Source organism: Serratia sp. HNCC26DJ244 (assembly GCF_057180565.1).
In genome coordinates this window covers 115,344-156,291 of record NZ_JBXUGO010000008.1, presented here as the reverse complement: position 1 = coordinate 156,291, position 40,948 = coordinate 115,344, and the positions used below count along the sequence as shown (strand labels likewise).

Genomic DNA, 40,948 nt, shown 5'->3' with positions numbered 1-40,948 from the left:
ATATATTAGCTATAGACTCATTTCTAATAGAGTTTAAAAAAACATCACTCATCGATTGTTTAATATCATAAGCCATAAATATAGGGTATCTACCATTTGTGTGTCTAGATCTACACAAATCATTAAATACCATTCTCTCTGGCTTTGTGAAGTAATGTAACTCATCTACAAAAATAGCATCATAGCCTTCTTCTTCGCATATTCTATTCCAAATGTGCGAGTGTAAATAATTACTTAAGTCTGCAATCATTTGATCCATACTTAATGCATTCAGTTCCTTCAGTTTGTCTCTATATACATTGTGTAAGTTCAATAGTAATAGTCTATCTTCTTTGGTAACTAGTTCCATTTGCCATGTTTCACGATTCCCTTTTAAATAATCCTTAGAATTCTCAGATCCTAAGAAAATATTTTCAGCATCTAGTATGCAAGCAAACTCGTTTAAAATTTCTATACAAATAAAATGTCTATGTTCTGTATTGAATATTTTTTCTTGTAGTTTAGAAGAACATTTGTTTATTATTGAAGTGCGAAACCTTAAGTCTTTGGTAGTTTCTTCGATGAGATCGTTAACTATTTCATATTGATTTTCTCGACCTTCTTTACCATCGGTTGAAATTGGGAATATATTTTTGTGATTGTAATTTAATATTTCTTGAGCTAAATCATATAATGAGCATACTTTAATATTAATGTTTTTAAATTTCCTGATATTCCCCTCTTTATCTAGAGATAAAATCATATTGTTTACTAAGTCACTAGTTGAATGACTATGTGTAAGAAATAAAAACCTTTTCCTCACGTCTAGTTTTTCAAATGAATAACTATCTCTAATTATTTTTATTACCATCGAAATGGTTTTTCCAGTTCCTGCAGCTCCTCTTAGGCGAACAGGGTCATTATAATTCTTATCAACAAAATCTCTTTGCTCAGTCGTTAACTTGTTATCATACCATTGTTGAAAAGAATAATTATAGTAAAGATTGTCATTTATCTGTTCAGTAAGCTCAATGCCGAAGTTTATTTCATTATCTTTATTTTCTTCGTCAGGATATGTAGATTTTGCGATAGCTATATTGACACCACTGATTGCATCTACAAATACCTCATCTTCAGTTAATTCATCAGGATTACGTGGGAATTTTTCCGTGGCGTTATACAGATAAATATTTTTAGTATCCATGGGATACATATTAAAATACAACCTAAGTGAATCCTCTGCATTTCTCTGTGTGGCGAAAAAAGATATGATATTCCCTTCTGTATACTTTCCCCAATGACGTCCGCTGGTGCTATTTTTATTGAAGTGACGTACTGAAAATGATAGGCACCTTTCAAAGGCATAGATTAAATCTTTTCCTGTTAATCCCCAGAAAGGAAATTCCTCTCCAGTTTTAATGACAAGATATCTGCTATCTACGCTTGCTTTTTTTGATAATATATAGTCAAAGCCATTGAGCTTGAGAGAACATAAGTTGTTTCTATATGAAGGTGGGATTTTAAGGTCATTAAACCACTCTTCATTTATTATTGCGCGTTCAAGAAGATTGATCGCTCCCTCATCCAAGACAATAATGTTATTTCTCATATTTACCTTCAATTTTTTCAATTAACAAATTTATTGACTCTTCTCTGTCACTTTCATAGTTTTCTGGCATTCCTATCCGAGAGAAAAGGGAAGCAAAACTTTGAGAGATACTATACCGTAAATAATCACTCAATCTACCAATGCGAACGAGGCTAGTAAAATCTGAATGGTTTGATAACCTCGCATCGATCTCCTGAGTGTAAACGTTTTTTCTGTGAACCGGCCTTATCATTCTGAGTTTTAAAATCCCACACTCATCAAATAAAGAGTCAATCATTGGCAATACAAAAAACTCCTCTTTGGGTTTATTAACTGCCTCTCTTAACTCACTAATTATATTTTTAAACTTAGAGCCCTTAATCTCTTTTATTTTAATGAAGTTATCTATCGTTTCTTCACATCTTGAAGCTTCGTCTAATTTGATGGCATTTTCAATATGTTGAGTGCGCTCGATTATAGATAAATCAGCTAAAATATCATTGTAATTATTTTTTCTTAGCCATTCTCTGATGTCTGATTCTTTTAATTCGTTGCACCCATTTTTTTTATGCACTTCCAGCTCATTTATTAGCTTATGTAGTGACTTCGCTACTTCTGTTCGAATCTTCTCAAAATATGTAGGAATCCATACTTTCTCCAAATAACATGTGCTTGAGACAATAGGAAGAAAAGTGAGGTAGTTTACATTTCTAGATGGATTGGCTAAGTCACAATCTGCTGTAATCAACATGGCAAATCGTTCGTCAAACTTAAATGGTGAGTCAGTACGATTGTTTACCCTAAAGACATCTCCTTGTAAAATCCCATTGTAATTTTTAAAATCTTTATAAAAATATTCCATATTTCATAACCTTAAATGTAAAGATAGTTGTAGCGGCTATGTAAACTCTACCCTTTTTGCGCATGTGTGACTAGCGGCAACTCCTTTTTGCCAGAATCCCCTGTAGCATAGTCCTACAAGGGCTATGAGCCACGCTAGTCATCTTCAGATAGAGGTTCTCTTATGTCAGTTGAGGCTGTCTGATGGTGATCCGTTCTCCACGAATAAATAAACTTCCAAAAATTGGCAACTTCCGCTTTTGGCACAAAGCCGTCTATCAGGTTAGGCTCAATCATCAAACCATTTCTATCAGTCAACTGCTAAGGATGATCTTTGGGGGTTAGTGAACCTTAATGGATAAGTATGGATGAGTAATTATTTGGTAAAACTGATGTTTCTATTGTGGCTAGAGAGATCATGTATAGGAATGTGTATAAAAAATCGCTAGAGATAATATAAAAATACTAATTATCATGTAATTATATTAATTTCAGTACTCCTGTGATCCCCCCTAAATTTCACCAGCATCTTGGCTGTTCCTAAGCAACAGCATCACCTGGTAATTACGGGTCGTTAACGGGAATGGATTCGCAAAATAGAGTGTTTTCCTGGCTTCGACTCTTCTCACCTGCTGGCGATAGCTCACAGTTCAGCTTCACCCGGTCGTTTCTTGAATAGCCAGAGAAAACCCCGCCAAGGCGCTGACTGCTGTAAATGCTAATTTCTTGTCCCTGATGGTCGGTTGTTGTCAGCGTCCAGTGAGTCAGGCGATCTTGTGGTCCTACGGGAATAAACACATGCCAATTACCCTGCGGTGCCATTGAAAAATGCCCGTTGCTGTCGGTTTGCTCCGTGGCGATTTGGCGGTCGAATTCAGTTAACGAAACTGCTACCCCGGCCAGCGGCTTTCCAGCGTTAGTCAACGTGCCCTCAATCTGCGGGGTGGGGTAATCATGGTAAACGCAGCCGCTAAGCAACCATGGCAGAGCAAAGATGGCCAGGCTTGTGATGCGGAATGTGGTAACTGACATGGCGCGAATCCTTTTGCGTTCTGATATTTTTCTGTTGCGTGGTAGCAGTATACGCGGGCGACACAATGCACGAAACAGACTCATGCGGCGATGGAAAAGTGCGCGTTGAGTGCCGTTTTGAACAAGAAACACTATGGCTGCCCCAAGGGACTATGGCGAACCGTTATCAAGTCACTCCCCAGGCTATTACGCAACACATCAAAGCGAATCAGCGATGAAAGTTTGGATGCGCAGGCAGCCAGGCACTATATTGATATATTCAATGCCGAATAACAGGCGTGGTGGAAACAGGGCGGGTATATCCGTCATACTTGCTAGTTGCATGTGTGTCGGCTTTCCTCGCTCAGAAAGTATTATCTGCCAAATGACGCAGGATGATACGCAAGATAGTACATCTTTCACGCCAACCAGAAATATCCTGACACTGAAGGCCAGAGATGTTGATGCTTTGAGGATGTAGGTTCAGAGATGAAACAATAAGGTCGTCCTGCTGTGAGCATACCGGGTATTCTGTCCAAAGGTACTGGTCAACGGAAACATTTATAGTGCGATGGACGCGCGCTTCTCAAGATTTTTCAATCGTTCTGGCCAAATAGCTGGACAATACGCAACAAGAGGAAAAGTATGCTAATCCCCCCTTCACGTGGTCGTGTCTTTGCTCTGGCGCTGAGTTTACTTGCCGCGAGTGTTGGTATGGCGCAAGCAGCCGATACGGTGCGCGTTGGCTCTAAAATTGATACCGAAGGCTCATTGCTCGGTAACATCATCGTACAGGTGCTGGAATCTAACGGCATCAAAACCACCAATAAGTTACAGCTTGGCGCCACCAAAGTGTTGCGCGGCGCGATCACTGCCGGTGAAATTGATATCTATCCGGAATACACCGGCAACGGTGCGTTTTTCTTTGCTGATGAAAAAGACCCGGCATGGAGAAATGCTCAGGCCGGTTTTGAGAAAGTGAAAAAGCTGGATTATGACAAGAACAAAATTGTCTGGTTGGATGCCGCGCCGGCCAATAACACCTGGACCATTGCTATCCGTCAGGACCTGGCGGATGCCAATCATCTGAAAACAATGGCCGATCTGGGCAAGTGGATCAACGCTGGCGGCAAGTTCAAGCTGGCGGCATCAGCTGAATTCATCGAGCGTTCGGATGCCCTACCCGCGTTCCAGAATGCCTACGGCTTTAAGCTGAACCAGGATCAGTTGCTGTCGTTGGCCGGTGGTGATACTGCGGTGACCATCAAGGCGGCGGCGGAGCAAACCTCCGGTGTGAACGCGGCGATGGCCTACGGGACCGACGGCCCGGTAGCAGCGCTGGGGCTGCAAACGCTGGAAGATCCAAAGGGAGTGCAGCCGATTTACGCGCCAGCACCGATTATTCGTGAAGCAACGCTGAAACAGCATGCCAACATCGCTGAATTACTAAAACCGGTATTCGCCTCATTGGACGGCCCGACGCTGCAAAAACTCAATGCGCAGATCGCGGTGGAAGGTCAGGACGCCAAACAGGTTGCGGCGGCTTACCTTAAAGAGAAAGGTTTGGTGAAGGGATAACATCTCTGGCCCCCAATGGGGGCCGACATGGAGCCGGAGAGTTTCTTTGATTATTGCCGTAAAAAATCGCGTATTACTGACACTGCTTATTCTGTTGCTGCTGGCTGCATTTGGGCTGCCGTTTCTCAGTTATGCCCCCAATCGCCTGTTATCGGGCAAGAGTATTTCCCTGATTTCCCTATTGCACGGTCCGCCGCTGTGGCTGTTGGCGCCCTTGTTGCTACTGGCGGCTCTCAGCCTATTGGCACCGCTCAGGCGCAATGCGTTATTAACCGTGCTGGCGGCTTCGACGCTGCTGACACTCACCCTGTGGATAAGCGGCCATGCCGCCCTGCAGTTGGCACAACAAGGTTCCAAACTGGCGCGCACCTCCTGGGGGAGCGGTTGTTGGCTGATGCTAGCGCTGAGCCTGCTGATGGCTGCCGACGCCATCACTCGCATTACCTCCTCCCATTTATGGCGTATGCTCAGCAACCTGTTGGTGATATTGCCTGCACTGGTGCTGTTGTTCAGCCATCAGTTGGATCAACTCTCATTGTTGAAAGAGTATTACAACCGGCAAGATGTGTTTGATGCCGCGCTGTTACAGCACTTGACGATCCTATTGGCGACGCTGGTGCCGACATTATTGATTGGTGTGCCGCTCGGGGTGTTGTGTTTTCGCTCTGCACGCTGGCAGAGGCCTATATTCTCCACACTGAATATTATCCAGACAGTTCCGTCGATTGCCTTGTTTGGCCTGTTGATCGCGCCTTTGGCGGGTTTGGCGAAAGCATTTCCTTGGCTGGCAGAACATGGCGTCAGTGGCATTGGTATGGCACCGGCAATTTTTGCGTTGGTGCTGTACGCCCTGCTGCCGCTGGTACGCAGTGTTGTCGCTGGGTTGCAAACTGTGCCAGCCAGCGTGATCGAATCCGCCTGTGGCATGGGGATGACGCGTGGGCAGGTTTTCTTCTGCGTACAGTTACCGCTGGCGTTGCCGTTGTTCCTGACCGGCGTGCGTATTCTTGCGGTGCAGACCGTCGGCATGGCGGTGGTCGCGGCGCTGATTGGTGCCGGAGGTTTTGGCGCTATTGTGTTCCAGGGCCTGCTCAGTAGCGCACTGGATTTGGTGCTGCTGGGGGTTATTCCGGTGATCGTGATGGCGGTAATCGTCGATTCACTGTTCAAGTTTATGGTTTCAATTTTGGAAGTGTCACGCCGATGATTCAGTTTAATCAGGTCAGCAAGATTTTTCAGGGTAAGCCCGCAGTGGACGATCTTACATTGCAGATTGCCAAGGGTGAATTTGCCGTACTGATCGGCACCTCTGGTTCAGGCAAGTCCACAACGTTAAAAATGATCAACCGACTGATCGAACACGATCAGGGGAAAATTTACTTTGCCGGTGAAGAGATCCAGAAATTTAAACCGCAGGATCTGCGCCGCCGAATGGGTTATGCGATCCAGTCGGTTGGTCTGTTTCCGCATTGGACAGTGGAGGAAAATATTGCCACGGTGCCACAACTGCTGAAATGGCCACGCGCGCGAATTCGCGATCGGGTGACTGAATTACTGGAGCTGTTACATCTGGAAGCGGATTTGTTCCGTCATCGTTATCCGTACCAGCTTTCCGGTGGGCAGCAGCAGCGGGTTGGGGTTGCACGCGCATTGGCTGCTGACCCAGAGGTGTTGTTGATGGACGAGCCCTTTGGTGCACTTGATCCGGTGACACGTGCGGCGTTGCAAACCGAGATTTCACGTATTCATCATCTCTCCGGGCGCACCATTGTGTTGGTGACGCACGACATTGACGAAGCATTGGCCCTAGCGGACCGTATCGTGTTGCTCGACCAGGGCCGCATCGTGCAGCAGGGCACACCGCTGGAGCTATTAACCGTACCGGCCAACGATTTTGTGCGTGATTTCTTTGGCCGCAGCGATCGCGGTATCAAACTCTTGTCGTTAAGCACCGTGGCTAAGCGGGTACGCCCTGGCCATGCGGAAGGGGAACCCATCACCGCCGCCATGAGTCTGCGCGAAGCACTGTCGGTGTTTGTGGCCCGGGGCTGTGAATGCTTACCGGTGATTGGCGAACAAGGCGAGGCGCTTGGCGTGTTGTATTTCAGTGATTTGATTAGCCAAAAGGTATTGTCATGAGCCTGTCACCGGTCTTGCGCTGGCTACGCGATCCACTGCCCTGGACCTTTGCCCTGCTGCTGGCATTGGTGTTTGGCATGAATCATCTACAGGGTCTGTTTGCCGCCTGGTTCCCGGATCTGGATCGGCCTGTATATCAGCAAGACAGCTTTATCTCACTAGTATGGGCACACCTGTTGTTAGTGGCGGTCTCCAGCATGATTGCTGTGGTGATTGGTGTGGCCGCTGGGGTTGGCGTGACGCGCCGTGCAGGTAAAGAGTTCCGTTCGCTGGTGGAAACGGTTGTGGCGGTTGGCCAGACCTTTCCGCCGATTGCGGTGTTAGCAGTCGCGGTACCGGTTATGGGGTTTAGCGAAAAACCGGCAATTATTGCGCTGGTACTGTACGGTTTGTTGCCAATCCTGCAGGGTACGCTGGCGGGCATTGAATCGGTACCCAGTGCCATCCGCGAAATTGCGCAAGGGGTCGGAATGAGTGCTAGGCAGATCCTGTGGCGTGTTGAACTCCCCCTGGCGGCTCCGGTGATTGTTGCCGGTATCCGCACTTCGGTGATCATTAATATCGGCACGGCGGCGATCGCCTCCACCGTTGGCACTAAAACGCTTGGTTCGCCGATTATTATTGGCCTTAGCGGCTTTAATACTGCCTATGTGATCCAGGGTGCCGTGGTGGTAGCCCTATTGGCGATCATCACCGATATGCTGTTTGAGCGCTGGGTGCGGCATCTCACCGCCTGGTGTCAACAGACTCTAACGGTTTCTGCTGCCGAGTAAGGAAAACCTGATGCAGGTATCTTTGCCAATGTACGCAGGGTTCCACCAGGTGCTGGGGCAGTCAGTAAGGTCAACAGACAGGCTCCCCCTCATTCAAGGAGGAGAAGCCATAGATTATCAATAATCTCGTTAGTAAAGGCCCAAAATCTTCCACCATGCCAGACCGACAGTTAACAACACCACCTGATTGACCACGCTACAAACAAACCCGGTACTCCACCAGGTGGCGGTGGGAACATAGCCAGGGGCAAATAAAATTGGCCCGCGTGCATGGGTGTATTGTGTCAAAGAGCATGAGAAGCTACTGGAAAATGCCAACATCAGAGCCATTGGCATACTTGGGATCCCCAGTTGGATACCTAATGTGAGGAAAACTGAGTATAGCGCGACAATTTGCGCATTCCCGCTAGCAAAGAAATAGTGCGCATACAGATACACTGCATTCAATACCACCAATAGCACTATCCAGTTACTGTTACCTGCCAGGCCGCTCACTTCCTGGCCGACCGTGTTGCCAAACCATGACATAAAGCCCAAGTCTTTCAATTGATCTGCCATCATTAATAGCGCAGCAAACCAGATCAACGTATCCCAAGCCCCTTTTTCAGAAATCACATCTTTCCAGCTTAATACACCACTCAGTAACAGCAGGGATAAACCAATAAATGCCCCAGTGGTTGGGTCGATGTTTAACACTTTGTAAAAAATCCACAGAACCAGCAGCACAACAACCGTGCCTGCCATCATCCACTCTGGTTTTGACATTCCCCCCATTTCTGCCAGCTGTTGTTTAGCCAACTTTGGAGCATCAGGCGTGTGTTTGATTTCGGGTCTGGCAGTAAAAAAGTAGATAACCAGCGGGATAAGGATAAAAGAAACCAGGCAAGGAACCACCGCAGCCACTAACCAACCGGTCCAGGTCAAAGTAATATTTTCATTCGCGGCTAGTTTTACAATCAATAAGTTACCGGTAAAGGCTGTCATAAACATGGCGGAAGTAACATCGTTGATATTCCCCATGCAAGTCACCAGAAAAGTGCCTATTTTTTTACGTGAAGCGTCATCAGGCCGGGATTCAAAGCTACGTGCCAATGAGTCTGCGACGGGATAAAGAACCCCACCACAACGAGCCGTATTACTCGGCATAGCAGGAGCCAGAATCAAGTCAGCCAATGCCAAACCATAAGCTAAGCCTAAGGTTCTTTTCCCTAACAGGGTAATCAGTATCAGGGAAATTCTACGCCCCAGGCCGGTTTTAATGAATCCTCGCGCGATAAGAAACGCCACAACAATCAGCCAGATTGTTGAGTTATTCATATTTCTTAAGCCGGTTTTAATCGCATCAGCGGCGGTGGCATCTCCACCGGCATTGAGGACAACATAAACGGTGATCGCAATGATGCCAACAGCACCAATCGGTAGCACATTAATAACAATGCTGATGATCGTAGCAACAAATAATACCAGAGAATGCCAGGCGGCCAACTTCAGACCTTCAGGTGGCGCGATATTCCAGAATATTAATGCCAGAACGACGATGATAGTTAAAGGCAACCATTTAACATTACTTACCATAATAACACTCCTATTTGTTACAATAGCGCAGCATTTGTTTTTCGACTCAGTTAATAACCTAGCAAGTCTGACTTGAGGCAGGAAATAATATAAAAATATATATGCCTCTATTTTTTTGTTTTATTATTTTATACCCGTCATATATCAAGTCGCTTAACAAGGAGTATAAACCGGAGGGCGATCTTATGCTTTCTTCTCATCTCTGCTGTCAGATAGCAACTTGTCCAGAATATCACTTTCCGATCACCAGCTGGGCCAGTTCACCATTCTGGTTGTGCATTGCAGTGATGGCATCGGTCAGTTGAGGGGATCCAGGGCTCGGTAAAGCAAAAGGTAAATGCTTTTCTTGGTCTGGTGCGAAAAAGCTTTGTGCATGCAGGTGACGTGGTCAGGCCGTGGTCAAATCCGTTCCTGACCAGCTTGCGCTTCCCCCGCCACCTGACTCCATCCGTCAGAGCCCCGCTCCTTGGGGTAAACCGCAGGCAGTGTTCAAAACGCGATGCGTTTTGTCCTGCAACTTCACTGAGCTTGGGTATATAATCGCACAAATTATTCAACGAATTTGGAAACCAAGATGACAAAGCTCACCTTACAAGAGCAGTTGCTAAAAGCGGGATTAGTGACCAGCAAAAAAGTGGCCAAAGTCCAAAGAACGGCTAAAAAGTCACGAGTTCAAGCTCGTGAGGCAAGAGAAGCGGTAGAAGAAAACAAAAAAGCACAACTTGAGCGTGATAAACAGCTTAGCGAACAACAAAAACAAGCTGCGTTGTCGAAAGAATATAAAGCTCAGGTGAAGCAACTGATTGAAATGAACAGAATCGTTATTTCAAAAGGCGATATTGATTTCAACTTCACAGATAATAATTTGATTAAAAAAGTAGCAGTGGATAAGCCAACCCAAGCTCAGTTGATCAATGGCCGCCTCGCCATTGCTCGTTTGGTTGTTGATAGCAGTGGTGGCAGTGAATACGCCATCATCCCCGCCAGCGTCGCTGATAAAATTGCGCAGCGAGATGCCAACAGCATTGTATTAAATAGTGCGCTAAGTCAGGAAGAGCAAGATGAAGACGATCCGTATGCCGATTTTAAAGTACCCGATGATTTAATGTGGTAATTAATTTTGTGGATGCGGATGGTGAAAAGCCCCAAGGGGCTTTTCATTAAGGTTTATCTTCACTCAGGGCATATGGAAAAACGCACGTTTATTCTGGATAGGTAAATTATCTGTTTGTTTTTTTATGAACTGACAAGATACAACTTATTGAGCAATTTGACTCCCCCCGAAATAAACAGAGGAATACAGCATGCAGAGTTTGTTTTCTTTGACAGCAGGTGCCTATGTACGTTGGCATAATTTACCGGGACAGGGTATTCCAATAGTATTTGTCCACGGCCTTGGATGCGCTTCTTCTTATGAGTACCCACGAATTGTGGCGGACCCGGCATTTGGTGGGCAACGCGCCATATTGATTGACCTTCTTGGATATGGTTTCAGTGATAAACCTCGTGATTATGATTACAGCATTGCACATCAGGCAGAAGTTGTTATTGAAGTAATCAATGAATTGAAGCTCCCACATTGCCATATCTATGGTCACAGCATGGGGGGCAGTATTGCGATTGAAGTAGCCGAACGATTGGGTGAACGGATAGGTAAACTGGTGGTTTCTGAACCTAACTTTCATGCAGGTGGTGGTGTATATAGCCGCCTACTAGTGGAGAAACCGGAAGCTGAATTTATCTCGCAAGTGTACGATAACATATTGGCAAACCACACATCCCCTTGGAAAGGTTCGGCCCAAAATGCAGCCCCTTGGGCAATGTGGCGAGGCGCTAAAAGTCTGATTGATGGAGCCTCACCGTCATGGATGGAAACTTTCCTCAATCTGTCCTGTGCACGTGCACTGATTTTTGGTGAACAATCATTACCGGACAGTGACTTTGAGTATGTCAGTCATAAAGGTATATCTGTAGCAACAGTGCCACAAGCAGGACATTCTATGTCGTGGGAAAATCCGTCTGCACTGGCTATTGTGTTGCACAAGGAATTTAGCCAGGCATGAGGTTTACTTTTAGTTCTTAACTGGCTGGCAGATTTAACAGCACCTTACTGCAGAACACTTCATGCGCTCCCCAGTCGGAGAGTTGGTCGAAAATTCAGTTGTTCGGTAAAGCCGAACAACTGCCAGCAATTGAAAAAATATCAACTGCAATATGCAGTATATTTGTAATGAAAGAGGAAAAAAAATGAGTACCATACAAATCCGTATAGATGAGGAATTAAAAAGAAATGCATACTATGCGTTTGAAAAACTTAATATTTCCCCATCCGGTGCATTACGGTTATTTCTACGTTATGTCGCTGAGCATGAAAAGCTGCCGTTTGCTGAGGTGTCTGTGATAGTGGGCGAGCAAGATGAAGATGCCGATATTCTGGCGGTGGTTCGTGAACGCTTGAAAACTCCAGCCAAACGGATAAAAGTAGATCTTGATGATAGCTAATATTGAGTTTTACGCATGTGCATTAAAGGAGGCAAATTATACACACCATTCGTCTGAAAAAGGTTGCCGATTCAGTCATGCTGACGGTGCCACCAGCGCTGCTCAATGCCCTTTCGTTGGGCTCAGGTAGCGAAGTAGGTCTGAGGCATGCTGATTGTTGAACCGCGCCGATACCTGCAGGATGCGCTCACTGAACGGCTAGCGCAGTGTGACCCACCAGTTGAACTCAGTGCAGAAGAGCGTGAATGGATTGATGCACCTGCCGCTGGCGGTGAGGTAACCTGACGAGGAAAGAGGTGAAATCCGACCTTACAGGTTCAATACCGAGGGAGACGCCATGTAAGCGGCAATATGCTTATCTCCCTCTAACGCCAAAATCATCACTCCCTGATGTTAATAAAAACCTTGCTTAAGGCCGCTCACCTTTTTGCAAGCGACTATTGATATCGGCAATCACTGGTAAAATATCTGCCAAGGTGTCGATAACATAGTGTGCGCCTGCTTGTTGCAGCTTCGCCTTGGCTGGTTCTCGCCGGGCGGTGATCGCTTGTTCACTCATGGTCTGATATTCCTCCCAGGTGGCGCCAAACTCATTGCCGGAAACCGCCAGCCCTAAGGTCCACATACCGGCGTTGAGCCCTTCGGTAATCCCCGGTACCGAATCATCCACCTTGATGCAACGATGCACGCCATCAATACCCAGCTCAATCACGTTGGCAAGTGCCATCCAGGGGCCAGGGCGACCGCCTGCTTTCAGGTCGTCGCTTGCCACCCAATAATCTGGCTTATATCCCTGTTCTGCGGCAGCAGGGACCAGTGCCTCCATCACTTGGCGCGGGTAGCCAGAGCAAGAACCGATGCGCATCCCCTGTTGTTGCAACATCGCCAGCACCGGTAATACCCCGGCAATAGGCGTGGCAAAATTGGTCACTGCCTCAATTTGCAGCGGCATAAAGGTGCGATAGAGGTGCTCCACCTCTTGGTCACTCATCGGGTGGCCAAAACGTTCCTGCCAGCGGCTATCTACCGATGGCAAACGCCCTAAAGCGGTAATATGAGCGCGTTTTGCTAATCCCATCGGCTGACGGGCTTCATCCAGGCTCACCGGGAAATCATAGGCACGGGAAAAGGCTTCAACGAAGATGGAGGTAGGGGCAAAGGAACCGAAATCGACCACGGTGCCCGCCCAATCCAGGATCAGTGCTTGTACATCAGACATGGGAATACTCCTGTTCAACGGTGGTTTCAACCTGGCTCAATGCCAGATCAAGAATAGCAATGGCACGCGCAAGTTCGGCGCGGCTAATGGTGAGCGGTGGTGACAGTTGGATCACATTGCCCTGCGAGACTTTGAAACTGAGCCCAAGTGACAAGCAACGATAGAGCAGTTGTTCTGCCTCTTTGGTTGCTCGTTCACGGCTTTGCTGGTTACGCACCAGGTCAAGCGCCCATAGCAGGCCGATCCCCCTCACTTGACCGATCAGCGGGTGACGGTGAGCCAACTTGGCTAATTCATCTGCCATAAAGTCCCCATCGGCAACCACTTTGGCGAGAAGCTGTTCCTCGCGGATCACCTCAATGGTGGCCAAGGCCGCAGCACAACCGATGGGGCTTTTCTCATGGGTATAGTGACCCAGGGAAATCGCCGCCGCCTGATTGAAACGATCCCGGGTGATCAGGGCAGCAAAGGGCACGATGCCCCCGCCTAATCCCTTCCCCAGGCAGATGATATCAGGCTCAATACCAAAGTGTTCGAAGCTGAACCAGTGCCCGGTGCGCCCCAGGGCGTTGGGGATCTCATCAACAATCAACAACACACCATGGCGATCGCAAATATCGCGGATGCGTTGCCAATACGCCTTGGAGGGCACCTGTACATCGGTATTGCGGATAGGTTCGGCGATAAAGGCCCCGATTCCACCCTCTTTTTCAATCACATATTCGAGGTAATCGGCATAGTGCAGGTCTTCCCCTTCGCCACGATACCAAACCCCGCGATAGCGAGTCGGCGGTGGAATACGCTCCACCCCCGCCATCAGCGGCCCCATGCCAGCACGGAAGCAGGCCTCTCCGCCGACGGCAATAGCATCAAGGGAGGCACCGTGGAACGCATCCCACAAAGAAACCACTTTGCTGTTGCCGGTAATAAAGCGGGCCAGTTTGAGGGCTATCCCCACCACTTCGCTGCCACCAGGGGCAAACAGCACCCGGTTAAGGTCACCGGGTGCCAATTCAGCGAGGGTGCGGGCGCACTCAATAGCGATAGGGTGAGTATAACGCCGTGGCACAAATGGCAGTGATGCCAGTTGCTGTTGTACCCGTTTCACCACCTTGGGGTGGCCGTGCCCAAGTTGGTGCACGTTGTTACCATGAAAATCAAGATATTGCTTACCTGACTGGCTGGTGAGGAGCGCGCCTTCAGCAGCCGTCAGCACATCAAGGCAGGGCGTTGATAGCGCCTGGTGGAGAAAGTAGCGGCTATCTTCAGCCAGGGATTCACCAGTGGCTGCGATTTGTTCGGCCCACCACTGTTCCCGCGCCGCACTTTGGTTGATATCCCCTTCCGTGTCCGCCCCACCAGCGGGTAGTATCAACGGGTGTTTCACGCGTTGGCTTCCAGCCAGTAGCTGGCTTGCTGTATCGCCGCCAGTAACTGGTGAATTTGCTGTGGGGTGACATTGCCGATATTGCCGATGCGAAAACAATCCGCTTTCGAGACTTTGCCTGGATAGATCACAAACCCCTGTGCTTTGAGGCGCTGGTAAAAATCGACAAAACGGTAATCGGGATGAGCCGGGGAATAGAAGGCGGTGATAATGGGGGATTGCCACTCCTTGGGCAATAACGGTTCAAAACCGAGCGCCTGCATTCCGGCTACCAGCGTGTGTTGGTTTTCCTGATAACGTTGATAGCGTGCGCTGATGCCGCCTTCTTCATCCAACTCGCGCAACGCCTGGGCAAAGGCTAATACTGTATGGGTCGGGGAGGTAAAACGCCATTTTCCCCCTTGTTGTTCCATGGTTTGCCACTGGGCATGAAGGTCAAGAGAGACTGAACGGGCTTTACCGGCACAAGCGGCCAAGGCGGCGCGACGGGCAATAACAAAACCAAAACCCGGTACGCCCTGAATGCACTTGTTGGCTGAGCTGATAAGAAACTCGACACCAAGATGGCCGATATCAAAAGGAATGCCGCCAAAGCTGCTCATTGCATCGAGGATCAGGCGGATCCCATGGCGTTGACAGAGGCTGGCAACCTGTTCCAAGGGGTTCAACATACCGGTGGTGGTTTCGCAGTGAACCATGGCCAGATGGCTGATTTCAGGGTGCCTTATCAACAGTTCTTCCAGATCCTGCACCTCTGGGCGGGCGGTTTCACCACAATCCAGCACCCGATGGTTCAGCCCCAGACATTGAGCCATCTCCACCATCCGGGCACCGTAGGCACCGTTGTTGACAATCAGCACGCAGTCATCAGCACCCAATGCGGACCCCAGTACGCTCTCTACCACATAGCTGCCACTGCCTTGCAGTAATACCGCGCTGTAATCGTTGGCAAATTCCGGGCTGGTTGCCAGGCGCACCAGTTCACGGCGGATGGGCTCCACCACGCCAAGATTATAGTCAGCATCCCAGGTACAGCTGTCTTGTAACATCGCCGCTCGCACGGAAGCCGTGGTGGACAGAGGGCCCGGGGTCAACAATAGATAATCGACAGCCTCTTGTGTAGGGGGAATATGGGTCATCATTACGCTCTCTTTTGGTATAGACCAGAATAAAGCCATTGTGAGCAACTTATTCGACCAGGTCAAAGGGGGTGCCTATCGTGCAACAAAAAATTCATGTTTCACGCCCTTGATGAGATAAGCTCTCTGTTCCGGCTTTATTGGTTATTACTGGTCTTGACCAACACCAAGGTTCATCATGACGAAACCGCAATACCTGCAAATCAAAGATGCTCTTATCACCCAGATCCAGGCCGGGGGATTGGTAGCCAATGACCGCCTCCCCTCGGAGCGGTTGTTGTGCGAACTCTATGGCACCACCCGGGTGACCATCCGCGAAGCATTAGTCCAGTTGGAGGCCAATGGCCTTATTTATCGGGAAGATCGCCGGGGCTGGTTCGTCACGCCGCCGCGCTTTCAACTCAAACCACGGCATACCTCCAATTTTCACCAGATAGTGCGTGAACAGGGCGGTGAACCGCGCACCGAATTGCTGGAAAAGGGCCGTAAAGCCGTCCCACCGTTTCTGCTTAATCGGCTGTTACTCAAGCCATTTGACAGTATCTTCCTGCTCAAGCGGTTGCGTTTTGCCAATGAGCGGGCAATCTGTTATTGCGAGAACTACTGCCTGCCTGAACGCGTACCGGGCCTGTTAGATCTCAACCTTAATGGCAGCTTGACTGAGCTTTACCAGAGCCATTACGGGTTACATTACGCCCGTATGCAGGTGACCTTTTACCCCACGGCGCTACCGGATGAGGTTGCCAGCCATTTAGGGGCCACAGCGGGGCTACCGGCACTTCGCTTGGAGAGACTTAACTTCGATCAGCATGGGCTGGTACTGGATTTTGACCTGGAGTATTGGCGTCACGACAGCCTGGAAATTGAAGTGGATACCCAAGATTAAACGCATCAAGTTGTCATATTGACGTCACGGGGGTGTCATAAAGATCCCCTAATCTTTCTCCCATATCATCTGGTTTATACCAATTGTGTTGGAGAAAACATGAAACCGATAACTTCTTTGCTCATCACCTCACTGATTGCCGGTATCGCTGCACCGGCAGTGGCTAATACCGATCTGACCGTCTATACCGCCTTCGAGCCCGAGCAACTGGCTGAATTAAAAAGCGCTTTCGAGCAGCAACACCCGGATATTAATATTAAGTGGGTGCGCGATTCTACTGGGGTGGTTACGGCGCGACTGTTGGCAGAAAAAGCGCAACCTAAAGCCGACGCAGTATGGGGGCTGGCCGCCACCAGCCTGATGCAACTCGATCAACAGCAAATGCTGGCAGGGTACGCCCCTAAAGGGTTGGAGAAACTGGATAGCCGTTTCCGTGACGACAAGGCACAACCTCACTGGATTGGGCTAGATGCCTTTTTCAGCGCCATTTGCTTTAACGAGGTAGAGGCTAAAAAACAAGGGATCCCTGCCCCAGAAAGTTGGGCTGATCTCACCAAGCCTATCTACAAGGGTAAAGTGATCATGCCTAATCCCAGCTCTTCGGGTACTGGCTTCCTAAGCGTCGCAGGTTGGTTACAGACCATGGGGGAACAGCAAGGCTGGCAGTTTATGAATGACCTGCACCAGAATATCAGCCGTTATACCCATTCAGGTTCAGCGCCTTGTAAACTGGCGGCCAGCGGTGAAACGGTGGTCGGTATCTCGTTTGATTTCCCTGCTGCAAGCCTTAAGGCTAAAGGTGCCCCCATTGAAGTGATCTTCCCCAAAGAAGGCTCTGGTTGGGATATGGAAGCCGCCGCTATCATCAAAGGCACCCGCAAGTTGCAAGCCGCGCAGCAGTTGCTGGATTTCGCGGCAACAGAACAGGCTAACAGGCTGTATAACAAGTCGTTCGCTGTGGTTGCCATCCCACAGGTGGCACAAGCTCGGCCAGGTTACCCGGCTGATATCAACAGCCAGATGATCAAGAATGATTTTGCCTGGGCGGCCCGCGAGCGTGACAATACACTGACCCGCTGGAACTCTAACTTCTCTGGCAAGACTGAAGCTAAAAAATAAGTGGGTTGTTACCGCACAGGCTGACCATCGTCAGTCTGTGCTGGTTATCTCACCCTTGGTTAGTCGCGCCTTAATCAGCTTGTCACTGTTTATTCATGGCATCGTCATATTTCAACGCTAAATTGGTATAGACCAAAAATAGCCGCGAGCCTTGCCATGACCCAGCCCTATCTGGATATCAAACACCTTAACAAACACTTCAAGGCCTTTCAGGCACTCAAAGATATCTCCCTGACTGTAAAGAAAGGGGAATTTGTCTGTTTTCTCGGCCCCTCCGGGTGTGGAAAAACCACCTTATTACGGGCGATCGCCGGGCTTGACCTGCCAGACAGCGGTGAAATCTGGCAAGGGGGGCGCGATATTTCACAGCTCCCTCCGCAGAGACGGGATTTTGGCATTGTATTCCAGTCTTATGCCCTGTTCCCTAATCTAACGGTGGCGGAGAACATTGCGTTTGGGTTGCGAAATCAAGGGCTCGATAGTCAGGTAATAAAAGAGCGAGTGGACCACTGGATCGCCTTGATTGGCCTTGGTGCGCAGTCGAATAAATATCCGAGCCAAATCTCAGGTGGCCAGCAACAGCGAGTGGCCTTAGCCAGGGCTTTGGCTTTATCACCGGGGTTATTGCTGCTTGATGAGCCCCTGAGTGCCCTCGATGCGCTGGTACGTACCCATCTGCGTAGTGAAATTCGTGCCCTGCAACAACGGTTGGGGATCACCACGATTATGGTGACTCACGATCAGGAAGAAGCGCTCACTATGGCGGACCGCATTGTGGTGATGGAACATGGCACCATTGTGCAAGTCGGGACGCCGCAGGAGATCTACCACCATCCCGCAAGCCGTTTTGTTGCCAGCTTTGTTGGCAGTATGAACTTTCTCGATACGCAGGTACTCAATGCTCAGCAAGTGCGTCTTAACGAGCAGCCGCTGCCGCTGACCAATCATGCCGCTGCCGGCAGTACGTTGCAGGTGGCTATCCGCCCTGAAGCTATCAGCCTGGCACCACCAGCGCAACAAGGGCTACAAGCCAGGATTGAGCAAGTGGAGTTTCTCGGTTCTGCCCAGCGGTTGATCTGCCTGGCCGATACGCTAATGGGCCCCCAGCGGCTGCTGGTACAACTCTCTAACCATGAAGGTCAAGACTGGCGCAGTGGCATGGCGTGCTCTCTGCACTGGCCCACCAGCGCTATGCAACCTTTTTATGGGAAAGCCGCATGACACAGCATCTTGTTACCACCGCTCCTCGTTATTCAATCTGGCAACGGTTATGGGGTAGTTGGAGCCGCGATAAGGGCCTACAGTTGATTCTGTTGCTACTGGGGATTGCCTTGTTTGCAGGTGGGCTGCTGTTCCCGGTGCTCGCCATGCTGCAAAAAAGCCTGCAAGACAGTGACGGTAGCTGGGTCGGCTTTGCCAACTTCCGTCATTATCTTGCCACCCCATCGCTGGGACGTACCATCAGTAATACCCTTTCGCTTGGCTTGAGCATCACGCTATTGGTGGTCACTGTCGCCTTTGGTTATGCCTATGCGCTGACCCGCACTTGCATGCCTGGGAAATCCCTGTTCCGCTTGATTGCTCTTATTCCTCTCCTGATGCCCTCATTGTTACCGGCTATCAGTCTGGTTTACTGGTTTGGTAACCAGGGGATTGCCAAAGGGTTATTGGGTGATGCGAGCATCTATGGCCCCATTGGTATCGTGATGGGTCTCAGTTTTTGGTGCTTTCCTCATGCCTTGATGATTCTTATTACTGCTCTCAGTCATAGTGATGCACGCCTTTACGAGGCGGCCAAGGTGCTCGGTAGCCCTGCCTGGCGAACCTTTTTCACCGTGACGTTGCCTGCTGCTCGCTATGGTTTGCTCAGTGCGGCGATTGCCGTTTTCACGCTCACTATCTGTGACTTCGGGGTGGCAAAAGTTATCGGCGGGCAGTTTAGTGTGTTGGCGACGGATATCTATATCCAGGTTGTTGGGCTGCAAAACTTTTCACTGGGTGCGGTGACCAGCGTCATCCTTTTGCTGCCAGCACTATTGAGCTTTGCCCTGGAGCACCGGGTGCGCAGTAAGATGCAGGAACAGAGTAATAGCCGGTCAGTTCCCTATCAACCAGCACCACATCGCTTGCGGGACTTACTGGCTCTGCTTTGGTGCAGCCTGTGGGCGCTGCTGTTTTTCGCCCTGGTGGGGATGGCCATCTATGGATCGCTGGTACAGTTCTGGCCTTATAAACTCAATTTGACGTTAGATCACTACGCCTTTAACAGTAATAGTGTTTATGGCTGGCAACCCTTTATCAATACGCTAAAACTGGGGGCGCTCACGGCCATCAGTGGAACGGTTATCATCATGGTCATCGCCTGGGTGCAAGAGAAAGGGCAGTATTTCGCCCCGTTGCGCCACCTCATCCACCTGCTTGCCATGCTTTCGCTGGCAGTACCCGGGCTGGTGCTGGGGTTGGGCTATATCTTCTTTTTTAACCGTGCTGACAGTTTGCTAAGTGCTCTATACGGTATTTTGCCGTTGATGGTGCTCTCTTGTGTGATCCACTACTACACGGTGGGCCATATGACCGCGCTGACCAGCCTGAAGCAGTTACCGAAAGAGCTGGAGCTGGTTGCCATCTCTTTGCGTATTTCGCAGTGGAAAACATTCTGGCGGATCACCCTGCCAGCCTCACTGCCTGCTTTATTGGAAATTTTCATCTACTTGTTCGTCAACGCCATGACCACCACCTCGGCGGTGATCTTCCTCTACTCCAGCGACACGGTGTTGGCTTCGATTGCGGTGCTAAATATGGAGGATTCCGGGGATACCGCCACCGCTGCCGCCATGGCAACGTTAATCTTGCTGGCCGCCGCTACGGTTAAGCTTATTCAGCTTGGCCTCAGCCGCGCACTGTTGGAAAGAACTCAGCGCTGGCGCCAGAGATAAGAGATAAGAGATAAAAGATCCGCGAGAGTGAGGTCCCCCTCTCGCGGCATCGGCGGGAAAGGCATCAACGGTGAGACTAAACTAACCTCCTTTATCGGGTAATACGCGCAATAAAGCACACATTATGCTTAACCAATAAAAAACTGGAGCGGTAGGCTTGGCGCGTGTTTTTAGCAAAACCCGAATAACCCGACTTCATGCGGTAGAAACGTTTGAGCATAGCCAAAATTTTCGCAGCTTGATTGGCGACGGGTGTAGATAAGGAATATTTAAGATGAAAGAAGTATACAAAGGAATGACTCGCGAGCAATTAGACGCTGCATACAATAATACTAAAGCCGTTAAAAACTTTGCCGAGCTATTAGGTGAGTTTCAGGCCAGAAGCAAAAAATTATATTCAGAAAAGAGCTCACAAAGAAACATACCTTATCACTCATCCCCAAGAACCACCTGCGACTACTTCCCTGCCGACAAAAAAGGGTGCCCTACCTTTATTTTTATCCACGGCGGCTATTGGCAGAACTGTAACAAAGAGGATTTTGCCTTTATTGCCAACGGCATTTTAAATGCAGGGATTAATGTTATTCTCGCCGAATACACTTTAGCGCCCGATGCATCAATGACACAAATAGTTAGCGAGATTGGCCTACTCTTAGATTACCTCCATCAGCATCGTGCTGAATTTAATATTACCCAAGGTAAAGTCTGTCTTGGTGGCCATTCCGCCGGCGGCCATTTAACCGCTATTCACCGCAGCCACCCGCTGATTTCACATTCCATGCCAATCAGCGCGTTGATTGATTTACAACCTATCAGCCTGTGCTGGTTGAATCAGAAACTAGCATTAACCGGTGAAGAGATAGAGAAATACAGCCCCATCAATAAACTCACCCAAGGTAGACCAACCGCTGTTCATGTTGGTGGTGGGGAGTTACCTGAGCTGATAAGGCATTCTCAAGAGCTCTATGCCGGGCTTAAGGCTATTGGGTGTGATGTCACCTATCAAGAAGTGGGTCACGATGACCATTTTACTCAGTTGTATGAATTTGAACGCGCGGATGGTCTGTTGGTTAACTCATTGCAGGCGCTGTTCGAAAAAGCCTGACCGATGATTTTATTAAATAAATAGGAATATTGACTGACGCCGGATAAAAAAAGCCCCGCCATTACGACGGGGAAAATAGGGATGGTATTATGGCAAGGAAAAACAGGGTTTACTCAGTCGTACTCTACTTCTGGGCAGAAGTTCCTTGTAAACCAGAAATATGCTGCATACGTTGCTGATGCTTCTGGTCTAAAACATTTTTTTGCTCTGGTGTCAGCAGGTTATACATTTGGTTGCGTATCCGGGCCAATTCGACCTGGTGTTTTACCTGCTGATGAACCATCTTTTCCGCCTGGTCGTGCACGGCGGCTTCATCAAATTTATTTGCCGTCACCAGTTTATACATGGTGTCTATTTCTACTACATTAACCCCTGGCGGGTCGTCATGACCCTGGCGCATTAAGTCGCGCATTTGCTGGCGTTGCTGTTCAGTAAGGTCAACGCCATCAAATATGTGATTCTGACCTGAGGTTCCAAGTAAAAAGTCATCAACATAAGGCAGGTCAGTTTTCGGTGCAGCAAAAGCAGGTGTGCTAGAACCTATCACTAGCATTGATGCCATAACCACTGCGCCTACCTTAAACATTTGAGCTCCTCGCGCTTTCTGACTTTGCGAATCAACGAAGAGCAGTGTATCGCCGTACCTGCAAACATGCGTCAGTGCATGTAAAACTACGTAAAGTCATGGAATGCCAGCAGTTGATAGCGTATTTTGCCTTTGGAGGTAAAGCACAATGAATAAAATTCTGTTAGTTGACGACGACCGCGAGTTAACCTCGCTACTGAAAGAACTGCTCGAAATGGAAGGGTTTAACATTGTCGTCGCTTACGACGGTGAACAGGCGTTGTCGCTGCTAGACAGCTCCATCGATCTGCTGTTGCTCGATATCATGATGCCGAAGAAAAACGGTATCGATACCTTGAAAGAGCTGCGCCAGAATCACCAGACGCCCGTGATCATGCTGACAGCGCGCGGTAGTGAACTGGATCGGGTTCTTGGCCTGGAACTGGGGGCGGATGACTATCTGCCGAAACCGTTTAATGACCGCGAACTGCTTGCTCGTATCCGGGCTATTCTGCGCCGTTCCAACTGGAACGAACAGCAGCAGACTATGGATAACGGTGCCCCTACGCTGGATGTAGATGGCCTGCAACTCAACCCAGGTCGCCAAGAAGCCAGTTTTGATGGGCATGAGTTGGAGCTGACGGGTACCGAATTTACCTTACTCTATTTGCTGGCAAAGCATCTTGGGCAGGTGGTTTCCCGCGAGTTACTCAGCCAGGAAGTGCTGGGTAAACGTTTGACACCCTTTGATCGCGCGATTGATATGCACATCTCCAACTTACGGCGTAAATTGCCGAACCGTAAAGATGGTCATCCTTGGTTCAAAACCTTGCGTGGTCGCGGTTATTTGATGGTATCTGCTACATGATTAATAGTTTGACGGCACGCATCTTCGCTATTTTCTGGTTCACATTAGCGTTGGTGCTAATGCTGGTGTTGATGGTGCCCAAACTTGATTCACGCCAAATGACCTCATTGCTAGACAGCGAACAGCGGCAAGGGGTGATGCTGGAGCAGCACGTCGAGGCTGAGCTGCAAAACGATCCGCCCAATGACTTGATGTGGTGGCGGCGGCTGTTTCGTGCCATCGAGAAATGGGCTCCACCGGGCCAGCGCCTGCTGCTGGTCACCAGCGAAGGGCGAGTAATTGGCGCACAGCGTAATGAGATGCAGGTGGTGCGCAATTTCATCGGTCAATCAGATAACTCAGACCAACCGAAAAAGAAAAAGTATGGCCGAGTAGAGTTAGTCGGTCCTTTCTCGATTAGTGATGGTGAAGATAATTACCAGTTGTACTTGATCAGGCCCGCCAACAGCCCGCAATCAGATTTTATTAATCTGCTGTTTGATAGGCCATTAATGATGCTGATTTTCACCATGCTGATCAGCGCCCCGCTATTGCTCTGGTTGTCTTGGAGCCTGGCTAAACCTGCGCGCAAGTTGAAAAATGCTGCCGATGATGTGGCTCACGGCAACCTGAAGCAGCACCCGGAACTGGAGTCCGGGCCACAAGAGTTCCTGGCCACCGGAGCCAGTTTTAACCAGATGGTGAGCGCGCTCGAAAGAATGATGACTGCCCAGCAACGGCTGATTTCTGATATTTCCCACGAATTGCGCACCCCATTAACCCGTCTACAGTTGGCAACCGCGTTAATGCGCCGCCGCCACGGTGAAGGGCATGAGCTTGCACGGATTGAAATGGAAGCCCAACGCCTGGATTCAATGATTAACGATTTACTGCAGTTATCTCGTGGGCAGCAAAAGAGCGAACTGGCACGCGAACTAGTGAAAGCCAATCAATTGTGGGCCGAGGTGCTAGATAACGCCGGTTTTGAAGCCGAACAGATGGGGAAACAACTGGCTGTCACCGCGCCCCCTGGCCCCTGGACCCTCTATGGCAACCCTGCGGCGCTGGATAGTGCATTGGAAAATATTATCCGCAATGCCTTACGTTATTCTCATACGCAGATCGCCGTGGCATTTAGTGTTGATAATCAGGGTATTACTATCGTGGTCGATGATGATGGCCCCGGTGTCAGCCCGGAAGAGCGCGAACAGATTTTCCGGCCATTTTACCGCACCGATGAAGCCCGTGACCGTCAATCCGGTGGATCTGGTCTCGGTTTGGCCATTGTGGAAGCCGCCGTCAATCAGCATCGTGGCTGGATCAAAGCAGAAGACAGTCCGTTGGGTGGGTTGCGCTTGGTATTATGGCTGCCATTACATCAGCGTTAATCGCCAGCGTTACAAGATTTTGTTATTCTGCTCGCCTCGTCGTGAGAGGCTTTTGACATGCTGAATATCGTTTTATTTGAACCCGAAATTCCACCTAATACCGGCAATATTATCCGTCTGTGTGCTAATACCGGTTTCCAACTGCATCTGATCGAGCCGATGGGGTTCCCTTGGGATGATAAACGCCTACGCCGAGCCGGGCTGGATTACCATGAATTTGTCAGCATCAAGCGCCATGCCGATTATGCGACTTTCCTCGCCAGCGAAAACCCCCAGCGGCTCTTCGCGCTGACCACTAAAGGCACCCCAGCACACAGTGCGGTCAGCTACCAGGCTGGGGATTATCTGCTATTTGGCCCAGAAACCCGCGGCCTGCCCGCCAGTATTCTGGATGAGCTACCTGCACAACAGAAAATTCGTATCCCCATGCTGGCCCAGAGCCGTAGTATGAACCTGTCAAACGCTGTCTCGGTGGTGGTTTATGAAGCCTGGCGCCAATTGGACTACGCAGGTGCACTGATCAAAGAGTAGCGCGTACAGTTGATATTAAGCGAGAGCGGTGTTCAAAAGTGCACCGTGCTTTTATCCGGCAACTTGATTTCACTGGGGTATATACCCAAGTTCAAAGAAATTGCAGGTAGACGGCAAGCGCTGGTCCGCAGGGTGAACCTCATGGAAGAGGTTTATTAACCCCGATAAGCTTACATGGGTAAGTTATTCGGGTGAGCGAGCGTAGCCAACGCAGCGCCGCTGCCAACAACTCGAATTATTTAGTGTATAGCGCTAGATCCCGTCGCCATATTCAAATCCGTTATTGTCGCCATTGAAGTACTGGTCCATATCCATGGAGGGAGTATCACTTTCCGGGCGACCAACAATACGTGCGGGAACGCCAGCAACAGTGGTATGTGGCGGAACCGGCTGTAATACCACCGAACCCGCACCAATTTTTGCCCCTTTGCCGACTTCAATGTTGCCGAGGATTTTAGCCCCCGCGCCAATCATCACCCCTTCACGGATTTTCGGATGGCGATCACCCCCGGTTTTGCCTGTCCCCCCCAGCGTCACCGACTGCAGAATAGAGACGTTATTCTCCACCACGGCGGTTTCACCAATCACAATGCCGGTGGCATGGTCGAGCATAATGCCGCAACCAATGTTGGCGGCCGGGTGTATATCGACACAAAAAGCGACGGAGATTTGGTTTTGCAGATAAATGGCTAAAGCCTGGCGGCCTTGCTTCCATAGCCAATGACCAATACGGTAAGCCTGCAAGGCATGGAAACCTTTCAGATAGAGCAATGGCGTTGAGTATTTATCCACAGCAGGGTCACGCAAGCGTACCGCCAGAATATCGCGGGCGGCGGAAACAATCATCTGTGCATCAGAACGGTAGGCATCTTCCACCACTTCACGCACGGCAATCGCTGGCATGATGGGGTTAGCCAATTTATTGGCCAGAATATAACTCAGTGCACTGCCCAGATTTTCATGCTTGAGCAAGGTCGCATGAAAAAAGCTGGCCAACATCGGTTCACATTCAGCCAATGCCCTCGCTTCTGATTTAATATTGTTCCACACCTGTGCTAACTCTTCTGACGACATCCCTTTTTCTCCGCCTCAAATTCTCCGCCTCAAAAAAAACAGCCTTTCGCCATCACTTCAGCACCCGAGCAATACCTCGGGGATCAAACACTGCGCTTTTCGTCTTTCTTGGTACGCCCAAGCAGGCTCAATGCTGCCTCACGGGCATTTTTATCACAATACAGCACTTGGTAAACCTGCTCAGTAATGGGCATTTCCACCCCAAAACGCTGCGCCAGTGCCAATACTTCCTTGGTATTGCGGTAGCCCTCTACCACTTGACCAATTGCCTCTTGGGCTTCCTGTACTCCCATACCTTGCCCCAGCATAATACCGAAACGCCGGTTGCGAGACTGATTATCAGTACAGGTCAATACCAGATCACCCAGCCCAGCCATCCCCATAAAAGTGGCCGGATCGGCACCCAACGCTGAACCCAGGCGGCTCATTTCCGCCAAGCCACGGGTAATCAATGCGGTACGGGCGTTAGCACCAAAACCAATGCCGTCTGACATCCCGGCACCAATTGCAATCACGTTTTTAACCGCGCCCCCTAACTGCACACCGATAAAATCCGGATTACTGTACACGCGGAAACTTTTGCCACAATGCAACAATTGCTGCAGGTCATCGGCAAACTGTGGGTCCGTGGCAGCCAGCGCGATAGCCGTAGGCAGCCCTGCCGCCAACTCTTTGGCAAACGTTGGCCCAGAGAGCACCGCCAGTGGGATATCCGGCCCAAGCGCATCCCTTGCTACATCTTGCAGCAGGCGGCCAGTTTCGGTTTCTAGCCCTTTGGTGGCCCAGACAATACGAGCATCCTGACGCAGATGGGGCTTCAACTGACGCAGTACATCGCCAAAAACATGGCTGGGAACGACCACCAGCACATCTCGGCTGGCGGCCAGCGCACGAGCCAAATCGGTTTCAAGCAACAAAGTATCGGGGAAGGGGACATCAGGCAGAAACGCCTGATTGCAGCGTTCACGCTGCATAATTTGGATCTGTTCGGGGTTATGCCCCCAGAGCACGACCGGATAACCGTTACGTGCCAGTGTAATAGCCAATGCGGTGCCGTACGAGCCGGCACCGATGACAGTCATTGAAGCATTGACGCTACTCATCAGGCATCCTGACGCGGTTCAGCACCTTCCGTTCCCGCTGTTTCCGCCGCTTGCTGCTGCAAATAGCTCATGAACAGTGCGTCAAAATTGACAGGGGCCAGATTCAACTGCGGGAATGTACCGCGAGAAACCAGGTTGGTGATGCACTCACGCGCATAAGGGAACAAAATGTTCGGGCAGTATGCACCCAGGCAATGTGCCAACTGTGTACCTTCGATACCAGATACAGAGAAAATCCCTGCCTGTTGAACTTCACACAGGAAAGCAGTTTCTTCACCCAGAGAAGCGGTTACGGTAACACGTAGCACCACTTCGTACACCTCATCAGCCAGCAGAGTCGAGGCCGTGTCCAGATCGAGTTTCACTTCTGGTTGCCACTCTTGCTGGAATACCTGCGGAGCCTGTGGTGCTTCGAATGAGATATCTTTGGTATAAATACGTTGGATCTGGAAAGCCATCTCTGCGCTATTTTGTTCTGACATGTGTGTAATATCCTTGTTTAACTATATTTATTGTTTAACTATCTTTATTGACGCTCTGTGACTGGGATACCCCGTCAGCCAGAGCGAGTAAAAACTTACTTGCCGCGAGCCAACGGCAGGTTTTCACCACTCCAGCCCGTAATGCCGTCTTTCAAAGTATAAACGTTTTCAAACCCGGCTTTGCTCAAGTTTTCTGCTGGCGCGCGAGAGCTCGTACCATTGGCGCAAACCACAATCACAGGTTGAGCTTTATGCTTTTCCAACTCGCCAAAGCTGCCGCTTTTTATTTCGCTTGCCGTCAGGTTGATAGCGTTGGCAATATGGCCTTTACGGAAATCATCACGGCTGCGGATATCGACAATAACCGCGTCTTCTTTGTTAATCATTAGGGTAGCCTGACCTCGACCGATCTCTTTCACCTTAGAGAAACGGCTCTTGAAGGTCATGACGATCACAGCAATCAGTAAAGCGACCCAAGCCAGGCTCAGTATGGTGTTCCTACTAACAAATAGCATAATTTCTTGCAGCATGGGGGGTAACAACTCCCGTCAGTTAAGGGAAAATAAGTCAAGGCTTCAGAGTATACCTGCCGAATGCGGCAAATACAGCCAATAAGCAAGACCGGAATGCAGAAACTGCGGAGTAAATTGGAAAAATACCCTGAGGAGAGCCAGAAATGCACCGTCGTTAAGTGCATATTTGATCTCTCTGGGTTCTTTTTAGCCAGCTACGTTGTAGAATTACCCGGTTTGGGAGAGTGAATAGCCATCACTCCTGTGGGTTGATGGCTATTCACAACTTGTATACCTATCATCCTTCAAGTGACAAGCCGTTAATAGCTACTTGAAAGATGACACGTATAGCGATCATAAAAGAGGTTATTGCAATGTCGAGCACGAAAAAGCCCATGGTACTGGTGATCCTGGACGGTTACGGCTACCGGGAAGAGCAACAGGATAATGCGATCCTGAATGCCAACACACCCGTGATGGATCAACTGTGGCAGCAACAGCCACATACCCTGATTGCCGCTTCAGGCCTGGATGTCGGCTTACCCGATGGCCAGATGGGTAACTCGGAAGTGGGCCACGTTAACTTGGGGGCCGGGCGTATCGTGTATCAGGATTTGACCCGTCTGGACAAAGAGATTAAAGAGGGTGATTTCTTCACCAACTCAATACTGACCAACGCTGTCGATAACGCAGTAAAAGCGGGTAAAGCGGTCCATATTATGGGTTTGATGTCCCCAGGGGGCGTACATAGCCATGAAGACCATATTCTGGCCATGGTCCAACTGGCAGCACAACGGGGAGCCAAAGCGGTTTACCTGCATGCCTTCCTGGATGGTCGTGATACACCACCGCGCAGTGCTGAAAATACACTGAAACGTTTCAATGACCAATTTACCCAACTGGGTTGTGGTCGCATCGCATCGGTGGTGGGCCGTTACTATGCTATGGACCGTGATAACCGTTGGGATCGGGTGCAATTGGCCTATGATCTGATGACTCAGGCAAAGGGCGAATATACTGCCGATAACGCAGTCAGCGCACTGCAAGCGGCTTACGCTCGTGATGAGAACGACGAATTCGTCAAACCCACCGTGATTCAGGCCGCAGGTGAAGCCTCTGCCGCCATGAATGATGGTGATGCACTTATCTTTATGAACTTCCGTGCTGACCGTGCGCGTCAAATCACCCGTGCCTTTGTGAATGCCGATTTCGATGGTTTCCCACGGAGCAAAGTGGTCAAATTCTGTGATTTCGTGATGTTGACCGAGTACGCAGCCGATATTCAGACGGCCAGTGCCTACCCGCCAGAGTCACTGACCAATACCTTCGGTGAGTGGCTGATGAAACACAATAAAACCCAGCTACGCATCTCCGAAACCGAAAAATACGCTCATGTCACCTTCTTCTATAACGGCGGTGTCGAAGAGCCATTTAAAGGTGAAGATCGTCTGCTGATCAACTCGCCCAAAGTCGCCACCTACGATCTGCAACCAGAAATGAGTTCAGCAGAACTCACCAAAGAACTGCTGGCCGCTATCAACAGCGGTAAATATGACACCATTATCTGTAACTACCCGAATGGCGACATGGTAGGTCATACCGGCATTTACGAAGCCGCTGTCAAGGCGGTAGAAACTCTGGATAACTGCATCGCGCAGGTGGTTGATGCCGTGAAAGCCGTTGATGGCCAACTGTTGATCACCGCCGATCATGGCAACGCAGAACAAATGCGCGATCCCGCAACTGGTCAGGCGCACACCGCACATACCAGCTTGCCGGTACCGTTGATTTATGTGGGTAAAGCGGCCAAAGCAGTAGAAGGTGGCAAACTGTCAGATATCGCCCCCACCATGCTGTCATTGATGGGAATGGAAATCCCGCAAGAGATGACTGGTAAGCCGCTGTTCATCGTGGAATAATCCTTCTCCATGAAGGAGAAGGCCACTTTTGTATCATCAAAGGCAACGCCAAACGCATATTCAGGCAAGCTATCACGGCCTGAATATGCTGGGTGGTCGTTTGCAACCCTCTGCGCCAGTGTTTTTTTTGCTGGCGTATTGTTGTGGCCATTAACCAGCCACAGTGCAGAAGATAACAACTCCCAACTCAAAGACATCCAGCAGAGCATCGCAGAAAAAGAGCAGGCAGTTAAACGGCAGCAGCAGAAACGCAGTTCCTTGCAGGATCAGCTCAAGCAGCAAGAAAAAAGCATCGCACAAGCTAGCCGGGCGTTACATGGTACCCAGGGAACACTCACGGTACTGGGCAAAGATATTTCTGGCCTTAATACCTCAATCGCCAAACTGGAAAAACAACAAGCCACCCAGCAAGAAATCCTCGCCAAGCAACTTGATGCAGCGTTTAGACAAGGGCAACATGGCGCATTGCAGCTTATTCTCAGTGGTGAAGAAAGCCAACGTAGCGAACGTATTCTCGCCTATTTCGGTTACCTCAATGAAGCACGCCAGCAATCCATAGAACAACTCAAGCAGACTCGCCGTCAATTGGCGGAACAGAAACGTTCGCTGGTGGCTAAACAAGGTCAACAAAAATCTCTACTTAACGAACAGCAAAGCCAGCAACAAAAGTTGGAGCAGGCGCGCAGTGCACGTAAAAAAACCTTGGTGTCATTAGAAGCCTCGTTGGAAAAAGATCAACAGCGGCTAGTGGAATTACGCCAGAACGAAACCCGTCTACGTGACCAAATCGCCCGGGCAGAACGTGAAGCTAGAGCCCGCGCCGAACGGGAAGCGCGTGAAGCGACTAAAGTACGTGAACAAGTGAAGGTCAAAGAACAGCAGGCGAAAAAAACCGGCACCAGCTATAAACCCAGTGAAAGCGAACGTTCATTGATGGCACGAACCGGTGGTTTGGGTCAGCCATCTGGGCAAGCGATGTGGCCAGTACGAGGTCGCGTCCAACATAATTTTGGCGAACAACTGCAGGGTGAGTTACGCTGGAAAGGTATTGTGATCGAAGCTCGAGAAGGCAGCGAAGTAAAAGCCATTGCCGATGGCCGGGTTCTGCTGGCTGACTGGCTGCAAGGTTACGGCCTGGTGATCGTCGTTGACCACGGCCAGGGTGATATGAGTCTGTACGGTTACAATCAGAGTGCGTTGGTTAACGTCGATGCACAAGTGCGTGCTGGCCAACCCATCGCCTTGGTGGGTACCAGTGGTGGGCAGGGTACACCGTCGCTCTACTTTGAAATTCGTCGCCAAGGCCGAGCGGTCAACCCGGTGCCATGGTTAGGAAGGTAGCTTTGTACTATACCCGTTATACTTCAAGTTTCTTGGGTGTTAGCTGCGCTCAATCACCCCAGTCACATAGTTTTCTATGCTCCTGGGGATTCCATCGCTGGCATGCCTACAAGCAACTCGAATTATTTTGTGTATATACCAAAACAGGTATCGCTATTTTACTGGGTACGCTACTGCTCGCTAGCACTGTGCAGGCAGGAAAGTTGTCGATTGTAATCGATGATATGGGTTATCTCCCACGTGAAGACAGTGCCATACTGCAAATGCCGGTAGCCATTTCTGTGGCCATCCTGCCTAATTCCCCCCATGCTCACCAAATCGCCACCCAAGCGCACAATCAGGGCCGCGAAATACTGATCCATATACCCATGGCTCCGCTCAGCAAACAGTCGCTGGAACGTGATACGCTGCAACCTTCCATGAGCAGTGAAGAGGTTCAGCGCATTATTCGCGATGCCGTCAATAATGTGCCCTATGCGGTAGGGATAAATAACCATATGGGCAGCGCCATGACCTCCAGCCTACCGGGGATGCAAAAGGTGATGCAGGCACTGGCTGGCTACCAGCTCTATTTTCTGGACAGCATGACCATTGGAAATAGTCAGGCCACACACGCTGCTGCGGGTACCGGGATAACGGTGATCAAACGCAAGGTGTTCCTTGATGATAGCGCCAACCCGAATGATATCCGCCAGCAGTTTAATCGGGCCGTTGATGTAGCACGCCGTCATGGTTCGGCTATCGCCATCGGCCATCCTCGCCCAGCCACAATAAAAGTGCTGCAACAGATGTTACCCACCTTGCCCGGTGATATCGTCCTGGTGAAACCCAGCGCACTGCTTAATGAACCACAGCAAAGTCATGGCAGCGATACACCGCAACGGCAACCACACCCCCTAACGCCGAAGTCACCATTTAGCGGCACCATCAAGCAGTGCAAGGTTAAGCTGCCGAAACAGGGGGTCAACACAGGTGACGCCTTGAAGGTGATTGGGGAAGGAGTGGCGCAATCACCCATCGTGATATTAATTAAACGCCATTGGCAGAACTGGGCCGGTTCAACGCAAAACCTGCAAAACCAACAAGATTAGCGGAGGAGCACGCCGTGGTCTCCTCCTGGCCGCTTAATCCCAGCTCAAGACGACTTTCCCGGATTGCCCGGAACACATGACATCAAACCCCTGCTGAAACTCGTCGATCGAGAAACGGTGGGTGATAATCGGTGTCAGATCAAGACCTGATTGAATCAATGCCGCCATCTTGTACCAGGTTTCAAACATTTCACGGCCATAAATCCCTTTGATAAACAGCCCTTTGAAAATGACTTGATTCCAATCGATAGACATATCCGAAGGTGGGATCCCCAGTAGCGCAATGCGCCCACCATGATTCATCGCATTGAGTAACGAACGGAATGCCGGTGGTGCGCCGGACATCTCGAGCCCCACATCAAAGCCCTCCGTCATGCCCAACTCGGCCATCACCGCCGTCAGGTCCTCTTTAGCCACGTTCACCGCACGGGTGACACCCATTTTGCGCGCCAGGTCGAGACGATACTCATTGACGTCGGTAATCACCACATGACGAGCGCCGACATGCTTACATACCGCAGCAGCCATAATGCCAATTGGGCCAGCACCGGAGACCAGCACATCCTCACCCACCAGATCGAAAGAGAGAGCGGTGTGTACAGCATTGCCGAAGGGGTCAAAAATAGCGGCCAGCTCATCGGAAATATTATCCGGAATTTTGAAGGCATTAAACGCTGGGATCACCAGATATTCAGCAAAAGCACCAGGGCGATTAACCCCCACTCCTGTGGTGTTACGACACAGATGAGTACGGCCACCCCGGCAGTTACGGCAATGCCCACAGGTAATGTGCCCTTCACCAGAAACACGATCCCCGATATTGAATCCTTTGACCTCTTGGCCGATAGCCACCACTTCCCCCACATACTCATGGCCAACCACCATGGGTACCGGGATAGTTTTCTGCGACCATTCATCCCACTTGTAGATATGAACATCAGTACCGCAGATGGCCGTTTTGCGGATTTTAATCATCACATCATTGTGACCCAGCTCTGGCTGAGGCACATCAGTCATCCAAATACCGGGTTCCGCTTTTAGTTTTGATAATGCTTTCATGGAAGTACCTTATGCAATAACACCCAGTGTCTTACCGATACGGATAAATGCCTCAACCGCATGTTCAATCTGCTCTGGTGTGTGATCAGCAGACATCTGTGTACGGATACGTGCCTGGCCTTGTGGTACCACCGGATAGAAGAAACCGGTGACGTAAATACCTTCTTTCAGCAAAGCGTTGGCAAAATCCTGCGCCAATTTGGCCTCACCTAGCATCACCGGAATAATGGCATGGTCAGCCCCGGCAAGCGTAAAACCGGCAGCGGTCATTTTTTCACGGAACAGCCGGGCATTACTCCACAAGCGTTCACGCAGTGCATCCCCTTGTTCCAATAGCTCCAGCACTTTGATCGACGCCGCCACAATCGCCGGGGCCAGCGAATTGGAGAACAGATAAGGGCGTGAGCGCTGGCGTAACCACTCCACCACCTCTTTTTTCCCTGCGGTATAGCCACCGGAAGCACCACCCAGCGCCTTACCCAAGGTGCCAGTAATAATATCAACCCGGCCCATCACTTCGCAGTATTCATGTGTCCCACGCCCATGAGCACCGACAAAACCCACCGCGTGGGAATCATCCACCATCACCAGTGCGTTGTATTGATCTGCCAGGTCACACACCCCTTTCAGATTGGCAATGACCCCATCCATCGAGAACACACCGTCGGTGGCGATCATGATGTGACGCGCACCATCCGCCTTGGCCTGCTTGAGTTGCTCCGCTAATTGATTCATATCGTTATTGGCATAGCGGTAGCGTTTAGCCTTGCACAAACGCACGCCATCGATGATGGAAGCATGATTCAAGGCATCAGAAATAATGGCATCTTCCGGGCCAAGCAAGGTTTCAAACAAACCGCCATTGGCATCAAAACAGGAGGAGTAGAGGATGGCATCTTCCATCCCCAGGAAACCCGCCAGTTTCTGCTCCAATTGTTTATGGCTATCTTGCGTACCACAGATAAAACGTACTGAAGCCATACCAAAACCATGACTATCCATGCCCGCCTTGGCAGCAGCGATCAATGCCGGGTGGTTAGCTAGCCCAAGATAGTTATTGGCACAAAAATTGATAACATGGCGGCCATCGGCAACGGCGATATCTGCCTGCTGGGCGGAAGTGATAATACGTTCTTCCTTGAACAGCCCTTCGGCACGAGTGGTAGCAAGTTGTTGTTCCAACTGCTGATAAAAGGATGCGGACATTTAGTCATCTCCAAAATAGGAATATTTTGGGATATTTTACTGATTTATAACTAAGCTGACGACAATACACGACAGAGAAAATTAAAATTGCAGCAGATATCACGGCAAATGGCAGCGTCAATTAAGCGAATAGGATATTAACCATACCGCCGATGCTCCTGATGCAATGAAATGCTATTATAGGCGGCATATCAGAGTGAGCATGGTGCATCACCAAACAGAATATAGGGGTAAACCCAATGATTATCGTCACTGGCGGCGCTGGCATGATTGGCAGCAACATCATTAAGGCACTGAATGATCAAGGATATCGTGACATTCTGGTCGTCGACAACCTAAAAGATGGCACCAAATTCGTCAACCTGGTAGACCTTGATATCGCTGACTATATGGATAAAGAAGAGTTTCTCGTCAGCATTATGGCGGGTGACGACCTGGGTGATATCGAGGCTGTTTTCCACCAAGGTGCCTGCTCTTCCACCACCGAGTGGGATGGCAAATACATGATGGATAACAACTATCAGTATTCCAAGGATCTCCTGCATTTCTGTCTGGACCGCCAAATCCCCTTCCTGTATGCCTCTTCTGCTGCCACTTACGGTGGTCGCACCGATAACTTTATTGAAGAACGGCAGTATGAGCAGCCGCTGAATGTCTACGGTTACTCAAAATTCCTGTTCGACCAATACGTGCGTGAAATCTTGCCAGAGGCGGATTCGCAGGTATGCGGTTTCCGTTATTTTAATGTGTATGGCCCCCGTGAAGGGCACAAAGGCAGTATGGCCAGTGTGGCATTCCACCTGAACAACCAGATCCAGCGCGGTGAAAACCCCAAATTGTTCGCCGGTAGTGAAAACTTCAAGCGTGACTTTATCTATGTCGGTGACGTGGCGGCGGTTAATCTGTGGTTCTGGCAAAACGGCGTATCCGGTATTTTTAACTGCGGTACTGGCCGGGCGGAAACCTTCCAGGCGGTGGCGGATGCCGTGGTGGATTATCATCAGTCAGGTGCCGTGGAATATATTGAGTTCCCGGAAAAACTGAAAGGCCGCTATCAGGCCTACACGCAAGCGGATCAAACCAAATTGCGCGCAGCCGGTTATAGCGCACCATTCAAAACCGTCGCCGAAGGCGTTAAAGAGTACATGGCCTGGTTGGATCGTACCGCTTAAGCTGAAGGAACGAATTTACGGTATGAAAATTCTGGTTATCGGCCCTTCGTGGGTTGGCGATATGATGATGTCGCAAAGCCTCTATCGCACCTTGAAGGCCGAGTATCCCTCAGCAGAAATCGACGTGATGGCCCCTGCCTGGTGCCGTCCTCTGCTGGCTCGTATGCCAGAAGTGAATCAGGCATTAGCCATGCCACTGGGCCATGGCGCCCTGGGGCTGGGTGAGCGCCGTCGTCTTGGTCATGCTCTGCGCTCGCAGGGTTATCAGCGTGCCTATGTGCTACCCAACTCGTTCAAATCTGGCTTGGTTCCCTTCTTTGCCAAGGTACCTTTGCGTATCGGTTGGCGCGGTGAGATGCGTTACGGTTTGCTCAATGACCTGCGGGTGTTGGATAAAGCGGCGTTCCCCTTGATGGTGCAGCGCTATGTCGCCTTGGCTTACGATAAACAACGTATACTCCGGGCGGAAGATCTGCCCCAGCCGCTACTCTGGCCACAATTGCAGGTCAGCGCCGGGGAAATCGCCGAAACCACAGCGGCATTTAACCTCACCGAGCAGCGGCCGATTATCGGTTTTTGTCCAGGTGCCGAGTTTGGCCCAGCCAAGCGTTGGCCGCACTATCATTACGCCACCTTGGCACAAGCGCTGATCAATCAAGGTTATCAAATTGTCCTGTTTGGTTCGGCCAAAGACAGTGAAGCGGGGGAACAGATCCGTGCCGCACTGGAAGAAAACAGCCGTGATTTCTGCCTTAATCTAGCCGGGAAAACACAGCTCGAACAAGCCGTCGTGCTGCTGGCTTCCTGCCAGGCAGTTGTCAGCAATGATTCGGGTTTGATGCATATTGCCGCGGCACTGAATAAACCACTGATCGCACTGTATGGCCCAAGTAGCCCGGACTTCACTCCTCCGTTATCTCAGCAGGCCAGGGTGATCCGTTTGATTGATGGGTATCACAAAATCCGTAAAGGCGATGCTGATCAGGGTTATCACCAAAGCCTGATCGACATCCAGCCCCAGCAGGTGTTAGACACGCTGATGCCACTACTTGCCGCCAGCGAGGAATAACCATGCAGGTACTGATCGTTAAAACCTCCTCAATGGGGGATGTACTTCATACCCTGCCTGCACTGACCGATGCCATGCAGGCTATCCCTGGTATTGGTTTCGATTGGGTGGTGGAGGAAGGATTCAGCCAAATCCCCAGTTGGCACCCGGCGGTGGACCGCGTGATCCCGGTAGCACTTCGCCGTTGGCGTAAAAATTGGTTTGCTAAAGAGACCCGGCAGCAGCGCAACGATTTCAAACAGCAGGTACAACAACGCCAGTATGATATTGTCATTGATGCGCAGGGGTTAATTAAGAGCGCGGCGTTGGTGACGCGCCTTGCTCGCGGCAGCAAACATGGTCTGGATTGGCACAGCGCACGGGAACCACTAGCCAGTTGCTTTTATCAGCATCGTCATCCTGTGGATAAACAGCAACACGCGGTAGAGCGTATACGCGAACTCTTTGCCAAAAGCTTGGGTTATGAAAAACCGCATAATACCGGGGATTACGCCATTGCCGCGCGTTTTCTTAGCCATCCCCTTGCAGATGGCGGGAAATATCTGGTTTTCCTGCACGCAACCACGCGTGATGCAAAACATTGGCCAGAGCAGCATTGGCGTCAACTGATTGAATTACTTGCCCCTAGCGGGTTAAAGATCAAGCTCCCCTGGGGAGCCGAGCATGAACACCAGCGAGCTTTACGCTTGGCAGACGGGTTTGGGCATGTTGAAGTGTTACCCAAGCTGACTCTTGAGCAGGTAGCCGCCGTGTTGGCAGGCGCTAAAGCGGTGGTTTCCGTCGATACCGGTCTGAGTCATCTGGCTGCCGCCCTGGACCGCCCGAATGTCACCCTGTATGGTCCAACAGACCCGGGGTTGATTGGGGGGTATGGGTTGAATCAGAATTCATTGATTGCGCCGAGAAAAAATATGCTAGAAATCACCGCTAACGCTGTCCGGACAGAACTACAAAAGGCCATCTAATGAAGAAGCTGCATATTATTAATTTAGGGAAAATGGGTGGTGTTGAACGCCTGTTTTTGCAGTATATCAACGATACCACTGATAACAGTAACGAAGTAATTTGCATCAGCAGTGAGATCGCTAAAGAAATTCGCCAACAGATGCCAAACCAGGCCGTGACGTTTGCCAATCGATTAATCAATTCACTCTCGCTGCGCTGCCCGCAATTTTTACGAAAATACCTGCTGACAAGAAAAATAGAAAGGGCCAATGCCGATGTGATCATCGTATGGGATCTGATTCCCGGTCTAGCAGCAAAACCTAAACGCGGCAAATTGATTTATTACGATCATGGCTGCTCCTGGCGTTATCCCAAAAATCATAAGACTCTGGGTTTCTTCGCTATGCTGGATGGTGTTATTTCTGCATCCCATGCGTCGAAACGCGTGATGGAATTACGTTTTAATTTACCCTGCCCAAACCCAGTAGTAATCAACCGTATCAAAACGCCAACAGGGCTTAACGATACCCCCAAGTTACTATCGCAACCAGTCAAGATCGGTACTGCTTCTCGACTAGTAAGTCTTAAAGGAATCAGCGTTTCCCTGCTGATGATGCAAGAGTTATTGCGTCGTGGACATCATGTTTCTTTAGAAATTGCAGGCAAAGGTCCAGACAGAGCAGCCTTTGAAGCTCTGGCTGAACGGCTACAACTCGGTGATCACGTCATATTCAGCGGTTTTCAAGATAATGTCGCAGACTTCTTTAACCGTATCGATATTTATATGAGTACACCGATTACCGAACCGTTCGGTTTGTCCTGTATGGAATCACTCTATTTTGGTGTGCCTGTAATATTCCCACTAATCGATGGTCAACCAGAGGCAGTGAAGGATGGTTATTGTGGTATTGGGCTAACACCGTCTATCACTATTGAACAGCATCAACATCTAACCGGCATAAAAGTTGATTTCCCGCATGATGTTTACGATCCACTCAGTGATTCACTCGTTAAGCCAAAATTATTGTCACATATCGACTGCGCAGATGCTGTGGAGAAACTGTTGGTGACAGATACTTACCAATTTCTCAGCAAAAATGCCCGTAATTACCCAATGACACATTTCAATTATGCAATGTTCAAGACTGATTTTGACCAGACTCTACTATCCTTGGCCACCCAGAATTAACCTAGTTGGAAAAACAGAACCATGCTGACAGAAAAGGCCCCCCATCCAGCATTTAGCTATCTTATTTATTTAGGGTGTGCTGTTGCTTTTTTTACCATTCCTTTCGGTTCCAACATTGGGCGTGATTTTTTTTATATCTCCAGTTACCTCTCATTGATTGTTATTTTCCTGCACGCAAAGTACTTCTTCAGAAACAAGATGAACCTAATTTTACCTATGCTTTTTTTCTGCGTAGGGATAGGATCCATTCTCTGGATGAGCGATTTTAAGCAACCAGGTGACTATATCAATATTTACCGCTCATACTTATCAACCGGAAAGTTACAAATAGCTACCGCATTTCTTTTACTGTTCGCACTGAATGAACGCCTTTGTATGCAGCGTGCATTTATTGTCGTGGCTTTAAGTTGCGGTTTGGCTGTCAATGGCTACGCACTTTATCAGGGATTGATATTAAATATTCCGCGTATTGAACTCAACTTTGATCGCGCCACTCTCGTTGCCTATATCATGACCGCCATCAATCTGGTCATGATGCAAGCCATTCTGATGTTACAAACTCGTTACCGCCTGATTTTATATGTTTTGGCTTTCTTGCTCACATTCTCCGGTATCATCCTAACAGGAACAAGAGCTGCCATGTTGGTCTATCCTCTTGCGTGCATCCTATCACTACTAGCAACAACAGAGTTAATATCTAGAAAACGCAAGATCCAGTTGGTAATCTCAATCCCTTTATTACTGCTAGTGAGTGGTGTTGTCTTCAAGACACAGATAGAAAAACGTATTAGTGATTTTAAAACCGACATACAGAGGATTGACCAACCCAAAGTGGATAACTCAATTATTTCCAGGCTAAGTATGCAGGTCGTGGCTATACATGCTGGATCAGATGCACTATGGGGCCAATCCGCAGAGTTACGTGGCGAAAAAATCCGTACCATTGTCGCGCAAGAGCCCCAGCTATATGGAGCCATGCCCTATATCAATGTCCATCTACATAACGAATTACTGGAAACCTTTTCTCTTAAAGGTCTCTGGGGGGCGCTATGTTTACTGGCACTCTATATTGGTCTGTTTGTCTCGTCACTGAGACCTCACCGCAATGCATTACTGCTAGGAATAAGTTTCAGTCTATTTGCTTACGGACTCAGCGATGTCGTTTTCTTCAGTAAGGAAGGCACCGTTATATTCTGTCTAGCGATTATTGCCAGTGTACTTTCCGTGAAAAAAAGTCAGGAGCCAACAGCATGAACCTGACACCACCTCTGCTTAGTATTATTGTTCCATTCTACAATAATGAGGATTTTATCATCGATAGTTTGGGGTCATTATTTGATCAAATTCGTGATGATATTGAAGTAGTAATTATTGATGATGGCTCGACAGATTCATCCTTTGTATTGGTCAACGAGTTTCTACTAAAAAAACAACATCCCTTAGTAAAATTTATTTCTCAGACAAACGGTGGTATTGCCAATGCCCGCAACGTCGGGTTACAAAATGCCGGTGGGCGCTATGTCACTTTTCTGGACGGAGATGACATGCTATGTACTGATTATCTGGCAGTTTTACACCCATTACTGCTCGAAGACCGCGAGGATTTGATTGATTTCAACTATCAGAAATTCACCGTTTCTCCCTCTGTTTTACCCACAAATCAGCAGGTCAAACACATC

At 49.4% G+C, this 40,948-nt stretch carries 38 protein-coding genes and 2 pseudogenes (1 of these 40 running past the window's edge); 26 read left to right on the top strand and 14 right to left on the bottom strand.

From position 1 onward, the window contains the following. The 3 genes from AC2A06_RS09215 to AC2A06_RS09205 all read right to left on the bottom strand — a co-directional run. Window positions 1-1,588: UvrD-helicase domain-containing protein (locus tag AC2A06_RS09215; protein WP_484380078.1), on the bottom strand; the 1,588-nt coding region annotated here is incomplete at its 3' end. Continuing rightward, window positions 1,578-2,429, bottom strand: a complete 852-nt coding sequence (locus tag AC2A06_RS09210) for a hypothetical protein (protein ID WP_103941828.1) — start codon at window positions 2,427-2,429, stop codon at window positions 1,578-1,580. The genes AC2A06_RS09210 and AC2A06_RS09215, both read right to left, overlap by 11 nt. A gap of 542 nt (window positions 2,430-2,971) precedes the next feature. Further along, window positions 2,972-3,439 (bottom strand): DUF6795 domain-containing protein, encoded by a 468-nt coding sequence (locus AC2A06_RS09205; protein ID WP_484380077.1) that lies wholly within the window; start codon window positions 3,437-3,439, stop codon window positions 2,972-2,974. 65 nt (window positions 3,440-3,504) lie between these two features. Between AC2A06_RS09205 and AC2A06_RS09200 the strand changes: the two are divergent. From AC2A06_RS09200 to AC2A06_RS09180, 5 genes and pseudogenes are all read left to right on the top strand, one after another. Continuing rightward, a pseudogene (locus tag AC2A06_RS09200) lies at window positions 3,505-3,645 on the top strand (hypothetical protein); the annotation flags it as partial. Between the two features lie 418 nt (window positions 3,646-4,063). Further along, the gene (gene osmF / locus AC2A06_RS09195) at window positions 4,064-4,996 is read left to right on the top strand and encodes a glycine betaine ABC transporter substrate-binding protein OsmF (protein ID WP_484380076.1); all 933 of its coding nucleotides are present in this window, start codon (window positions 4,064-4,066) and stop codon (window positions 4,994-4,996) included. Between the two features lie 46 nt (window positions 4,997-5,042). Next, window positions 5,043-6,203 carry an ABC transporter permease gene (locus AC2A06_RS09190; RefSeq protein WP_484380075.1) on the top strand — a complete coding sequence of 387 codons (1,161 nt, stop codon included), beginning with the start codon at window positions 5,043-5,045 and terminating at the stop codon, window positions 6,201-6,203. Continuing rightward, window positions 6,200-7,135 carry an ABC transporter ATP-binding protein gene (locus AC2A06_RS09185; protein ID WP_484380074.1) on the top strand — a complete coding sequence of 312 codons (936 nt, stop codon included), beginning with the start codon at window positions 6,200-6,202 and terminating at the stop codon, window positions 7,133-7,135. The genes AC2A06_RS09190 and AC2A06_RS09185 overlap by 4 nt, the downstream gene beginning before the upstream one ends. Then, window positions 7,132-7,908 carry an ABC transporter permease gene (locus AC2A06_RS09180; protein ID WP_484380073.1) on the top strand — a complete coding sequence of 259 codons (777 nt, stop codon included), beginning with the start codon at window positions 7,132-7,134 and terminating at the stop codon, window positions 7,906-7,908. Before AC2A06_RS09185 ends, AC2A06_RS09180 begins: the two co-directional genes overlap by 4 nt. Before the next feature lie 129 nt (window positions 7,909-8,037). Here AC2A06_RS09180 and AC2A06_RS09175 read toward each other — a convergent pair whose 3' ends face one another. After that, window positions 8,038-9,483, bottom strand: a complete 1,446-nt coding sequence (locus AC2A06_RS09175) for a DASS family sodium-coupled anion symporter (RefSeq protein ID WP_484380072.1) — start codon at window positions 9,481-9,483, stop codon at window positions 8,038-8,040. A gap of 574 nt (window positions 9,484-10,057) precedes the next feature. Between AC2A06_RS09175 and AC2A06_RS09170 the strand changes: the two genes are divergently transcribed. The 4 genes and pseudogenes from AC2A06_RS09170 (at window position 10,058) to AC2A06_RS09155 (ending at window position 12,270) form a co-directional block, all read left to right on the top strand. After that, on the top strand, window positions 10,058-10,597 hold the full coding sequence (locus AC2A06_RS09170; RefSeq protein ID WP_023492844.1) for a DUF2058 domain-containing protein: 540 nt from the start codon (window positions 10,058-10,060) through the stop codon (window positions 10,595-10,597). Between the two features lie 190 nt (window positions 10,598-10,787). Next, a complete protein-coding gene (locus AC2A06_RS09165) occupies window positions 10,788-11,546 on the top strand; it encodes an alpha/beta fold hydrolase (RefSeq protein ID WP_484380071.1) in 759 nt (252 codons plus the stop codon). A 184-nt stretch (window positions 11,547-11,730) separates the two neighbouring features. Continuing rightward, window positions 11,731-11,985 carry a type II toxin-antitoxin system RelB/DinJ family antitoxin gene (locus AC2A06_RS09160; protein WP_484380070.1) on the top strand — a complete coding sequence of 85 codons (255 nt, stop codon included), beginning with the start codon at window positions 11,731-11,733 and terminating at the stop codon, window positions 11,983-11,985. Between the two features lie 38 nt (window positions 11,986-12,023). Next, window positions 12,024-12,270 (top strand): annotated as a pseudogene (locus tag AC2A06_RS09155) (AbrB/MazE/SpoVT family DNA-binding domain-containing protein). Between the two features lie 124 nt (window positions 12,271-12,394). On the opposite strand, the gene phnX reads toward AC2A06_RS09155, so the two are convergent. The 3 genes from phnX to phnW are packed head-to-tail and all read right to left on the bottom strand — an operon-like array spanning window position 12,395 to window position 15,733. Further along, window positions 12,395-13,204, bottom strand: a complete 810-nt coding sequence (phnX, locus tag AC2A06_RS09150; protein ID WP_484380069.1) for a phosphonoacetaldehyde hydrolase — start codon at window positions 13,202-13,204, stop codon at window positions 12,395-12,397. Beyond that, the gene (locus tag AC2A06_RS09145) at window positions 13,197-14,591 is read right to left on the bottom strand and encodes an aspartate aminotransferase family protein (RefSeq protein ID WP_484380068.1); all 1,395 of its coding nucleotides are present in this window, start codon (window positions 14,589-14,591) and stop codon (window positions 13,197-13,199) included. Before AC2A06_RS09145 ends, phnX begins: the two co-directional genes overlap by 8 nt. After that, entirely contained in the window at window positions 14,588-15,733 is a 1,146-nt protein-coding gene (gene phnW / locus AC2A06_RS09140; protein WP_484380067.1) for a 2-aminoethylphosphonate--pyruvate transaminase, read from the bottom strand. Before phnW ends, AC2A06_RS09145 begins: the two co-directional genes overlap by 4 nt. A 175-nt stretch (window positions 15,734-15,908) precedes the next feature. Here phnW and phnR point away from each other — a divergent pair, with 175 nt between their 5' ends. The 5 genes from phnR to AC2A06_RS09115 all read left to right on the top strand — a co-directional run bounded on the left by phnR (window position 15,909) and on the right by AC2A06_RS09115 (window position 21,776). Continuing rightward, window positions 15,909-16,616: a phosphonate utilization transcriptional regulator PhnR gene (gene phnR / locus AC2A06_RS09135; RefSeq protein ID WP_484380066.1), complete on the top strand. Its 708-nt coding sequence runs from the start codon at window positions 15,909-15,911 to the stop codon at window positions 16,614-16,616. A 99-nt stretch (window positions 16,617-16,715) separates the two neighbouring features. Further along, window positions 16,716-17,735: a putative 2-aminoethylphosphonate ABC transporter substrate-binding protein gene (locus AC2A06_RS09130; RefSeq protein WP_484380065.1), complete on the top strand. Its 1,020-nt coding sequence runs from the start codon at window positions 16,716-16,718 to the stop codon at window positions 17,733-17,735. Window positions 17,736-17,891: 156 nt separating this feature from the next. Next, entirely contained in the window at window positions 17,892-18,956 is a 1,065-nt protein-coding gene (locus AC2A06_RS09125) for a putative 2-aminoethylphosphonate ABC transporter ATP-binding protein (protein WP_484380064.1), read from the top strand. Further along, on the top strand, window positions 18,953-20,671 hold the full coding sequence (locus AC2A06_RS09120) for a putative 2-aminoethylphosphonate ABC transporter permease subunit (RefSeq protein ID WP_484380063.1): 1,719 nt from the start codon (window positions 18,953-18,955) through the stop codon (window positions 20,669-20,671). The genes AC2A06_RS09125 and AC2A06_RS09120 overlap by 4 nt, the downstream gene beginning before the upstream one ends. A 274-nt stretch (window positions 20,672-20,945) precedes the next feature. Next, window positions 20,946-21,776, top strand: a complete 831-nt coding sequence (locus AC2A06_RS09115) for an alpha/beta hydrolase (RefSeq protein ID WP_484380062.1) — start codon at window positions 20,946-20,948, stop codon at window positions 21,774-21,776. 124 nt (window positions 21,777-21,900) lie between these two features. Here AC2A06_RS09115 and cpxP read toward each other — a convergent pair whose 3' ends face one another. Further along, complete coding sequence (gene cpxP, locus AC2A06_RS09110) at window positions 21,901-22,362, bottom strand: cell-envelope stress modulator CpxP (RefSeq protein WP_023491255.1); 462 nt, start codon at window positions 22,360-22,362, stop codon at window positions 21,901-21,903. A gap of 148 nt (window positions 22,363-22,510) precedes the next feature. On the opposite strand from cpxP, the gene cpxR reads away from it, so the two are divergent. Genes cpxR through trmL form a run of 3 tightly spaced genes read left to right on the top strand, consistent with a single transcriptional unit; the run spans window position 22,511 to window position 25,107 of the window. Next, the gene (gene cpxR / locus AC2A06_RS09105) at window positions 22,511-23,209 is read left to right on the top strand and encodes an envelope stress response regulator transcription factor CpxR (RefSeq protein WP_023491254.1); all 699 of its coding nucleotides are present in this window, start codon (window positions 22,511-22,513) and stop codon (window positions 23,207-23,209) included. Continuing rightward, the gene (cpxA, locus tag AC2A06_RS09100) at window positions 23,206-24,576 is read left to right on the top strand and encodes an envelope stress sensor histidine kinase CpxA (protein ID WP_023491253.1); all 1,371 of its coding nucleotides are present in this window, start codon (window positions 23,206-23,208) and stop codon (window positions 24,574-24,576) included. The genes cpxR and cpxA overlap by 4 nt, the downstream gene beginning before the upstream one ends. Window positions 24,577-24,633: 57 nt before the next feature. Next, window positions 24,634-25,107 carry a tRNA (uridine(34)/cytosine(34)/5-carboxymethylaminomethyluridine(34)-2'-O)-methyltransferase TrmL gene (gene trmL, locus AC2A06_RS09095; RefSeq protein ID WP_023491252.1) on the top strand — a complete coding sequence of 158 codons (474 nt, stop codon included), beginning with the start codon at window positions 24,634-24,636 and terminating at the stop codon, window positions 25,105-25,107. 252 nt (window positions 25,108-25,359) lie between these two features. Here trmL and cysE read toward each other — a convergent pair whose 3' ends face one another. From cysE to AC2A06_RS09075, 4 genes are all read right to left on the bottom strand, one after another. After that, window positions 25,360-26,181, bottom strand: coding sequence for a serine O-acetyltransferase (gene cysE, locus AC2A06_RS09090; RefSeq protein ID WP_473196400.1), 822 nt, complete (start codon window positions 26,179-26,181; stop codon window positions 25,360-25,362). An 83-nt stretch (window positions 26,182-26,264) separates the two neighbouring features. After that, entirely contained in the window at window positions 26,265-27,284 is a 1,020-nt protein-coding gene (gene gpsA, locus AC2A06_RS09085; protein ID WP_484380061.1) for an NAD(P)H-dependent glycerol-3-phosphate dehydrogenase, read from the bottom strand. After that, window positions 27,284-27,766 (bottom strand): protein-export chaperone SecB, encoded by a 483-nt coding sequence (secB, locus tag AC2A06_RS09080; RefSeq protein WP_037384815.1) that lies wholly within the window; start codon window positions 27,764-27,766, stop codon window positions 27,284-27,286. The genes gpsA and secB overlap by 1 nt, the downstream gene beginning before the upstream one ends. Before the next feature lie 95 nt (window positions 27,767-27,861). Continuing rightward, window positions 27,862-28,296, bottom strand: coding sequence for a rhodanese-like domain-containing protein (locus tag AC2A06_RS09075; protein WP_473196403.1), 435 nt, complete (start codon window positions 28,294-28,296; stop codon window positions 27,862-27,864). 356 nt (window positions 28,297-28,652) lie between these two features. Between AC2A06_RS09075 and gpmM the strand changes: the two genes are divergently transcribed. The 3 genes from gpmM (at window position 28,653) to AC2A06_RS09060 (ending at window position 32,629) form a co-directional block, all read left to right on the top strand. Beyond that, window positions 28,653-30,197: a 2,3-bisphosphoglycerate-independent phosphoglycerate mutase gene (gpmM, locus tag AC2A06_RS09070; RefSeq protein WP_023490538.1), complete on the top strand. Its 1,545-nt coding sequence runs from the start codon at window positions 28,653-28,655 to the stop codon at window positions 30,195-30,197. 9 nt (window positions 30,198-30,206) lie between these two features. After that, window positions 30,207-31,538 (top strand): murein hydrolase activator EnvC, encoded by a 1,332-nt coding sequence (gene envC, locus AC2A06_RS09065; protein ID WP_484380060.1) that lies wholly within the window; start codon window positions 30,207-30,209, stop codon window positions 31,536-31,538. A 149-nt stretch (window positions 31,539-31,687) separates the two neighbouring features. Continuing rightward, window positions 31,688-32,629 carry a divergent polysaccharide deacetylase family protein gene (locus AC2A06_RS09060; protein WP_484380080.1) on the top strand — a complete coding sequence of 314 codons (942 nt, stop codon included), beginning with the start codon at window positions 31,688-31,690 and terminating at the stop codon, window positions 32,627-32,629. 33 nt (window positions 32,630-32,662) lie between these two features. Here the strand turns inward: AC2A06_RS09060 and tdh are convergent, their stop codons facing one another. Together tdh and AC2A06_RS09050 are read right to left on the bottom strand one after the other, a co-directional pair. Beyond that, a complete protein-coding gene (gene tdh / locus AC2A06_RS09055) occupies window positions 32,663-33,688 on the bottom strand; it encodes an L-threonine 3-dehydrogenase (protein ID WP_023490541.1) in 1,026 nt (341 codons plus the stop codon). A 9-nt stretch (window positions 33,689-33,697) separates the two neighbouring features. Next, on the bottom strand, window positions 33,698-34,894 hold the full coding sequence (locus tag AC2A06_RS09050) for a glycine C-acetyltransferase (protein WP_023490542.1): 1,197 nt from the start codon (window positions 34,892-34,894) through the stop codon (window positions 33,698-33,700). Window positions 34,895-35,133: 239 nt separating this feature from the next. Here AC2A06_RS09050 and rfaD point away from each other — a divergent pair, with 239 nt between their 5' ends. The 6 genes in view from rfaD to AC2A06_RS09020 are tightly spaced (at most 22 nt apart) and all read left to right on the top strand, a layout consistent with a single transcriptional unit that may run on beyond the window. Then, the gene (gene rfaD, locus AC2A06_RS09045) at window positions 35,134-36,066 is read left to right on the top strand and encodes an ADP-glyceromanno-heptose 6-epimerase (protein WP_484380059.1); all 933 of its coding nucleotides are present in this window, start codon (window positions 35,134-35,136) and stop codon (window positions 36,064-36,066) included. 22 nt (window positions 36,067-36,088) lie between these two features. Continuing rightward, a complete protein-coding gene (gene rfaF / locus AC2A06_RS09040) occupies window positions 36,089-37,135 on the top strand; it encodes an ADP-heptose--LPS heptosyltransferase RfaF (protein ID WP_484380058.1) in 1,047 nt (348 codons plus the stop codon). A 2-nt stretch (window positions 37,136-37,137) separates the two neighbouring features. Further along, entirely contained in the window at window positions 37,138-38,100 is a 963-nt protein-coding gene (gene rfaC, locus AC2A06_RS09035) for a lipopolysaccharide heptosyltransferase RfaC (protein WP_484380057.1), read from the top strand. Beyond that, window positions 38,100-39,269 (top strand): glycosyltransferase, encoded by a 1,170-nt coding sequence (locus AC2A06_RS09030; protein WP_484380056.1) that lies wholly within the window; start codon window positions 38,100-38,102, stop codon window positions 39,267-39,269. Before rfaC ends, AC2A06_RS09030 begins: the two co-directional genes overlap by 1 nt. A gap of 21 nt (window positions 39,270-39,290) precedes the next feature. Next, window positions 39,291-40,523, top strand: a complete 1,233-nt coding sequence (locus AC2A06_RS09025; RefSeq protein WP_484380055.1) for an O-antigen ligase family protein — start codon at window positions 39,291-39,293, stop codon at window positions 40,521-40,523. Then, window positions 40,520-40,948, top strand: the beginning of a protein-coding gene (locus AC2A06_RS09020) for a glycosyltransferase family 2 protein (protein WP_473196411.1). Its footprint extends 570 nt past the window's final position; only the first 429 of its 999 coding nucleotides appear in the window; it begins with the start codon at window positions 40,520-40,522; its stop codon lies beyond the right edge, outside the window. Before AC2A06_RS09025 ends, AC2A06_RS09020 begins: the two co-directional genes overlap by 4 nt.

Excerpts from the sequence above, each read along its gene's own strand:
- AC2A06_RS09210 (WP_103941828.1), bottom strand. The coding sequence starts at position 2,429 with ATGGAATATTTTTATAAAGATTTTAAAAATTACAATGGGATTTTACAA.
- AC2A06_RS09205 (WP_484380077.1), bottom strand. The coding sequence starts at position 3,439 with ATGTCAGTTACCACATTCCGCATCACAAGCCTGGCCATCTTTGCTCTG.
- osmF (WP_484380076.1), top strand. The coding sequence starts at position 4,064 with ATGCTAATCCCCCCTTCACGTGGTCGTGTCTTTGCTCTGGCGCTGAGT.
- AC2A06_RS09185 (WP_484380074.1), top strand. The coding sequence starts at position 6,200 with ATGATTCAGTTTAATCAGGTCAGCAAGATTTTTCAGGGTAAGCCCGCA.
- AC2A06_RS09180 (WP_484380073.1), top strand. The coding sequence starts at position 7,132 with ATGAGCCTGTCACCGGTCTTGCGCTGGCTACGCGATCCACTGCCCTGG.
- AC2A06_RS09175 (WP_484380072.1), bottom strand. The coding sequence starts at position 9,483 with ATGGTAAGTAATGTTAAATGGTTGCCTTTAACTATCATCGTCGTTCTG.
- AC2A06_RS09170 (WP_023492844.1), top strand. The coding sequence starts at position 10,058 with ATGACAAAGCTCACCTTACAAGAGCAGTTGCTAAAAGCGGGATTAGTG.
- AC2A06_RS09165 (WP_484380071.1), top strand. The coding sequence starts at position 10,788 with ATGCAGAGTTTGTTTTCTTTGACAGCAGGTGCCTATGTACGTTGGCAT.
- AC2A06_RS09160 (WP_484380070.1), top strand. The coding sequence starts at position 11,731 with ATGAGTACCATACAAATCCGTATAGATGAGGAATTAAAAAGAAATGCA.
- phnX (WP_484380069.1), bottom strand. The coding sequence starts at position 13,204 with ATGTCTGATGTACAAGCACTGATCCTGGATTGGGCGGGCACCGTGGTC.
- phnW (WP_484380067.1), bottom strand. The coding sequence starts at position 15,733 with ATGATGACCCATATTCCCCCTACACAAGAGGCTGTCGATTATCTATTG.
- phnR (WP_484380066.1), top strand. The coding sequence starts at position 15,909 with ATGACGAAACCGCAATACCTGCAAATCAAAGATGCTCTTATCACCCAG.
- AC2A06_RS09130 (WP_484380065.1), top strand. The coding sequence starts at position 16,716 with ATGAAACCGATAACTTCTTTGCTCATCACCTCACTGATTGCCGGTATC.
- AC2A06_RS09125 (WP_484380064.1), top strand. The coding sequence starts at position 17,892 with ATGACCCAGCCCTATCTGGATATCAAACACCTTAACAAACACTTCAAG.
- AC2A06_RS09120 (WP_484380063.1), top strand. The coding sequence starts at position 18,953 with ATGACACAGCATCTTGTTACCACCGCTCCTCGTTATTCAATCTGGCAA.
- AC2A06_RS09115 (WP_484380062.1), top strand. The coding sequence starts at position 20,946 with ATGAAAGAAGTATACAAAGGAATGACTCGCGAGCAATTAGACGCTGCA.
- cpxP (WP_023491255.1), bottom strand. The coding sequence starts at position 22,362 with ATGTTTAAGGTAGGCGCAGTGGTTATGGCATCAATGCTAGTGATAGGT.
- cpxR (WP_023491254.1), top strand. The coding sequence starts at position 22,511 with ATGAATAAAATTCTGTTAGTTGACGACGACCGCGAGTTAACCTCGCTA.
- cpxA (WP_023491253.1), top strand. The coding sequence starts at position 23,206 with ATGATTAATAGTTTGACGGCACGCATCTTCGCTATTTTCTGGTTCACA.
- trmL (WP_023491252.1), top strand. The coding sequence starts at position 24,634 with ATGCTGAATATCGTTTTATTTGAACCCGAAATTCCACCTAATACCGGC.
- cysE (WP_473196400.1), bottom strand. The coding sequence starts at position 26,181 with ATGTCGTCAGAAGAGTTAGCACAGGTGTGGAACAATATTAAATCAGAA.
- gpsA (WP_484380061.1), bottom strand. The coding sequence starts at position 27,284 with ATGAGTAGCGTCAATGCTTCAATGACTGTCATCGGTGCCGGCTCGTAC.
- secB (WP_037384815.1), bottom strand. The coding sequence starts at position 27,766 with ATGTCAGAACAAAATAGCGCAGAGATGGCTTTCCAGATCCAACGTATT.
- AC2A06_RS09075 (WP_473196403.1), bottom strand. The coding sequence starts at position 28,296 with ATGCTGCAAGAAATTATGCTATTTGTTAGTAGGAACACCATACTGAGC.
- gpmM (WP_023490538.1), top strand. The coding sequence starts at position 28,653 with ATGTCGAGCACGAAAAAGCCCATGGTACTGGTGATCCTGGACGGTTAC.
- envC (WP_484380060.1), top strand. The coding sequence starts at position 30,207 with ATGAAGGAGAAGGCCACTTTTGTATCATCAAAGGCAACGCCAAACGCA.
- tdh (WP_023490541.1), bottom strand. The coding sequence starts at position 33,688 with ATGAAAGCATTATCAAAACTAAAAGCGGAACCCGGTATTTGGATGACT.
- AC2A06_RS09050 (WP_023490542.1), bottom strand. The coding sequence starts at position 34,894 with ATGTCCGCATCCTTTTATCAGCAGTTGGAACAACAACTTGCTACCACT.
- rfaD (WP_484380059.1), top strand. The coding sequence starts at position 35,134 with ATGATTATCGTCACTGGCGGCGCTGGCATGATTGGCAGCAACATCATT.
- rfaF (WP_484380058.1), top strand. The coding sequence starts at position 36,089 with ATGAAAATTCTGGTTATCGGCCCTTCGTGGGTTGGCGATATGATGATG.
- rfaC (WP_484380057.1), top strand. The coding sequence starts at position 37,138 with ATGCAGGTACTGATCGTTAAAACCTCCTCAATGGGGGATGTACTTCAT.
- AC2A06_RS09030 (WP_484380056.1), top strand. The coding sequence starts at position 38,100 with ATGAAGAAGCTGCATATTATTAATTTAGGGAAAATGGGTGGTGTTGAA.
- AC2A06_RS09025 (WP_484380055.1), top strand. The coding sequence starts at position 39,291 with ATGCTGACAGAAAAGGCCCCCCATCCAGCATTTAGCTATCTTATTTAT.